The sequence below is a fragment of the bacterium genome, assembly GCA_022616075.1.
In the GTDB taxonomy this organism is placed as follows: Bacteria; Acidobacteriota; HRBIN11; order JAKEFK01; family JAKEFK01; genus JAKEFK01.
This window is the reverse complement of the sequence record JAKEFK010000211.1, coordinates 1-57,671: the sequence shown is the minus strand read 5'-3', so window position 1 is coordinate 57,671 and position 57,671 is coordinate 1. Positions and strand designations below refer to the sequence as shown.

52 protein-coding genes and 1 pseudogene (1 of these 53 running past the window's edge) are annotated in these 57,671 nt (G+C 48.2%); 25 read left to right on the top strand and 28 right to left on the bottom strand.

The genetic code is table 11. The features are described 5' to 3' along the window. The 7 genes and pseudogenes from L0156_17190 to L0156_17160 all read right to left on the bottom strand — a co-directional run. Positions 1-1,441 carry the 5' portion of a hypothetical protein gene (locus L0156_17190; GenBank protein MCI0604724.1) on the bottom strand. The gene continues 863 nt to the left of window position 1, outside the view, so 1,441 of the gene's 2,304 nt are visible here — the first part of the coding sequence; it begins with the start codon at positions 1,439-1,441; the stop codon falls past the left edge of the window. Next, positions 1,395-2,132, bottom strand: a complete 738-nt coding sequence (locus L0156_17185; protein MCI0604723.1) for a glycosyltransferase family 2 protein — start codon at positions 2,130-2,132, stop codon at positions 1,395-1,397. The genes L0156_17190 and L0156_17185 overlap by 47 nt, the downstream gene beginning before the upstream one ends. A 22-nt stretch (positions 2,133-2,154) precedes the next feature. Then, complete coding sequence (locus L0156_17180) at positions 2,155-4,677, bottom strand: fused MFS/spermidine synthase (GenBank protein ID MCI0604722.1); 2,523 nt, start codon at positions 4,675-4,677, stop codon at positions 2,155-2,157. Between the two features lie 24 nt (positions 4,678-4,701). Further along, positions 4,702-6,561: an O-antigen ligase family protein gene (locus tag L0156_17175; GenBank protein MCI0604721.1), complete on the bottom strand. Its 1,860-nt coding sequence runs from the start codon at positions 6,559-6,561 to the stop codon at positions 4,702-4,704. Next, positions 6,561-7,040 carry a type II secretion system GspH family protein gene (locus L0156_17170; GenBank protein ID MCI0604720.1) on the bottom strand — a complete coding sequence of 160 codons (480 nt, stop codon included), beginning with the start codon at positions 7,038-7,040 and terminating at the stop codon, positions 6,561-6,563. The genes L0156_17175 and L0156_17170 overlap by 1 nt, the downstream gene beginning before the upstream one ends. 71 nt (positions 7,041-7,111) lie before the next feature. Beyond that, positions 7,112-7,429 carry a type II secretion system protein GspG gene (locus L0156_17165; protein MCI0604719.1) on the bottom strand — a complete coding sequence of 106 codons (318 nt, stop codon included), beginning with the start codon at positions 7,427-7,429 and terminating at the stop codon, positions 7,112-7,114. A gap of 51 nt (positions 7,430-7,480) precedes the next feature. Continuing rightward, a pseudogene (locus tag L0156_17160) lies at positions 7,481-7,573 on the bottom strand (prepilin-type N-terminal cleavage/methylation domain-containing protein). Positions 7,574-7,900: 327 nt separating this feature from the next. On the opposite strand from L0156_17160, the gene L0156_17155 reads away from it, so the two are divergent. The 6 genes from L0156_17155 (at position 7,901) to mqnC (ending at position 14,617) form a co-directional block, all read left to right on the top strand. Next, positions 7,901-8,260, top strand: coding sequence for a tetratricopeptide repeat protein (locus L0156_17155; GenBank protein MCI0604718.1), 360 nt, complete (start codon positions 7,901-7,903; stop codon positions 8,258-8,260). Positions 8,261-8,317: 57 nt separating this feature from the next. Continuing rightward, positions 8,318-9,013, top strand: coding sequence for a hypothetical protein (locus L0156_17150; GenBank protein ID MCI0604717.1), 696 nt, complete (start codon positions 8,318-8,320; stop codon positions 9,011-9,013). Positions 9,014-9,025: 12 nt separating this feature from the next. Continuing rightward, positions 9,026-12,064, top strand: a complete 3,039-nt coding sequence (locus L0156_17145; protein MCI0604716.1) for a hypothetical protein — start codon at positions 9,026-9,028, stop codon at positions 12,062-12,064. An 8-nt stretch (positions 12,065-12,072) separates the two neighbouring features. Further along, positions 12,073-12,705 (top strand): hypothetical protein, encoded by a 633-nt coding sequence (locus tag L0156_17140; protein MCI0604715.1) that lies wholly within the window; start codon positions 12,073-12,075, stop codon positions 12,703-12,705. A 68-nt stretch (positions 12,706-12,773) separates the two neighbouring features. After that, the gene (locus tag L0156_17135; GenBank protein MCI0604714.1) at positions 12,774-13,553 is read left to right on the top strand and encodes a menaquinone biosynthesis protein; all 780 of its coding nucleotides are present in this window, start codon (positions 12,774-12,776) and stop codon (positions 13,551-13,553) included. Beyond that, positions 13,544-14,617, top strand: a complete 1,074-nt coding sequence (gene mqnC, locus L0156_17130; protein ID MCI0604713.1) for a dehypoxanthine futalosine cyclase — start codon at positions 13,544-13,546, stop codon at positions 14,615-14,617. The genes L0156_17135 and mqnC overlap by 10 nt, the downstream gene beginning before the upstream one ends. A gap of 54 nt (positions 14,618-14,671) precedes the next feature. On the opposite strand, the gene L0156_17125 is transcribed toward mqnC, so the two are convergent. The 3 genes from L0156_17125 to ssb form a co-directional block, all read right to left on the bottom strand. Further along, positions 14,672-15,079: a GxxExxY protein gene (locus L0156_17125; GenBank protein ID MCI0604712.1), complete on the bottom strand. Its 408-nt coding sequence runs from the start codon at positions 15,077-15,079 to the stop codon at positions 14,672-14,674. Positions 15,080-15,117: 38 nt separating this feature from the next. Continuing rightward, entirely contained in the window at positions 15,118-15,849 is a 732-nt protein-coding gene (locus L0156_17120; GenBank protein ID MCI0604711.1) for a 1-acyl-sn-glycerol-3-phosphate acyltransferase, read from the bottom strand. 149 nt (positions 15,850-15,998) lie between these two features. Beyond that, positions 15,999-16,382, bottom strand: a complete 384-nt coding sequence (gene ssb, locus L0156_17115) for a single-stranded DNA-binding protein (protein MCI0604710.1) — start codon at positions 16,380-16,382, stop codon at positions 15,999-16,001. 256 nt (positions 16,383-16,638) lie between these two features. On the opposite strand from ssb, the gene L0156_17110 reads away from it, so the two are divergent. The 7 genes from L0156_17110 to L0156_17080 all read left to right on the top strand — a co-directional run bounded on the left by L0156_17110 (position 16,639) and on the right by L0156_17080 (position 23,779). After that, on the top strand, positions 16,639-17,121 hold the full coding sequence (locus L0156_17110) for a ribosome maturation factor RimP (GenBank protein ID MCI0604709.1): 483 nt from the start codon (positions 16,639-16,641) through the stop codon (positions 17,119-17,121). Between the two features lie 2 nt (positions 17,122-17,123). After that, the gene (gene nusA, locus L0156_17105) at positions 17,124-18,392 is read left to right on the top strand and encodes a transcription termination factor NusA (GenBank protein MCI0604708.1); all 1,269 of its coding nucleotides are present in this window, start codon (positions 17,124-17,126) and stop codon (positions 18,390-18,392) included. A gap of 6 nt (positions 18,393-18,398) precedes the next feature. After that, on the top strand, positions 18,399-20,723 hold the full coding sequence (infB, locus tag L0156_17100; GenBank protein MCI0604707.1) for a translation initiation factor IF-2: 2,325 nt from the start codon (positions 18,399-18,401) through the stop codon (positions 20,721-20,723). A 15-nt stretch (positions 20,724-20,738) separates the two neighbouring features. Beyond that, on the top strand, positions 20,739-21,092 hold the full coding sequence (gene rbfA / locus L0156_17095; GenBank protein MCI0604706.1) for a 30S ribosome-binding factor RbfA: 354 nt from the start codon (positions 20,739-20,741) through the stop codon (positions 21,090-21,092). Then, positions 21,089-21,964, top strand: coding sequence for a tRNA pseudouridine(55) synthase TruB (truB, locus tag L0156_17090; GenBank protein MCI0604705.1), 876 nt, complete (start codon positions 21,089-21,091; stop codon positions 21,962-21,964). Before rbfA ends, truB begins: the two co-directional genes overlap by 4 nt. Positions 21,965-22,055: 91 nt before the next feature. Next, on the top strand, positions 22,056-22,847 hold the full coding sequence (gene lgt, locus L0156_17085) for a prolipoprotein diacylglyceryl transferase (protein MCI0604704.1): 792 nt from the start codon (positions 22,056-22,058) through the stop codon (positions 22,845-22,847). Continuing rightward, positions 22,844-23,779, top strand: a complete 936-nt coding sequence (locus tag L0156_17080; protein MCI0604703.1) for an RluA family pseudouridine synthase — start codon at positions 22,844-22,846, stop codon at positions 23,777-23,779. Before lgt ends, L0156_17080 begins: the two co-directional genes overlap by 4 nt. A gap of 202 nt (positions 23,780-23,981) precedes the next feature. Here the strand turns inward: L0156_17080 and larC are convergent, their stop codons facing one another. After that, positions 23,982-25,148: a nickel pincer cofactor biosynthesis protein LarC gene (gene larC, locus L0156_17075; protein ID MCI0604702.1), complete on the bottom strand. Its 1,167-nt coding sequence runs from the start codon at positions 25,146-25,148 to the stop codon at positions 23,982-23,984. Then, the gene (locus L0156_17070) at positions 25,141-25,887 is read right to left on the bottom strand and encodes an NAD-dependent deacylase (GenBank protein MCI0604701.1); all 747 of its coding nucleotides are present in this window, start codon (positions 25,885-25,887) and stop codon (positions 25,141-25,143) included. Before L0156_17070 ends, larC begins: the two co-directional genes overlap by 8 nt. Before the next feature lie 56 nt (positions 25,888-25,943). On the opposite strand from L0156_17070, the gene L0156_17065 reads away from it, so the two are divergent. The 4 genes from L0156_17065 (at position 25,944) to L0156_17050 (ending at position 33,013) form a co-directional block, all read left to right on the top strand. Then, complete coding sequence (locus L0156_17065; protein MCI0604700.1) at positions 25,944-27,707, top strand: serine/threonine protein kinase; 1,764 nt, start codon at positions 25,944-25,946, stop codon at positions 27,705-27,707. A 46-nt stretch (positions 27,708-27,753) separates the two neighbouring features. Next, positions 27,754-28,848 (top strand): DUF58 domain-containing protein, encoded by a 1,095-nt coding sequence (locus tag L0156_17060; GenBank protein ID MCI0604699.1) that lies wholly within the window; start codon positions 27,754-27,756, stop codon positions 28,846-28,848. Positions 28,849-28,856: 8 nt separating this feature from the next. Beyond that, a complete protein-coding gene (locus L0156_17055; GenBank protein MCI0604698.1) occupies positions 28,857-30,953 on the top strand; it encodes a DUF3488 and transglutaminase-like domain-containing protein in 2,097 nt (698 codons plus the stop codon). 62 nt (positions 30,954-31,015) lie between these two features. Then, on the top strand, positions 31,016-33,013 hold the full coding sequence (locus tag L0156_17050; GenBank protein MCI0604697.1) for a HEAT repeat domain-containing protein: 1,998 nt from the start codon (positions 31,016-31,018) through the stop codon (positions 33,011-33,013). A gap of 61 nt (positions 33,014-33,074) precedes the next feature. On the opposite strand, the gene L0156_17045 is transcribed toward L0156_17050, so the two are convergent. From L0156_17045 to L0156_17010, 8 genes are all read right to left on the bottom strand, one after another. Next, a complete protein-coding gene (locus L0156_17045; protein MCI0604696.1) occupies positions 33,075-33,503 on the bottom strand; it encodes a 2Fe-2S iron-sulfur cluster-binding protein in 429 nt (142 codons plus the stop codon). 1 nt (position 33,504) lies between these two features. Further along, positions 33,505-33,870 (bottom strand): 4a-hydroxytetrahydrobiopterin dehydratase, encoded by a 366-nt coding sequence (locus L0156_17040; protein ID MCI0604695.1) that lies wholly within the window; start codon positions 33,868-33,870, stop codon positions 33,505-33,507. Continuing rightward, the gene (locus L0156_17035; GenBank protein MCI0604694.1) at positions 33,870-34,319 is read right to left on the bottom strand and encodes a TlpA family protein disulfide reductase; all 450 of its coding nucleotides are present in this window, start codon (positions 34,317-34,319) and stop codon (positions 33,870-33,872) included. The genes L0156_17040 and L0156_17035 overlap by 1 nt, the downstream gene beginning before the upstream one ends. 68 nt (positions 34,320-34,387) lie before the next feature. Further along, positions 34,388-34,735, bottom strand: a complete 348-nt coding sequence (locus tag L0156_17030) for a hypothetical protein (protein ID MCI0604693.1) — start codon at positions 34,733-34,735, stop codon at positions 34,388-34,390. Position 34,736: 1 nt separating this feature from the next. Continuing rightward, on the bottom strand, positions 34,737-35,912 hold the full coding sequence (locus L0156_17025; GenBank protein ID MCI0604692.1) for an aminopeptidase: 1,176 nt from the start codon (positions 35,910-35,912) through the stop codon (positions 34,737-34,739). Next, positions 35,894-37,075, bottom strand: coding sequence for an alanyl-tRNA editing protein (locus L0156_17020; protein MCI0604691.1), 1,182 nt, complete (start codon positions 37,073-37,075; stop codon positions 35,894-35,896). Before L0156_17020 ends, L0156_17025 begins: the two co-directional genes overlap by 19 nt. Positions 37,076-37,115: 40 nt before the next feature. Beyond that, positions 37,116-37,796, bottom strand: a complete 681-nt coding sequence (locus L0156_17015) for a DUF4412 domain-containing protein (protein MCI0604690.1) — start codon at positions 37,794-37,796, stop codon at positions 37,116-37,118. A gap of 2 nt (positions 37,797-37,798) precedes the next feature. Further along, the gene (locus L0156_17010) at positions 37,799-40,816 is read right to left on the bottom strand and encodes a protein kinase (protein ID MCI0604689.1); all 3,018 of its coding nucleotides are present in this window, start codon (positions 40,814-40,816) and stop codon (positions 37,799-37,801) included. Between the two features lie 251 nt (positions 40,817-41,067). Between L0156_17010 and L0156_17005 the strand changes: the two genes are divergently transcribed. Next, complete coding sequence (locus L0156_17005; protein MCI0604688.1) at positions 41,068-41,619, top strand: Uma2 family endonuclease; 552 nt, start codon at positions 41,068-41,070, stop codon at positions 41,617-41,619. Here L0156_17005 and L0156_17000 read toward each other — a convergent pair whose 3' ends face one another. Together L0156_17000 and L0156_16995 are read right to left on the bottom strand one after the other, a co-directional pair. After that, on the bottom strand, positions 41,620-43,059 hold the full coding sequence (locus L0156_17000; protein MCI0604687.1) for a menaquinone biosynthesis decarboxylase: 1,440 nt from the start codon (positions 43,057-43,059) through the stop codon (positions 41,620-41,622). It abuts the gene before it with no gap. A gap of 83 nt (positions 43,060-43,142) precedes the next feature. Next, the gene (locus L0156_16995; GenBank protein MCI0604686.1) at positions 43,143-44,441 is read right to left on the bottom strand and encodes a HEAT repeat domain-containing protein; all 1,299 of its coding nucleotides are present in this window, start codon (positions 44,439-44,441) and stop codon (positions 43,143-43,145) included. Positions 44,442-44,692: 251 nt separating this feature from the next. Between L0156_16995 and L0156_16990 the strand changes: the two genes are divergently transcribed. Genes L0156_16990 through L0156_16975 form a run of 4 tightly spaced genes read left to right on the top strand, consistent with a single transcriptional unit; the run spans position 44,693 to position 49,002 of the window. After that, a complete protein-coding gene (locus tag L0156_16990; GenBank protein MCI0604685.1) occupies positions 44,693-45,208 on the top strand; it encodes a prepilin-type N-terminal cleavage/methylation domain-containing protein in 516 nt (171 codons plus the stop codon). A gap of 8 nt (positions 45,209-45,216) precedes the next feature. Further along, positions 45,217-45,681 (top strand): prepilin-type N-terminal cleavage/methylation domain-containing protein, encoded by a 465-nt coding sequence (locus L0156_16985; GenBank protein MCI0604684.1) that lies wholly within the window; start codon positions 45,217-45,219, stop codon positions 45,679-45,681. A 15-nt stretch (positions 45,682-45,696) separates the two neighbouring features. Further along, positions 45,697-46,659 (top strand): prepilin-type N-terminal cleavage/methylation domain-containing protein, encoded by a 963-nt coding sequence (locus tag L0156_16980; protein MCI0604683.1) that lies wholly within the window; start codon positions 45,697-45,699, stop codon positions 46,657-46,659. A gap of 21 nt (positions 46,660-46,680) precedes the next feature. Further along, complete coding sequence (locus L0156_16975) at positions 46,681-49,002, top strand: PilX N-terminal domain-containing pilus assembly protein (GenBank protein ID MCI0604682.1); 2,322 nt, start codon at positions 46,681-46,683, stop codon at positions 49,000-49,002. Positions 49,003-49,008: 6 nt separating this feature from the next. On the opposite strand, the gene L0156_16970 is transcribed toward L0156_16975, so the two are convergent. Then, positions 49,009-50,676 carry a tetratricopeptide repeat protein gene (locus L0156_16970; protein MCI0604681.1) on the bottom strand — a complete coding sequence of 556 codons (1,668 nt, stop codon included), beginning with the start codon at positions 50,674-50,676 and terminating at the stop codon, positions 49,009-49,011. 211 nt (positions 50,677-50,887) lie between these two features. Here L0156_16970 and L0156_16965 point away from each other — a divergent pair, with 211 nt between their 5' ends. The 3 genes from L0156_16965 to L0156_16955 are packed head-to-tail and all read left to right on the top strand — an operon-like array spanning position 50,888 to position 53,353. Continuing rightward, positions 50,888-51,697, top strand: coding sequence for an inositol monophosphatase (locus tag L0156_16965; protein ID MCI0604680.1), 810 nt, complete (start codon positions 50,888-50,890; stop codon positions 51,695-51,697). Further along, positions 51,669-53,102: an IPT/TIG domain-containing protein gene (locus L0156_16960; GenBank protein ID MCI0604679.1), complete on the top strand. Its 1,434-nt coding sequence runs from the start codon at positions 51,669-51,671 to the stop codon at positions 53,100-53,102. The genes L0156_16965 and L0156_16960 overlap by 29 nt, the downstream gene beginning before the upstream one ends. Before the next feature lie 2 nt (positions 53,103-53,104). Beyond that, positions 53,105-53,353 carry a hypothetical protein gene (locus L0156_16955; protein MCI0604678.1) on the top strand — a complete coding sequence of 83 codons (249 nt, stop codon included), beginning with the start codon at positions 53,105-53,107 and terminating at the stop codon, positions 53,351-53,353. A gap of 58 nt (positions 53,354-53,411) precedes the next feature. Here the strand turns inward: L0156_16955 and L0156_16950 are convergent, their stop codons facing one another. The 5 genes from L0156_16950 to trpB all read right to left on the bottom strand — a co-directional run bounded on the left by L0156_16950 (position 53,412) and on the right by trpB (position 57,551). Continuing rightward, positions 53,412-54,149, bottom strand: coding sequence for a prephenate dehydrogenase/arogenate dehydrogenase family protein (locus tag L0156_16950; protein MCI0604677.1), 738 nt, complete (start codon positions 54,147-54,149; stop codon positions 53,412-53,414). Then, positions 54,146-55,177 carry a 3-deoxy-7-phosphoheptulonate synthase gene (gene aroF / locus L0156_16945; GenBank protein MCI0604676.1) on the bottom strand — a complete coding sequence of 344 codons (1,032 nt, stop codon included), beginning with the start codon at positions 55,175-55,177 and terminating at the stop codon, positions 54,146-54,148. Before aroF ends, L0156_16950 begins: the two co-directional genes overlap by 4 nt. Before the next feature lie 63 nt (positions 55,178-55,240). Continuing rightward, entirely contained in the window at positions 55,241-55,603 is a 363-nt protein-coding gene (gene aroH, locus L0156_16940) for a chorismate mutase (GenBank protein MCI0604675.1), read from the bottom strand. Then, positions 55,603-56,319: a tryptophan synthase subunit alpha gene (trpA, locus tag L0156_16935; protein MCI0604674.1), complete on the bottom strand. Its 717-nt coding sequence runs from the start codon at positions 56,317-56,319 to the stop codon at positions 55,603-55,605. Before trpA ends, aroH begins: the two co-directional genes overlap by 1 nt. Next, positions 56,316-57,551, bottom strand: coding sequence for a tryptophan synthase subunit beta (gene trpB / locus L0156_16930; protein ID MCI0604673.1), 1,236 nt, complete (start codon positions 57,549-57,551; stop codon positions 56,316-56,318). Before trpB ends, trpA begins: the two co-directional genes overlap by 4 nt. Between the last annotated feature and the right edge of the window lie 120 nt (positions 57,552-57,671).

Here is a 57,671-nt window from a genome sequence, read left to right as displayed (position 1 = left end):
ACGAACTCCGCGCGGCGTCCAGGAGTTTCCCTTGATTGCGTAAACTGTAAGCGTCAACCAACCGGCGATTGGATTGTCTAATGTTGTCCCATAGATGCTTCTCTTCTCTCATCAAATCGGTAGGTAAGGATAAAGGCAGGAAAAGCAGTGCCGCTGGAATCACAAGCCACAGCTTTTTCTTTGCAATGATAGATTCAAGCATTCCGCAGGCAAAGAGAATGAATAGAAAGAGGATGGAGATTCTCTGCCGCGCCGATACGTAGATGGAAAGCATAAAGAAGAACTGGCTAAAAAATACCGCATAAAAAATGAGATATCGTTTCCATTGTGCGCTCAAAACGATCATCCCGAGTAACGCGAGAGCGGACACGAATGCAAAGGGAGTTGCGAGTACCCATGTTCGCTTGATTTCTATTTCTGCTAAATAAGCGTTCGCGAGATCGTGCCATTGAAAAGCATGAAAAAAATGTAAGATTTTCGTTGCAAGCAAGGAAATTGTTCGTGAGGGATGGTCTATCAGGAAATGGATAGACTTGCTGGTCCAGTAAGAGTTTACTTCAGGTAAAGTAAGATCTCTGCCGGTGATGCGCCTTGCGAAATCACGGTATAGCTGATGGTGATAATCAGGTTGGCGCGCGTATTGATCGGACAGCTGGTTCAAAACGGGTGGATAAACCGAGCTCATTCCCCAGGAATTTGGGTTATTTCCTTCATACAGCGCGGTTCCCGGGTTCATAACAAACGGGGAGAAGTATCCAACGACTGCCGCGTTACGAATCCAGAGACCAACAAGGCAGCAAAGCGAAGACACAAAAAAAAGGAGAGTTTTTTTGCGCCAGCTTGTGTCGATGGAGTTTACTTTGTAGAAAAAGGGAACAGCAAGAAGCACAGGAACAAAATTTGGTCTGGTAAGAATGCCCATTCCGAAACAGAGTCCGCCCCACAGTGCTGCTCTGGCGGTCTGAAGAGAAATGAGATAAGTTGCTGCAACGATCCAGAGCAGAACAACCGGTTCCGGCTCGGAAGTGTGTGTGTAAACCATTAAACTGCGATCCAGAATGAAAGCGCCTATTCCCGCGACTGCAATAGTGGTGCGGACGTATCGACATAAGAGTTGATACAGGAGAGCAGCTGATGCTGCAACACAAAAGATCTGAATCCACAAGAGGAAAGCCTGTGGCACCTTGAGCTTGACCAGAAGCACATGGAAATACAAATACAGAGGGCTGAAATCCAGGATCCTTTCGCCAATCAATTTGTTTTGAAGGAAAAGCTCAGCAGCATGCCAGTATTTTACGAATGGGATGGACTGAATCTGAGAAAGAACAAAAGAGTGAATCAAAATGCTGGAGATTCCAACAAGGAGCATCTGGCCGCGCCGGCTCATATACGTGTCAGGAATAGTAACCCATTGCCATCCGGTAACGGATCCTGAGAACATCTTGTAATACTTCCAGGTTGTGGATGGCTCGCACTCTGCTGTCTAAAACATTCCTCCACGTCACGGGAACTTCCGCTACTTTCAAACCATGAGCAAGGGCGACAGCAAGCATTTCCATATCAAACGCAAACCCATCCACGGTGAGTCTGGGTAGAATTATTTTAAGCGCTTCCGCCTTGTACAGTTTAAATCCGCATTGAGTATCTGTATAAGGAAGAAGCAAGAGGCTTTGAACAATCGCATTTCCAATCTTTCCCGTTACCTGGCGCAATAAGGATTGGCGAATCTCTACATTCGAACCAGGAACGCCCCTGCTGCCAAACGCAACATCAAAACCATTGTGAATACAGTGAAGCAATTTTTGAACTTCTTCGATCGGCGTTGAAAAATCAACATCGGAGAAAAGCACCAGATCTCCCGTTGCTGCCTCCATCCCTGTCCGTACAGCTCTGCCTTTCCCAAGATTCCGTTCGTGCCGCAAAATCCTTACATGCGGATTTTGCTTCTCATAGTCAAGCAGCCGAAGAAACGTTCCATCTGTGCTGCCATCGTCTACGTAGAGGATTTCTACGGTTCGGAAGATACTTCTAATATATTCGAAAGCGTGACCATGAGAGTCCAGACGCTTTTCTTCATTGTACGCGGGAATCACAAGCGAGAGCGTGCTGGCAACCTTGTCCGGACGATCCATATGCGGTTCATTTGACCGGAGATTAGAACTGTTTCTGATAATATTCAACAGGCTCCCGGTCTATCCCATTTTTCTGTATGGCATCCGCAAACGCCTTTCTGGCTTCTGCAGGCTTACCGCCGACAAAGTATAACTGGCCAACCAGATTTGCTTCAGTAGCCTGATAAAAGCGCTCATAGTTTACATGGTTCAGGAGATCGGGGGAAGAGAGATAGGCATAGACAGGCTCCCTGGCTTTCAATAAATCGCGGAAATTGAACCACCAGGAAAGTTGTCTATTAACAATGCGTGAACTTTCATACTCAACGGACAGGCGATCATCTATGTGAGGCTCGGCGTCGCCCGTATAAAGCTTCAATCCCTTCATTCCAAACAGGAAATGATCCAGGAAATACAATTCATTAAATAAGGTGACACTTCTCAAATCCTGAGAGACGGAAGGGATGCCGAAAGCATCTTGAATATCTGCGATAGAAATCCCGCGGGCTTGTTTCCGGCCTGTAACGATGATGTAAGGATTGATTGTGGAATTCACATACCAGACGCAGGAATCTTCAAAGACATCGGAAAAGGCCTTCAGAATCTCCTGCAGATTTTGTTGCGCAACCGAATAGATCGGAATCCATTGAGAATGCACTCCGCCCGGATTCAGTTGTTGGTAGACGAGCTCATAATAATCTTTTGTGTATAAAGAACCGTTGCCGGAATAGCGAGGATGGATGGAATCTGAAAGAATCACATCATAGGTTTTGGTAGTGTTTTGCAGATAGCTTCGCCCATCGAAGTAAATCACATTCAATCGGCCGGATCTGGCTACACGATGATTTACCGACTCGAAGTAGTTGTCCGCATTGCGAACGACACCCGGTGAAATCTCAACAACAGTGATCTTGCTGTTTGGGTAAAGAGACGCCGAATAAGCCGTCCCGCCACTCCCAAATCCGATATGTAAGATCTCTTTCTTTTTTGACGGTCCGAATAAAATGATCGGAACATGAGCCTGCATTTTTTGAATTGTGATCAGGTTGGGAGAAGTTCCGGCCACATTTACGCCGTTCACGGATAGAGAACGGTAACGTGTTCCCAAATGGATTCGCGTTTCCACTGTTATCGTGGCTGTAGGATCCTCTTCCACATGCAAGAGTTCAGGAGTTGTATCGGAGTGAAAAATGCCCGCGCTCCTGATAACATTCAAGCGACTTTGCAAAGTTATCGAAATGGCGAGAAACAGAATCAGAGCTGCTGTGGCGAGCCACTTGTGGTGGCCGGCGATCCTGATTTCTCCGGAATACAGAAAGATCGCAATGAATCCCAGGAGAAGATTTCCTCCCGCCAAAACCAGAAGAGAAAGCTGAGTGCCGAACAAAGGGAGTAATACAAATCCTGCAAGAATGGAACCAAAGATACCCCCTATTGTGTTGTAGCTATAGCTAAGTCCAACCGCTTCCTGGATCGTCTTTCCTTGTTTCCACATCCAAGTGACCACAAGAGGAAACAAAGCTCCGGATAGAAATGTCGGCAAGAACAGCAGTTGTACCGCCGCGATAAACAGGATGGTGAACTGCGTTGTGACGGTTAACCCTCCAAAAGGCTGAGCAAGTCTCAGAAGAGTATTGGGGAGATTTGCAAACTGCACCATCTGTAAAAGAATGGAGAAGGCCCAGGCTGTTTGAATGATGGCAAAATGCGATACAGGCGATCTGGCGCTCGACGCCAGCCATTTTCCGGATACAAAGCTACCTGAGCTGATCCCGATTAGGAAAACAGCAAGCATGATTGCATATGCATAGACGCTGCTTCCCAGATGCAGAACCAGCAACCGTGTCCATAACACTTCATAGCCGATTGCCAGCAATCCGGAAATCCCATATAGCCAGAGCAGTCGATTTTTCTCCTTTGAATTTGGCGCCACCTGTACGACTCCATGACCGCGCGTTTTCCCAGCGAGATAACAAACCAGGCCCACTATCACGTTCAACATAACGCCAACATGAACGGTTGCCTGGAGTCCAAGATTGGGAATCAGGATGAATGCAGAAACTAAAATTCCGAAAACCGCGCCTGTGGTGTTGACTGCATAGAGTAAACCGCTTCCGGTCGTCACATTTTTTTCGGATATCAAATGATGACTGAGCAACGGCAGAGTCGCTCCCATCAATGAAGTCGGAATCAATAACACCAGAAAAGCGAGAGCGAAGGTCACCAGATTGTATATAAATGTTTGTGGGCCAACAAGATTGAAAATCCATGCGAAGGGAATCTTGAATCCGGAATACATGTATGGAAATGAAATGGCAAACAGTCCGATTCCAATTTCTATCAGCCCGTAGGTTTTCAAGGATGTTATGTAGAGCCGTGGAAATTTCGTGGAAATCCTGCTTCCAAAAGAGAGTCCGAACATGAAAGCTGCCACGACAGCGGCGGTTGCATAGGTCGTACTGCCAAAGAGCAGGTTCAAATACTTCAGCCAGACAACTTGATACAGGAGGGCGGCAAAACCGGAGCTGAAGAAGAATAAGTAAATCAGAGCTGTGGAAAGCTGCATAATGTTGCGCGGTTCATTTGCCGATTAACCGGCTTTTAGTAGATCTTCAACTCTCTTTTTCTTTTGCTCGTTCACTTCCAGAAGTGAACGTATATAAGAAGATGAGGTATTGGCGGCCTCGTTCCGGAAGCGTTTATTGTAATTCAAAAATGCCAAATACTCTTTCCGGGCTTCTTCTGAACTATTCCTGGATAATAGAACCTCCGCAAGAAACAGGCGGGCATTCAGGAATGCAGGCTCCCTTTCCAATGTCTTTCTCAGTTCTATTTCAGCAAGCCCTTGCCGGTTGAAACGATACAAAAAGGAAGCATATTCAAGCCTCAGAAATACATTGTGTGGATTCCAATCCAGGGCAGTTTGATACGAAGAAACCACGCCCGAGTAAAAGCCAAGATTCAAATCTTTTTCCAGCAGCACCCTGTATATCCGGGCCCTGTAAAGATAGAACTCATATTCGAGAGGGTTCAGTTGAATGGCTTCCTCTATCAGTTTGAGAAGATTCAACCATTTATGCGTGTCCAAATTCGGTCTTGAATCGACAATCTTGCGAATAAAAACGAACTTGTAATACGGTTGATAAGGGTTATACTGGACCGCACTTGCAAGATGCTTGTCCGTTTCTTGCGGAGTGCTTGATTTCAGTGCACGATAGAATTCCCTGTCCGCCTGAAAGGGAAGGAAGACTCCGAAAACGTATACCAGAAAGCATCCTAGTGGTATCAGAATTCTCCCTGGCCGCTCAAAAGAGATGAGCTTGAATTCGTTTTTGTTTTCCGAAAGACAGAATACCAGCAAAAACATCAGAAGATAGATGACTGATGTATTTTCCAATGGAACAGAAAAAAGACAGGTCAATGTGATGATCAACCAGGCAAGGCCGGGATAGAAAAATCGCGCCGAAATCTTTCGTAAAGAAAAGTACAAACTGAACCAGCCGAATAGAAACGAGACAAGTCCAAGGAAACCTGTTTCAGCGAGAATTTCAACGTACTGGCTATCTGCGGATCGTGCGATTCGTCCATAACGCCCGACCTCCGCATCTGTAGGAAAGTTGTAAATGCGAGCACGGTATTCCAACATTCCTAGTCCAATCCCAAAATACGGGTCTGCGGCGACACCCTTCAAAGAACTTTTCCATATCTTCCAGCGGTAGTATTTCAACGGATCGTCCTGGTAACGAAATCTCAAGGCTACGAGAATTCCGCTGATCACCAGAAGGGAAATCAGGAAGGTTTTGACCGTTTTGCCCGGTTTTTGATGAAAAAACGCAACGATAGCAACCGACAAGCTTGCAACAAAGATTCCGCGTGAAAAGGTCAATGCAACGCTCAGAAGCAGAAGGCTCAACAAAGTGGCGACAAGAATCTTACGTCTGCGACTAATGGCATGTTCAAAACAAAAAATCCCAAAGCAAAGCAGCATCAATCCGAAGGTGCCATATTCATTAGGGTTCAGAAAGGAAGCGCTGACGCGGCCAGGATCCGTCGGGTAATGTATGAGAATTGCCACAATGGTGCTGATTGCCCCGGCGACAAAAATATGAACAGAATAGGATTCAAAACTCTCCTTCTCCTCTTGGATCAGTGTAGAAAGAAGTGTTGCCCAGGATGCGGCAGCTATGAAGTCCCATAATTTTAAAAATGCTGCGTATTTGTACGGGCTAAAAACCGTGCTGATCACGAGAAGGATGAGAAAAGGAAAGAAGTAGATTAAGAAGCGGGATACCCAAATGCGTGAATAGAATAGCGCAGCGGCCGCTAATCCAAATAAGGTGATCGAATGAAAACAAAAGAGCCCTGTGGAAGTCTTTCCACCTTCAAAAAAAGGAAATAGAACAAAGATTGCAAGAACAGGAAGAAGGGAAATTGTTCTGGATACAATCACTAGCTAGGCGAACAAACGAATAATCCGTCAGAAATAGCTATATCTTCATTGTAGTTGAACCAGGTTGCGGGAGTTAGACAGACATCGAGTATTCCATTCTTAGCATAAGAAATCACTGTATAGCTCGTTGGAGTGGGAAGAGGCGGTGCAACATAGCGCATATCAAATTTCCAGGAATCCTGGTCATGTAGCGCCGAAACGGCATAAGGAACAAGCTGGTTATGAATGGTTGATACAAGAACCCCGGGGGCGCCGGTTCCGGCCGGAAACGTTCCTATCTCAGCGACATAAGCACCAAGTGCATTTCCCCACGCGCGAAGTTCGCCAACAGTGGCGCGTTGTTTGGCACGATGCGTTGCATCCAGCATGTTAGGAATGAGTATCGCCATCAGTATACCAATGATGACGAGAACGATCATCAATTCGACCAAACTGAAGCCGTTTTTTCTAAGTTGATGTCCTAGATTTCCTTTCCTCATTCACTTCTCCCCCTAAAAAAAAAACAGGTAGTCCCTCCACTCGGAGGGACCACAAAACCGTTGAAAAGACCTTATTGCTGGCTTCCTTCAGGATACCCAGTGAAAAGACCTTGCGAGAAAACTATGTCGTTGTTGAAGTTTGTTGTCGAACCAACAAAGTAGCCATGGTCCGCCAAATCCTTACCGTAACTTTCCACAGAGTATGCCTGCGGAGAGCTTGTTGGGGATGACAGGTAGTCGTAATTCTGGTTCCAAGCATCCACCAATGGCACCTGTTGTATGTACCTTGGTTCAACGTTAGTTTGAATTGTTGATAACGCAGATCCTCCCGCCGGATATTTGTTATTATCAACCGCGTAAGATTCTACCGCTGTGCCGACTGCGCGCATATCCGCCATTGTTCTCTTCTGTCTGCCACGCTGAATAGCATTCAGAAGGTTAGGGATGGCGATCGCGGCAATGATACCGATAATGGCCACCACGATCAGCAACTCGATCAAGGTGAATCCTTCCTTTTTTAGCCTAATCTTCATTCTACCTCCTTTAGACTTAAGCTTGTTTCCTTCTTTCCTGCAAGTTTAGTGCCATAATTCAGCGGCCAGCACATTTGTAGAAACCCTTTCCATATCAATAGGTTAACGGTTTCGAGGTTATCATAGGCAACTGCGAAAATCAAATTAGTGTCAACCGGGCAGTGACGTTTTTTGTTACCGCCGTCCCAATCGGTCAATAGGATTGCCCGGTTTGAATTGTTTGAACCTTTTTAAACTTTTGAACGTCTTGAACGTTGAACCTGAAAGTTTGCTTTCTTGCACGCCTCTCACAAAATACCTATAATTTTTTTCCAGATAGTGGGACGGATGCAAAAAACCAAAGTTCCTACCACAGTTTTTCTTTCCATTCTATTACTTTGCTCTTCTTTCAGCTTTGCAGAAGTCAGTGAAGAAGTTAAAGGACAAATCAAGTATGGTGTTCGAGCCGCAAAGGAAGATCATTGGGACGAAGCAATATATCGATGGCGAAAAGCCTTACAACTCGATCCTAACAATCTGATGGCACATAACAATCTGGCAGTTGCTTATGAACAATTGGGAGAATACGAACTGGCGTTGGAGGAATACCAGATAGCTTACCGGTTGGACAGTCAGAACCAGAACGTCAAAAACAATCTGGATCGATTTCGAGATTTTTACCGGAAGTATCAGCGTCAAAAAGAATAACTGGACTGCAGCATTTTCCTGTAGTTCCTATAGGAATAAGGAATCCCCCCGAAGAATATGCGACAGATCATAGTGGTACTTTTCTTGTTTTCCTTCCTGTTCTTTAACTCAATCGATTGTCCTGCCGGAACCTCAGAAGTCCAGATCATGGCTCCGCTTCGACCGAAGTATGTAGCCAAAGGTTACCGCAAGATTTACATTGCCGACTTTGTCGTATCCGGACAGCGTGACGTCGATCATGAGATCCCGATCAATGTAAACAAAGAAATTAAAGAAACACTCAAGTCCGAGTTTGCGGACCGTAGTTCATACGAGATCGAAGAATTAAAAATCGAAATTCCTCCCGATCGAAAACCGGAAGACGTTTTGAAGGATCCCTCTTTCTGGCAAGCGATGGATATCAAAGATCGTGATACGAGTCTCATCGTTGCTGGAGCCGTGGAGTTCTCCAACCACGAGAAAGGAGGACTGGTAACGGAACGTGTGACCAATCCCCGCACGGGAACTCAAAGAATCGTTACTTCCTCTCGCGAACGCCTTCAGCTTGTTTTAGGAATTAACCTCGTTTTGATCGAGGCAAAGACCGGACAAAAACTATTCGAAGAGACTTTTAAGGAAGAAGAGATCTACGATGACATCAGTAATGTGAGCTTACCGCTCTTCTACGACCTCTTTGAAAGAATCGCTCCCAAGATTGTCGGAGTTCTGGTGCCCTACCGGGTGGCCGGGTCCCGCACCTTGTTAGAACCTTAGATGAGGTGAATCATGGTTCAGAAAATTGCAATAACCCTCCTGATTCTATTTACAGCTTCCGCAGTTCAGGCGCAACTTGTTCCTTACTACGGAAAAAACAACGTCAAATACGACAATTTCGATTGGAAGACTTACAAAACGCCACACTTCGAAATTTTCTTTTACCCACAGTCAGAAGCTCATTTGCAGCGAGTGGCAAGCATGGCTGAATCCGCGTATGACAAAATCAGCGCCGATCTACAGCACGACATTGAATTCAAAATTCCCCTGATCTTTTTCAAAACTCAAAGTGAATTCGAACAGGTGAATTATCTCCAGATTTCCGAAGGAATCCTGGGCGCGGCTGAACCGGTATATAACAGGATGGCTTTCGCGATTGATCAGCCCTCCGATCAATTGCAGGAACTGATCATCCATGAGCTCGCTCACGTTTTTGAATTCTCTATGTTATTTGGAGGAATGATTTCACCCGTTCTAAAGCAATCTCCTCCACTCTGGGTTATGGAAGGTTTTGCCGAGTATCAAACGGGAGTTTGGGATCCAACCGATTTGATGATTGTTCGTGACGCTGTGATGACGGAGCGGTTGCCGTTTCTAAGCGTAGAAGAAGACCTGATTGCTCCAGGCGGAGTTGAGTTAGGGCGCGCTCCTTACAACGTCGGCCATGCTGCGTTTGAATTTATGGAGGAAAAATACGGAGATGCTGCTGTCCGCCAGTTCTGGTTTTATTTAAAGAAAGCCACGCTACTCGGATCCGAAGATGTGATCTATTCCGCTCTGGGAGTGAAAGAAGAAACGTTCAATGAACAATTCGCTAATTACTTAAGAGAGCGTTTTAAAGACTACAGAGATCGCCAGTCTCCGATTGATTATGGGAAGGAGATCACTCTTCCAAGCAAGTATCATCAAATCTTTTCGCAAGCTCCTTCTCCGGACGGACGTGAATTCGTTATCATGACGGCAAACCGGGAGGATTACGAGTTTGACATACTGAAGATCGACGCCACCGGGAAGGTTCTTGATAATCTCACGGGCGGGTTCACTTCCAGTTATGACTATCTGACAACGGATTCTTACAGATTTGATGGTCGCAATCTGTCATGGACCGGCCAGCGGATTGCGTTTTTTGCTCGAACCGGAAAACGACGTTCTTTGATCGTAATCGATGCGTCGGATGGAGACCGTCTCAAAAAAATCAAGCTATCCATTGATCAGGCCGGCTCGCCTTCGCTATCTCCTGATGGCCGCACGGTGTTAATCACCGGTTTGGTAAACGGTCAACCGGATCTTTTTGTTGTGGATGTTGAGACCGAAGCCATCAAAAATCTGACCAACAATTCACTGTTTGAAAAAACTCCCATGTGGTCTGCTGATGGAAAATGGATTTTCTATACATCCCGTATCCGATCCAGGGATCAGATCATGAGGATGAATCCAGCAAATCCGAATCAGGTCGAACAACTTACGTTCAACGAATATGATTCTACGAGCCCTTACTACGATCAGACAACAAACAGCGTTTATTACTCTGCCAACCGGAATGGCGTTTACAATCTATACCGGCTGGATTTGAATACCGGCGATAAAGTTCAATATACGGATGTGATCGGTGGAAATTTCAGTCCAGTTTCCTTGAAGGATCAGGGAAAGGATCGGATCGCCTTCACCTCCTTCTTTAAGGGTCAATACCGGTTTTTTGTAATGGATCTTCCCACGGCAGTGGCGGTGATTCCTAAAGGGACAGAAACCGATGAGGGAAGTACAAAAACAACCGCCGAGCAGCTTTCGGCGGCACTGGGTGTTCCCAAGGGCGAGACTGTGCAGGGAAGTTTTTCCCAGGACACCGATTTCCGTCCGACAAAACAGCTTGCCATCGACCAAAGCAAGATTGCCGATAAGAAGTTCCGGGTCTTGATCGCGGGTCGTCCCAGCGTAATCACCGGTGTTTCAGGCGATACGTTTGCTGTGGCTTCTGGGATAGTGTTGCAGGACATTCTGGGAGATCAGGAATTTCGTTTTTTCACGAGCCGTATTCGTGGATTCCAATCTTATAACGTAGGGTATCTCGATCTTCGGCATCGTTTTCAGTATCTGTCCGATTTCATTTTCGATGACGACTTTTTCTTTGCTCCCTTGCCGGGTCCGGTAGCGGAGGATGTAGGTTTCGGCGTTGATATTGTTCGCTCCCGCATTTACGGTGGACGAATCATTTCACAGTATCCATTCAGCCGTTTTTATCGCGCCGAATTTAGCGCGGGGATTTTTGATCTTTCGCAGAAGTTCTATAATCCCGCGGTCCAGGATGCGTACGAACGACATCTTGCAGAAACAGGCCAGGCAGATGCTCTTGCGCGTGGTGGATACATACCTCTGGGTGTTGCTCTTGTGGGTGAAACAACTCGTTTCCGAGAATTTGGACCGCTCAGCGGATTCACATTCCGGCTGTCATTCGGATATGCTCCTTCGATATCGGACGATTGGGTCTCCCGTACGATCTATGAATTGGATGTGCGGAAGTACTTCCGCGTTCATGGAAGATCTGTTCTTGCTTTTCGCGGACGCGGTTTCCATACAAACGGGGACGATCCTGTGATTTTTAGTTTTGGTGGCGGACAGGACATCCGTGGATTTGATTTCCGTGAGATCATCGGAACCAGCGGTGGTATCGGAAATGCGGAATTCCGTTTTGCGCTCTGGCCGAATCCACGCGTTCCCATCCTTGGACAATTGCGTGGCAAAGTCTTTGTCGATTACTTTAGAGCTTCTTTTAGTACACATGAAGACTCGCTGCTTGCTTTGCCTCAAGACAACCTTATTGTAGATCTTGTTGACGGACGTCTGTTTGCATTGGATCTGGAAGAGGGAGCCGGATCCATCGGGGCTGGATTCACCATTTTTGCAGGCGGGCTCCCATTTAATTTTGATTTTTCAAAAGTCTACGGTCAGGGCATATTTTTCAATGCGGATCGTACGATTGATCTTTCAAAACCGAGAGAAAGAAAATTCACTGATGGAATACAGTTTGATTTCTCGATAGCATACGACTTCTAGGCGGTTGAATGAAGAAACGCTTCTGGATTGCTCTTGTACCACTTCTATTCGTTGCTGCTACTTATCAATCGCGCTTTGTGAACCACACTTTGAAATTTGATAATCCAGCGGTAACGGATCTACTGAGTCCAATTTCGGGAGCGTGGGAGGTTGTGACACCACCTAAAATCAATCAACCGGTTCTCAGTCAGTCTGTGAAATATGCCGACTATCCGAAGGTTTTGATGAAAGACCGGGATTACTTCGATTTTGAAGTTTCGACAAAAATCTATATCAGCAGCGAAAACCAGGACACGCAAGCAGGAGGACTCATCCTTCGCTACAGAAATCTCTACAGTTTCTATATGCTGTTTCTGAATTCAAAGGATCAGCGATTGACTTTAACTCGGGCAAGTCGAGGGGGTATTAAAGTGCTTGAGCGGGTCAATCATGCGTTTACACCGGATCGCTGGTATGAATTGAAAGCGGTGTGTTACCTCGACAGACTGAAAGCGTACGTGGATGGTCAACTGATCATAGATGCGGAAGATGAGGTTAGCACCGGTGGCAAAGTCGGCCTGGTTACCGCCGGCACAAGTCTTGTGTATTTTGAGAGTTTGCAAGTAAAATCCGAAGTTTTCGAAGTCGTGGCCGGTAAATAGCGTCTTCGCGTCAGCGCGTTTCCGGGTCTTCGCGTCATTACGCGGTGACGCAAAGACGCGCAAACGCGATGACGATACGAATTGCGGCCATACGCTACATCAATACTCTTCCCCTGGTTTATGGCCTGGAGTTTAATCCTGATTTGGAGCTGACATTCGAAACTCCTTCGCGGTGTTACGAAATGCTTCTGCAAGACGAAGTGGACGTTGCCCTGATTCCGATTATCGGCACACAGCTCAGTACAGAAATCCGCGCCATCAAAGGTCTAGGGATTGCTGCAACTAACCGGACGGAGTCTGTTTATTTATTTGCAACCAAACCGTTAGATCGGTTAAGGACCGTGATTGGGGATCCTTCCTCTTTGACTTCGGTGCTGTTGTCAAAAATCATTCTGAATGAAAAATACAAAAATAAGCCAAGATTTCTCTCCGGCTCGATCGATAACATTCATGAAGTTTTAAGGCAATATGATGCGGCTCTGATTATAGGTGACGAGGCTATTCTGACCGATAAGAGCGACTACGACCACTATGATCTGGCGACGGAATGGTATTCCATTACCGGATTTCCTTTCGTTTTTGCTGTATGGGCAAGCAAAAGGATTCTGTCTCATGAAGAGAAGGAAATATTTCACAATGCTTACCAGCAGGCGACGCAAAATTGGGAAGGCATCATTTATCGGGCAGCCAGTATGCTCGCAGTGGATGTCCCTTTTTTGAAGAGGTATTATAATGAGAATTTGCGCTATCATTTGGCGCGCAGTGATTACGAAGGATTGCTCCGGTTCCTTGTTCTTGCGGCCGATTTCGGGTATCTGCAAAAAGTGAGAAAAGACATATGGATGTAGTCGTAGAAAACAAAACATCTATTCTGGACAAAGTGTACAGGAATGAGCGGTTATCACAGGAGGATGCCGTTCAATTGTTTTTTTCCAGTGAACTTTTGGAAATCGGCATGGCGGCAGATTACGTACGGCACAAATTTCATTCCGGTCCCCGGGTTAGTTACATTGTGGACCGCAATATTAATTACACGAATGTTTGCTATGTGGAGTGTTCTTTTTGCGCGTTCTATCGCTCTTCTCTAGAATCGGATTCCTACTTGCATGGACTGGATCTACTGGACAAGAAAATCGAAGAGACAATTGCGCTTGGGGGCACTGGTATTTTGCTTCAAGGCGGGCTCCATCCTGAACTCAAATTGGAATGGTACGAAGGGCTTCTGCGCCATTTTAAAACGAAGTTTCCCTCCGTGTGGATTCATGGTTTTTCGCCCCCGGAAATCACAAACATTTGCAAAGTTTCAAAACTCCCTCTTCCCGTTGTGATGGAACGCCTGGGTGCTGCCGGACTGGATTCCTTGCCGGGTGGTGGCGGCGAAATATTGGTGGATCGCGTGCGAAAAATTATTTCTCCGCGCAAATGCATGACGGACGAATGGCTCGCCGTTCACGAGGAAGCACACCGGTTGAATCTACGTTCCAGCGCTACCATGATGTTTGGTCACGTTGAGAAACTGGAAGAACGAGCGGAACATTTACAACGAATTCGAGACTTGCAGGATCGCACTGGTGGATTCATGTCCTTTATCTGTTGGACGTTTCAACAGGAGAACACATTGTTGACTTGTCCCACTTCTACTGCAACAGATTTCTTGAAAACTCTCGCAATCTCAAGAATCTTTCTGGATAACATAGAAAACGTGCAGAGTTCCTGGCTCACTCAAGGATTAAAACTCGGCCAGGTTGCTCTTCAATTTGGCGCCAACGATATGGGTAGCGTCATGATTGAGGAGAATGTTGTTTCCGCTGCTGGAGCTCATTTTCAGGCTACCGAAGAAGATTTGCGCCGTCTGATCCGAGATGCGGGTTACGCTCCTTTCAAGCGGGACACCATCTACCGTCCCGTCTAAATAACGAACCTCTTTTTTGAACAGAAGGTCGCGAAGGACGCAAAGACAGATTTCTTACGTTGATTTGTCAGCACCCGCAAGAATTAAACGGCTGATGCCATGCTTTAGTAGCGTACTGTGAAAGTTGATTAGAAGCCCTACAGGAACGTCTAGTAACTTCATGTAGGTCAAAATCTGTGCTTTATGAATCGGAAGGATACTTTCAACAGCTTTAAGTTCCAGGATAAGACAGTCGTCAACATAAACGTCCATCTTGAGTTGTTCATCAAAGATTGCACCTTTGTATTCGAGCGGAATCCTTACTTCCGAAGCGCAATGGATTCCGGATAATTGCAGTTCACGTATTAAACATTTTTGATAAATCGATTCGATAAGACCTGGTCCCATTACTCGGTGAACTTCGATCGCCGCACCGATGACTCTTTTGCTTAGGCGATCAGCTTTCTTAAATTTCTGATGCATAAAATATTGTTTCCTTTGCGATCTTTGCGTGCTTCTGTTCAAAAAAGAGCCGAATTTACGCGGGTTTGGGCTTGTTGCAACAACTGCTCACGGTTTTCCAGACTGAGTCCGGTTGTTTCAATAGGATCGTGAAAAATTAACTCGACCTCTCCTCCATATAGGAGAATTGTGTCCGGCGGTAATGCCTGCTCCGCGCCAATCAAAGTAAAGGGAACTACCGGCGCTTGAGATTTGATTGCCAGGACAAATGCTCCCTTTTTGAATGGAAGCATGTTCGATTGCCGGCTCCGTGTGCCCTCCGGAAAAAGAATCACCGAATGGCCTGATCGGATTTCTGAAACAGCGCGGTCAATGCTTCGCGAAGAAGCTTCCGGATTGGACCGGTCTACTTCGATCATTCCCATTGTGCTTAACGCAAAAGATACCAGAGGAATACGGAAAGCTTCCTTCTTAATCAGGAACCTGACATCTCCGGGCACGGTCCGGAAAACCGCTGCGCCGTCCACATGACTTCTATGATTCCCCACATAGACATAGCCACGATTGTGATCCAGTTTCTCCAGTCCGCGCACTTTCAATCGAATTCCGCCCAGAAAGAGAACCATTTGGTCCAGCACTTTTGTCAAATAAAGAGCCAGTCGCGGATTCCCCATGATCCGGCAGTAGCTGAGAACCGGTATCCCCACGATGATCAAGTAAACAGCGATGAAGGAGCAGGCAAAGATCATGCGCGCGCCCGCCAGAAATCTATTGAATATTGCAGCTTGCATATTGCATAGTGTATTGCAAAATCTAAATTGCAAACTTCAAAGTGTTTGTCGTGGATCGCTTTAAGAGGCATGCAACAAGCAAATTTGCAATCTGCGGTATTTCAAGCCCGTGCTTTCGCCGTAATAATTGACTTGGCAATCTTCAATAGTCAGAATGGCTCAGGATCCGAGTCTTCTCCTTGAACCTCCTTGGGTCGCTCTGATCCATTCAATTTGCCGATCAGACGCATCCCTTCCGCCACCACCTCCGTCCGGTAATGTTTCTGGCCAGTCCCATCAGTCCAGTTACGTGTATGCATTCTTCCCTCAATGAAAACCTGTCTCCCTTTCTTCAGGAATTCGCCACAGATTTCCGCGAGTCGTCCAAATGCAACGACTTGAAACCATTCCGTTTCATCGCGGATTTGTCCTTCTAACTTGTACCTTCTATTGGTTGCCATGCGGAACTGAGCGGTTTGCTTTCCGGATGGCAGATAGCGCACTTCGGGATCTGATCCTAAATGACCGAGCAAAAGTATTTTGTTCAACGACATTTGCTTTCCTCCTGCTCTTCGGCACTGCAAAGGGAGAGCCAGCACGCGCTCGTCTTACAGACAAGGGAACGCCAAAGCAAAGATTGCCAGCGATCCGTTTCTGCTTCCATTTCAGGAACTTAGCTGTGTCAAGTTGCGTTGGCAAAATGCCTGCGATGGTTTGCTTTTTAGGGAATGCAAAAGTATAATTACACTTCCAATCAGAATGCCTGTAAGTGGGCTACATGCCCACTTTATTTTTTGTTGCGAGGATTTTTTGACTTCCCTCAATGAAATTCAAGAAATTGCGACACGGATCGTTGAGTCGGAGGGCATAGATCTTGTGGATATCGAGTTTAAACCGGGGAGAAACCGTAGTTTGTTACGCATTTATATTGACAAGGAAGGTGGAGTTACTTTAAACGACTGTGAGAATGTTAGCCGGCAACTCGGCGCGGTTCTAGACGTAAAAGACTTGCTGAAGAGCGCTTATGTGCTGGAAGTGAGTTCACCCGGGCTGGATCGGCCGTTGCAAACCGACCGCGATTATCGACGAGCGATTGGCAGAATACTGAAGTTGAGTCTGATGGATGAGCAGGGAAAGATGGAAAGCGTAACCGGGAAATTGCTTGAGACGACCGAAGAGGAAGTGATTCTTGAGGAAGGTGGAAGGCCGAGAAATATTCCCCGGAGCATGGTCAAACGAGCTGTTCAGGACGTAATTCTTGGTCAGCCGAAAAAGAACAGGAAACGGAAATAACAATGAGTAACGAACTCATCTATCAAATTGAGCAGATCAGTCGCGAAAAAGGGATCAATCCTGATGAAATCGTTCACGCGATTGAAGATGCAATTCTGACGACTGCGAGAAAGCATTACAAGAATCAGGAGAACCTGATCGCGCGTTTGAATCGCGCGACAGGTCAAGTCGAACTCTTGCTTCAAAAGCTCGTTGTGGAAGTGGTCGGTGATCCGGAAACAGAAATCGAAATGGAGAAAGCGCTTGCGTTGAATCCGGAAGCAAAACCGGGAGATCGCGTCAATCTTCTTTTATCCAGCCGTCCGCTGGGAAGAATTGATGCTCAAACAGCCAAGCAGATCATTTTTCAGCGAGTGAAGGAAGCGGAGCGGAAGAAAGTCTACGATGAATACTCCAATCGTGTCGGAGAACTCCTCAACGGTATCGTTAAGAATTCGGAGAAAGGGGATCTCATCGTTGATCTGGGCACCGTTGAAGCGATTCTGCCTAAGTCCCAGCAGTCTGGTGTCGAACAGTATTCACGGGGAGATCGGATTCGTGCAGTGATTGTCCGCGTGCATCGTTTTTCCAATGATCCGCAAATCGTTCTGTCACGCACGGACATACGGTTACTGACTCGAGTGTTCGAATCAGAAATTCCTGAAATCTACGAAGGCACGATTACCATCAAAGCTGCCGTGCGCGAAGCCGGTGATCGTTCGAAGATAGCTGTGGCGACAACACACAAAGAGATTGATCCGGTAGGCGCTTGCGTCGGTATCAAGGGAACGCGAGTCCAATCCGTGATCAACGAACTGCATGGAGAAAGGATCGATATCATTGAATGGTCCGATGATATTATCAAGCTTGCTTCCAATGCCCTCAAACCGGCAAAAGTGGCTCAGGTGGGAATGGTCGATGATAAAGAGAAAAGACTGGAAATCGTTGTTGATAACGATCAGCTTTCACTCGCGATCGGGAAAAAAGGGCAGAACGTACGGCTTGCATCCAAACTGACCGGTTGGAAAATCGATATCAAGAGCCAGGATGAAAAGAAAAAAGAGCTGGCGGAGAATAACGCCCGTTTGGAAGCGTTTCGAAGTAAAATCACACAGCATCCCGAACTTGGGGAAAAGGCTCTTCAAGCACTAGAATCGGGAGGCTGGAACAATCTTGAAAAGATGAAGCAGATCCAGGCTGCTTCAGAAATTCCATCTCTTGAGCCGGAAACGGCGGAGCGTTTGTATCAGGAGATTCAGGATTTCGTAAATTCACAGGTGGCAGCAAAGTAGTCAAGCATGAAATTACGCGTTTATCAGATCGCAAAAGAAATGAACCGGTCCGCTCATGAAATCATAGCGGTTCTGGAAAAACTCGGGATTGAAGGGAAACATCATACGAGCAGCATTGAAGACGAGTTGGTTCCCAAAATCCGGCGTTATCTGGAGCCTTATGCGAAGCGCGCAGAAGTTGCGCATAAGGATGAGGAAGTTGTAGAAGAGCCGGAATTGGAAGAAGAGACTCCCAAACCGGTGGCGGTTGTTCCTGCTCCGAAGGTAGAAGCGCCGGTTGTTGAGAAAGGCAAGAAAAAAGTTGCGAAGGAGGCTGCTCCGAAAGAGCCAGTGCGCGAGGTGCCGCGGCAACCGGTAAAAGAAGCAAAACGAAGAAGCACAGCAGATCATCCGAAAGTTGCAAAGCCATCCGCCGAGGCGGTGGTGGCTGTGGCGGACAGGCCTTCCGAACCATCTCTTCGCGAGCCGCTCCCGCCTGCTCCTCCCACCATAAGCGATGAAGAGCTGGAGCAACTTACGGCGCCACCGCCACCCGCTCCAGCAGCGGTGGCTGTTGTGTCTGCGCCGGTTGTGGAGCGTCCGAAAATCCAGATCAGCGAAAATATTGCCGTAAAGGATCTTGCCCAGAAGATGGGCATCATGTCAAAGCTGGTGCTCAAAAAATTGCTGGACCGTGGCATCCTTGCAAACATAAATCAAAACATCGATTTAAAACTTGCCGAACAGCTTGCGTCCGATTTTGGATTCGATGTGAACGTTACGAGCTATGAAGAAGCCGTCGCGAAGGAACAGGAAACCGACGAAGCTTCTACTGTATTAGTAACTCGTCCTCCCGTTGTGACGATCATGGGCCACGTCGATCATGGGAAAACATCTTTGCTGGATGCGATTCGTGAGACCAACGTGGCGGGAGGCGAGTCGGGAGGAATTACGCAGCATATTGGCGCCTATCAGGTAAGGGTCGGACAGCGCGGAATCACCTTCATCGACACACCGGGCCATGAGGCGTTTACGCGGATGCGCGCGCGGGGCGCGCAGGTCACCGACATCGTAGTGCTCGTGGTTGCGGCTGACGATGGAGTGATGCCGCAAACTCTCGAAGCCATCGATCACGCAAAGGCCGCCAAGGTTCCCATCATTGTAGCGATCAACAAAATTGACAAGCCTGATGCGAATCCGGACCGGATCAAACGGCAACTGGCTGATCACGAGATACTGATCGAAGAATATGGCGGCGATACAGTTTGTGTGGAGATTTCAGCGCGCAAGAGAACGAACATTCCGACACTCCTCGAAATGATTTTACTGGTTGCCGACATCCTGGATTTGAAATCGAGTCCGAATCGTCTTGCTGCAGGAACAGTTCTTGAAGCGCGTTTGGACAAGAGTCGCGGCCCTGCCGCAACAGTGCTTGTGCAGAATGGAACTTTAAAAGCCGGAGACGTTTATGTCGTGGGAGCAGTGATGGGACGTGTCCGCGCGATGTTTGACGATCGCGGCGCAAAAATGAAGGAAGCAACGCCCGGCAATCCCGTGGAAGTCCTGGGCTCGCAAGGTGTTCCACAAGCAGGGGACGCTTTTCAGGTCTTCAAGGACGAATTTAAAGCACGAAGTATTGTCGCTTTCCGACAGGCCAGAGCGAAAGAACTTGCAGCCGCCTCAACTTCCCGTTTATCACTCGATCAACTCTTCAGCAAAATCCAGCAGGGTGAAATCCGGGAGCTTCCGGTGATTGTGAAAGCTGATGTGCAGGGTTCGATTGAAGTCATGAAGGACACTTTGACAAAGCTTGGCACAGAAGAAGTAAAAATTAGAATGATTCACAGCGGGACAGGCGCCGTCACTTCCAGTGATGTGTTGCTCGCATCCGCATCCAACGCAATTATTGTCGCTTATAACGTTCGTCCTGAACCGAAAGCGCGCGAACTTGCGGAAAAGGAAAAAGTCGACATCCGTACCTACACCGTGATTTATTCCGTCGTCGATGAAATTAAGAGCGCGCTATCGGGATTGTTGCGACCCACAATCAAGGAAGTATTTCTGGGAACCGCCGAAGTGCGTGATACTTTCAGGATACCAAAAGTGGGAACAGTCGCCGGGAGTTACATTGTTTCAGGAAAATTAAACCGGAACGCGCAGGTCCGTTTGGTCCGGGATAACGTCGTAATCTACGAAGGTAAAATTAGCTCTTTGAGGCGATTTAAGGAAGATGCCAGCGAAGTGAAAGAAGGATTTGAATGCGGTGTTGGTCTTGAGAATTATAACGATATTAAGATCGGCGACTACATCGAGGCTTTCACGATTGAAAGAATAGCGCGCCATCTGGAATAGGAAAGGATCAAGGCGATGACACGCCGCCGTCAAGAAAGGCTTTCCGACCTTTTGAAAGAAGAAATCTCCTCCATTCTTTTTCAAAAAATGCAGGACCCACGGCTCTCTTTGTGTAATATCACCAATGTATCGTTGAGTCCGGATTACAGACATGCCCGCGTCTACGTAAGTGTGCTGGGTACGCCGGAGCACAAAGAGCAATGCGTCAAAGCTCTCAATTCAGCCGGTGGATTTTTCCGGCGGGAACTCGGCAAGCTCAATTTGAAATACATTCCCTCGTTGCAATTTCAAGCGGATGTCGGGGCAGAGTATTCGCAACACATCGAAGAACTTTTGAAGAGTGTGAAAAAAGAGGAACCGGAATCGTGAACTGGGACGGTTTAATACTGATCAACAAGCCGGAAGGGGACACTTCTCACACCGTGGTTCAAAGAGTGAAGGAACGGTTGCAGGTGGATAAAGCAGGGCATCTGGGCACATTGGATCCGATCGCTACCGGTGTCTTTCCTGTTTGTCTTGGAAAAGCGACAAGACTCAGTCCTTTTTATATGCGCGCTGATAAATGCTATCTTGCGGCAATCCGTTTCGGTATTTTTACAACAACAGACGACCGGGAGGGAAAACAGGAAGGTCCCTACACTAGGATCCGTTTTTCCAGAGAACAGCTCGAAAAAGTGATTTCTTCCTTTCAGGGAGAAATTCAGCAGAAGCCTCCGATTTTTTCAGCGAAAAAAATTCAGGGAAAAAAAGCATATGATCTGGCGCGAAAAGGGATCAAACCTGATCTTCCTTTGCAAAAAGTGAAGATTCATGAGATCCGATTGATGCATTTTGAGAAGGATGTCGCGGTCATCTACATGCACTGCGGATCCGGGACGTACGTACGTTCCTTGGCTCGGGAACTGGGAATGAGGCTCCGTTGCGGTGCGCATGTCAATGAGCTAGCGCGCACGAAATTTAAGAATTTTACACTGGAGGAATGCGCGCCGCCCGAAGCGCCAATCGAAAAATTGAAAGCTTCGTTTGTCCCGATTGCGCAGATGTTGTCTGACTTTCCGCAATTTACCGTAGATGCTTCGCAAGGGAAAAAGATTTTGAATGGTTCCGCGATTGCAGTAGAAGAAAAGTATGATCAGGACTGGGTAAAAGTATTTGATGAAAACAACACACTGCTCGCCATTGCGCAGACAAAAAGCGGAGAGAAAACAGAATTAAAGCCAAAAATCGTCTTCCACGAATGAATTTCTTAACCGCCAAGACGCCAAGAAGCCAAATTCTTATATTATGGGTTTTCTTGGCGCCTTGGCACCTTGGCGGTTTAAATTAGAGTTTATGTATCCGAATTTATTTAAGATTGGTCCACTGACAATTCATTCTTATGGATTGTTTCTTGCAATCGCATTTCTGTTGGGAATGCGAGTCGCGGTTCATTACGCAAAGCGTGAGCAGATGGAAACTTCTGCAATCACCGATTTGGTCGTTTACATTTTCTTGTCTGCGCTGGTGGGAGCCAAACTGCTTCTGGTAATCGTTGATTTCGATTATTACAGCCAGGATTGGAGCCGTCTTCTTTCCATTTACCAGGTGGGTGGCGTCTATTATGGCGGTTTTATACTCGCGTTTTTGGTGAGCCTCTGGTATATCCGGCGGAAGAAGATGAATTTTTGGCAAACCGCCGATGTTCTTGTCATGGGAATTGCGTTCGGCCAGATTTTTGGACGGTTCGGATGCTTTTTTGCAGGCTGTTGCTGGGGAAAACCAGCTCCTGGATTTCCGCTGGCTGTTATCTTCACGCGTCCGGAAGCGGCAGAACAGGTAGGAACACCTTTAAACGTTCCCTTGCACGCGGCGCAATTATACGAAGCTTTACCGATGATTCTGGTCTTTGGACTCCTTGTATATTTCTACAATCGTAAAAAATTCGCCGGTCAGCAGTTGAGCTTGTATCTCGTAATTTATTCCCTTCTTCGCTTCAACGTTGAATTCTTCCGTGGCGATCCCCGGGGCGCTATTGGACCGCTCTCCACGTCTCAAGTGATCAGCATTCTCGCTTTTGTGGCCGGTTTCGTTATTTACCTGATACGAAGAGATGTTAAAAAAGTGGAAGTGGCTGTCACGAAGTGAAATCTGTCCGCTCTTTCGTGATTTCCGTTGAGAACGCGGGAATCAGGATCGATCGTTTCCTGACGCAACAATATTCGCAGCAGAGTCGCTCAGCAATCCAGAAATGGTTTGAGACCGGTTTGGTTCATGTGAATGATCAAACGGTAAAAGCTTCTTATAGACTCCGTGATCAGGACCGGATCGAAGTTTTGGATCTACCCACAGAAGATGCTGATGTAGCGCTGAGTCCGTGGAATTTTCCGTTGGAGATTCTTTTTGAGGACCAGGCGCTGCTGGCGATCAACAAACCTGCCCATATGGTCGTGCATCCCGGCGCCGGAGTTGGGCATCACACGGTTGTACACGCCGCCCTTCATCACTTTCCTGGTATCCACACCGTTGGACATCCACTCCGGCCGGGAATCGTACATCGCCTGGATAAAGAAACCTCTGGCATTCTATTGCTTGCAAAAACGCAGGAAGCATACCTGAGAATGACGTCTCTCTTTAAAGATCGGTTGATCCGAAAACATTACAGAGCGGCAGTTTTTGGGCAGATGGAAAGGAAGCAGGGCCGCATTGAAAAGGCGTTAGGAAGAGATCCATCCAACCGGAAGAAAATATCCGTACGTGCAAGAAGAGCGCGACCGGCCGTGACGTTGTACTCGGTGCTGCAAAACTATGATTTTGGCTCGCTCCTGGATGTTGAAATTCTAACGGGACGAACGCACCAGATTCGCGTGCATCTTTCTTCCGAAAAACATCCGATTCTTGGAGATGCAAAATATGGTGGAGGAAACTGGAACCGGATTCAGGATGCGGCCCTGCGCAATCGTTTGAAGCAGACTGCGTTCTTCGGTCTTCACGCTTTTTCACTTGAGTTTGATCATCCGATGACCGGCAAACATCTCTATCTCGAAGCGCCGCTTCCGGAAATCTGGACAGCTTTGTAGTGGCAGAGCATTTTCCATACGGCCTGTTATGCACATTCCCAGTTGAACAAACTCTGATTTTTCCTCGAAATCACTATCGGTGTGAAAATGCTCTGCTTGCCGCGGAATGGCTGCAGAGCATTTACTCTTAGAAAGTGGGTGTGCGGGGCAAAACCCTGCGGAGCTTGAGGCTTGTTCCCTTGGCGTAGTAAATGCTCTGCCACTACTTCGACAAGTATTTGTGAATCGCTTGCGCGATCACTTCTTTTACCGGGGTATTCAACCTTTCGGCGGCTTTCTTGCAGTCTTCATATTCGGGCTGATAATTTGCGAGAGTGCCGTTGAGATAACTTTCTTTGATGCGGATCTCCTGCTTTCCCAGCTGAATTTTGCTCCACCGCCGGTCCAGAGTCTTTCGATCCACTTTCCAGTAGCGAAGTCCAATTGCCGTTGTTTCCGAAAACAACAGTTTCAACATTGATTCCAGCAAGCCGGAGGAAACGAGCAGAGTTAAACGAACCGCCGGCCGGTTCTTTTTCATAAAAATGGGAGTAAAGAATACGTCCAGCGCTCCTAGTTCAAATGCTTTTTCCATGAAATAAGCGAGAACTTGAGGAGAAGAATCATCCAGATTCGTTTCCACCATGTAAATTTCTTCTTCCGGAGCTGCGCCTGTTCCAACAAAAATCCTCAATACATTTGGATGGCCCGCAATTTCCATTTCACCTGCTCCCACTCCGGTATTTTCCAGCTTCATTTCAGGCATCACACCGAATGATTTCGCAATCGAGCCGATCAAGAGCGCTCCCGTAGGTGTCGTCAATTCTCCTTCCACTTCATTCTGAAACACTGATATTCCTTCTAATAGCTTAGTAGTTGCGGGAGCTGGAATCGGAAAGCGACCGTGAGAAAAGGTGAGGAAGCCGCAGCCTGTATTTACTGGGGAAGACTTGATCAAAGAAGGCTGTAGATAATCCAGAGCAGAGAGCGTTCCGGTGACGTCCAGCAGCAGGTCCGTTCCACCCATTTCGTGGAGGTGTAGTTTCTGAAGGCTGGATCCGTGGATGGAAGCTTCAATTTCAAAGAGACGTTTCACGAGAGAAAGCGTTTGTTGGCGGATCTTTTCCGGCAGTTTTGAGTTCTCCAGCAGCAATTGGTACTGTTTCCACGTTTTCGCTCCTTTTGTTTCCTGAGTGGAGACGCGGCATCGTAGCGCATTCATCCCGCTTTTTTGCGTTTGAAATACTTCCACTTCGTAGTTATCGATGTCAAGCGCGGTCCATGCTTCGGAGAGCACTTCGACCGGAACGCCTGCGTCCAAAAGGGCACCGAGCAGCATGTCGCCGGAAACTCCGGAAGTTGCTTCGATGTATAGAATTTTCTCAGCCATGATTCTTTAGCGCTCTCACAAGCTTCGGCAAAAGGATACCGGATTTCCCCAGAAAACATTCATTTGCAATTTCAGTAACCGGTGTAATCTCTGCGTTGATTTCGACCACAACTGCGCCATTTTCCCTTGCAATCCACCCGAAAGACGCTGCCGGTTCTACAGTTGCCGATGATCCAATGAGAAAGAAGATGTCGCAATTCGCCGCAACCTGCCAGGCTGTCGCTAAGATGTCCGGTGGAAGAGCTTCTCCGAACCAGACAACATCCGGACGGACCAGACTCCCGCACTCGCAATGCGGAGGCAATTGTTCGAATGGCGTTTGAAAAGTCTCAAACGTTTTCCGTTCTTTCAAACACCGAACCCTCCAGATACTTCCATGAAGCTCCTGAACGTTTTTACTCCCCGCGCGTTGATGCAAACCATCTATGTTTTGCGTAAACAGAAACATTCTGGGAAAGATCGATTCCATCTCAACCAGAGCGCGATGTCCATCGTTCGGTTCTACTTGACTGATCTTCTGCCTGCGCCAGTCATACCATTCCCACACCTTCTTCGGATTGCGTTGAAAAGCTTCCGGTGTTGCAAGCTCTTCCGGTTTGAAGTTCTCCCAAAGGCCATCCTGCCCGCGGAATGCGGGAATTCCGCTTTCTGTCGAAATTCCTGCTCCTGTAGAGATCATCACGCGTTCAGCTCGTTTGAGAAGGGAAAGAAATTTGGATGGAAATACCGGTTCGGTCAATCTAAACTGTTCCTGAAAGACGCAGACCTAAAACAAATATATAATTTGATCATACCATGAACACAATTCCCAGAAAATTGGGACGCTACGTGGTGATTCGCGAAATCGGCCGCGGAGCAATGGGTGTTGTATACAAGGCTCACGACCCGGTAATTGAAAGGGAAGTCGCGATCAAAGCCATACAGATCACCTTTGAAGTCACGCCTGAAGAAAAGAATGTCTATTTGAATCGTTTTTACAGAGAGGCAAAAGCGGCAGGCAAACTCAGCCATCCCAATATTGTCACCATTTTTGATGTTGATGAAGATAAGGAGACAGGCACTCCTTTCATAGTAATGGAGTTTCTCGAAGGAACCACCATCTCTGAAGTTGCTGCCAGCGGGATTTTGCTGCCACTGGAAGACGTCAACAATATGATCATCCAGCTGGCTGATGCGCTGAACTACGCTCACAACGAAGGGGTCGTCCATCGCGATATCAAAGCCGCCAACATTCTCGTCCTTCCCGGAATGAAAGTGAAAATCATGGATTTCGGTATTGCCCGGCTTCCCAGCTCCGATCTGACGCAAAGCGGACAATTCATCGGCACACCGAATTATATGTCACCCGAACAAATCGATGGGAAATCCCAGGTCGATGGCCGCAGTGATCTTTTTTCTCTTGGTGTTATTTTCTACATGCTTCTGACAGGTGAACGGCCTTTTCAAGGAGACAGCTTCAATACCGTTTCCTATCGCATTGTGAATGTCCTGCATGTGCCGCCGCGCACGTTGAATCCCAATGTTCCGGAGCCGTATAACGCAATCCTGATCAAGCTTCTTGCAAAGAATCCCCTGGACCGGTATCAAACAGGATCTGAGCTGATCCGTGACATTAGAAACTTAATCTCTATCACCGGCGATATTGAAGAACTCCGCGAAATCGATCCGGAATCGACTGCATCCGGCATCGCTTCACCACCACCTCCGTTGCCGGAACATCGGGAAGTTCGCGCGCCACGCGAAAGCATTGCCGCCTCCCATAACCTGACCCTCTCGGGTATCGGAAGCAGACGGAAATTGGCTTCCCTCGGTATCCTGATCGTGCTGGTTCTTGCTTTAACGTTCGGTTCCATTTTCTTAATTCGATCTACCAGTGAGAATAAAGAAGGGATGCCAAAAACACCGGTAGCATCGAACCGGCCGGATCCTGTCGCCGAATTATCCAGACAGAATGCAATCAGAATTAAATGGGATCTTGCCATGAAGTATGTGGAGAACAGCATGCTTGATAAAGCAATCAAAGAGTTAAACGATATCGTGCGGCTCGATCCACAGAATCAGGATGCAAAAAAATTCCTGGAACTTGTGGTAGAGAAAAAAGCACTGGAAGAAAAGAAAAAATTGGAGCCACTCCCTCCAACACCAGTCGATATCGTTCAAACTCCGAAACCTGCGCCGCCGAAACCAAAAATACAGCAGGTCACTCCTGTAACGCTGCAACCACTTCCGGAAATCAAACTGGCTTCTTTAGATTTCGAATTCGAGCATGGATTTCCATCGGGATCTTTTTATATTTTTACAAACGATAAGCTTGCTTTTGAAGGAAGTTTATCCGGAGAAAAAAAGAAAGTGCTTATCTTTCGTAATTATAAAGGAAAGCTCACCGGTTCCTTGCAGGTTCCGGTGGGACAGACCAATGTTCTTGTTCATGTGGTATGCAGAGAAAAAGGTGTTTCCGCTTCCAAAAGAATAACTGTTAACGTAAAAGAAAACGGTCAACATAGTTTGCGTATTAAATACAATAAATCTCCCAAACAGCTCGAATTGACGTGGACCTAATGCCATTGCAAATTGCATATTGCAAAAGTAAAGGGGACCCTTCAATATGCAATCTGCAATAAAGCTCCGGTTGCCGCGTATGCCCATTGCGGTTGAATTCACGCGGGAAGGAGTGATCTTCATGCTTCTTTCGCTGGCGATCGGCGCGGCTGCGGTGAACACCGGCAACAATGTTCTGTACCTGATTTTTTCATTGATGCTGGGAATGATCGTTGTATCGGGGATGGCCAGCCGCCGGATCCTGCAGGGTTTGCATCCCACGTTGCAGTTCCCTGATCATCTATTTGCGGGAGTTCAATCGCTTTGCTACATTTCTGTTTCCAATCGAAAAAAGAAATTGCCTTCTCTTGCCATCCGTTTTGCGGTGCGCGATCCAAAATTCACAAGTATCAGCCGTCATTTTTTCTACATCCCTGCCCAGAATCATGCAAGCGGTTACGCGCGATTTCTTTTTTCGCGCCGCGGAGTTTTTACTCTCAAGGAAATGGAATTGCAAACACAATTTCCATTCTCCTTCTTTTTGAAAATCCGCAGATATTTCCTGGAGCAACCGGTTCGGGTGTATCCTCACCTCTATCGTTTTTCTGAAGACATTCTTTCTCGATTTTCAGAAGGGATTCTCCGAGAATCTCCCTATCGGGGCGATAGCCAGCAATTATTGCATTTGAGGGACTATAACAGCTTTGATTCGAGCAAAAAGATTCACTGGAAAGCCTCCGCAAAGGCGGAGAAACTTCTCGTAAAAGAGTACCAGCGGGAGCAGGGCCGCGATCTCTATTTGTACTTCGATTCCTTTCCGGATAAGCCCCGCGATCCTGTATTTGAAACCGCGATCAGTTTCCTCGCCTCTCTTGCATTTCTCTTCAGGGAACAAGAGATTGATGCTCGAATCGTACTGCCCGGAAAGGTATTTGATACGGCAATTTCCATAATTCCGCTCCTTTCCTATCTCGCGGAATGGGACGGAAAAGATTATTCGAGTGAAAAACTGGAGCTCCCGGGATCGCCGGAAACGCTTGTGCTTCAGTTGCGTTCGCGCCGGTTTCCTTCACGGCTCGGGCTTGTTAGTTCGGGCGCTCGCAATTTGTATGTGGAAGACTGGCAACACCTGATGCGTCAAGACTCCATTATCGAAATATGAATCAAACTGTGAACAAACCTGTTGATCCAAATCACGAAAGGGTAACTTCTGCCCTGCGATTTGGAGCTCACTTGCTTGTTTTTGTGAGCGGCGTCTCACTGATGCTCACCCAAAAATTGTGGATTTCCTCTGCGATTTTATTGGTCTTCAGCCTGTTCACGCTGGGTTTCGTGCATCGTCCTCGCGGAGGCTCATTTTGGGAGATTGTTTCCTTCCTCTACCTGATTTTCTTTTTCGCAGATTGGTTCTGGCTCACAAGAAGTCTTGCTCCTTCGCTGGTTCATCTATTCATTTTCATCATCATCAACAAGCTCTTTAATCTCCAAACGCATCGAGACTATTACCAGCTGTATCTTTTGACTTTCCTGAGCATGCTGGCAGCTACCGCCCTCAGCGTTGAAATTGAAATGCTCTACATGATCCTTCTTTTTTCGCTGTTCTTTGTCTGGAACATCCTGTCGATCACTATGATCAAAATGTGGATCAGATCAGATCCCACCGAGCCCTTTCCTTTTTCCTTATTTCACGCGCGTTACTGGGGATTTATCGTAATTGCAACCGTAACAATGGTGGTGTTTGCGCTTGGCATTTTCTTTGTTTTGCCTCGCGCGCAGCTCGGATATTTTGGTGGACTGAAACTGGATCAGACACAGCATGTTTCCGGCTTTTCAAAGAAGGTGGAGCTGGGAGATATTGCCAAGATTCAGGAAAACACGGGCGAAGTAATGCGTATCCGTGTAAACGGCGAGCGAATCCCTGCGGGTCATCGCTTTTATTGGCGCGGCGTGGCTTTCAATAGGTATGACGGCAAGTCCTGGGGTGTCTCCAGACATGGATCCGACTTTGTGTTTCAAGATTCTTTGAGTACTTTTGTTGTATCTCCAGAGGGCAATAATCCTGCTTCTCTTGTGAAACAAGAAGTCTACTTGACTCCGATTGATTCGGGCGTAATTTTTGGCCAGTATCGAGTCGCAAGAGTCGACGGCAATTTCTTTGCAGTGAGCCGGGATGTAAATGGAACATTGACCGGTATGGGGAGACCGGAACATTACGTTGTTTACAGTCAAATCAATGTCTATTCTCCGGAACAGTTGAGATCACGGCAGGTTGATTCTACAGAAAGTATCCGCCATTTCGTAAGACTGCCATCACGAAATCCGGAGATTGAGACACTGGCTCAACAAATCACAGGTAGTGCCACCAATCAGTACGATCGCGCTGCGCTGGTTCAGGCCTATCTTGAGAAGAATTACCAGTACACGACAACCGATTTGCCGCGATCAGCAACGGATCCGGTTTCCGAGTTTCTTTTCAAAAAGAAAATGGGCCATTGTGAATACTTTGCTACCGCGATGGTTCTTTTGTTAAGACACATTAGAATACCATCCCGACTGGTGAATGGATTTTTGGAAGGTGAGTACAATGAAATCGGAGAATTTTATACCATTCGTCAGAGTGATGCCCATTCCTGGGTAGAAGTTTATTTTGGAAACGGTCTCTGGGTTCAGTTTGATCCTTCTCCTCGTACTGTGGCAGGTCCCGGAGGAAGCCGTTCGATCTGGGAAATCATCAACCCGCGAAAGATTTTCGATTCGATCAGTTTCTTCTGGGACAGATATATCCTGATTTTCTCTGCGCAGGATCAGATCAACGTGCTTACGTCTGTACGTGAACGATACAGGAAACTGAATGAGACTCTGCGGGAAAAATCCAGCAATGCAACAAGTCCCCATGCCTGGTGGCGTATGATGTGGAAGCAGAATCGCCTTCTCCTGGTTCTAATTGGATTGCTGCCGGGCCTCATCTATTACGCGGTTCGCTTTTACAAAGCGCGTAAGCGAAAATTGGAGTTAATCCGGTCACCGATTCTGTTTTATCAGGAGATGCTGGCGTTGTTGCAACAAAAGGGGTTCGTCAAGCCGGTGGCTGCCACTCCTTTCGAATTTGCCGAGCAAGTGACGCAGGTCTTGCCGGCTCCTTCGAATGAGGATGTTGCGTCTTTGACGGATCTGTTTTACAAGGCACGATTCGGTAACTACTCCCTCACTCCCGATGATCAAGCATTTGTCGAAACTGCGCTTTCGCGTCTCCAAAACAATAAATGATGGAAGAGATCAGGCATCGATTCCCCCTCCTTATGAAGGAGGGGGGTTAGGGGGAGGTTGGAATGCATGCCAACCCCCTCTTAGTCTCCCCCTTCATAAGGGGGAGAATCCTGGCGTTGATCCTTCTAATGTTTCTTGCTTCGAGCGCGTTTTCTAACGATTCGTTGCGAATCATCGCAATTCTCGAAAATGAGCGGATGTTGGAAGCAGAGCCGGACATCAAACTTGCCGATTATTTTCGTTTTCCATCAGAACAGATTCGCATTAGAGCATTGCTGGCCGCAGCGCGAATCGGCAATCAAGCGATTCTGCCATTTTTGGAACCGTTGTTGGAAGACAAGAATGCTAACGTGAGAAAATACGTTGCGTTTGCGATTGGACAGATTCGGTCCAAGAACGGCTTATTGTTTGCAGCGCGTCTATTGAAAGATGAGGATGCGGAAGTTCGAAGGCTTGCGATTGAGGCGATCGGCCGGATCGGAGGATTGGATACGACAGTTTTGGTGGTCCCATTCCTTCGCGACAAAAATGCGTTTCTCCGTGAACAATCGGCGCTTGCTCTTGCTTTGATCAAAGACAAAGGCACCGTGGATGTTCTGATCGAATTGGCCAATGAAGAGGATCCGGCGCAATGGAGTTACGTGTACGCTCTGTATCGTTTGGCAGACGAACGTTCCCTTGCCGTTTTGCACAAGGTTCTTGCAAATCCGTTACCCAGTCCGTCTACAGAAGATCCTTCCGCGTTGTTGTTTGCTTTAAAAGCATTGTGGTCTATGAAAAAACCGCTGACAGAGGAAGAAGTTGAACGTCTGCTTCAACATAAAGATGCGCGAGTTCAACAAAATACACTGGATGTAATCGGCGCTTCTAATGATAAAACTGCGTGTGTGGCTATTCAAAAACACTACAGCACAATGAACCATCTGACCAGAATGAAAGCTCTGGAAGCAATGGGCCTATTGGGATGTGTAATTGACGAACGTCCGGCTACTGCGGGTTTGCTCGGTGGCTGGATTATGGCTCAAGCAAAGACACAAAAAGAGAATGCGCTGTCGTTGTTGCAGGAAGGAGCCAAACACGAATCCTGGACGGTGCGCTGGAGGACCGCACAGGCGCTTGTTGAACTGCCCGCCGGTTCGGCAATTCCTATGTTGAAAGTTCTGAGTCAGGATTCCGATTCCGCTGTCAGGCTGGCTGCGTTCGATTCTTTAACGAAATACTTGCCTGATACTGCTGAGGTTTTCCTGCCGTTGCTCGGTCATAAGGATTTTGCGTTACGGGCCACAGCGGTCGATGCGCTGGGCAAAACAAAAGAACGCAGGTTTTTCGCTGCATTGATCAAAACTTATGATGCTTCCAGTGATCCTTCTGAAGTGGAAGGCCGAGTGGCGCTTCTCGATGTTCTGGCTGACTTCAATACATCTGAAGCTATGCCGATTTTTGAGCGGGCGCTGCTGGATCCCGAATACACAATTCGCCGCCATGCGATCGATGGAATCAAAAAACTTGTCGGAACACAATACCACTGGAAGGGCGATCCGAAGGATCCGGAAGATTTTCTTTATCAGCAAGGAAAAGTGCCGGCAAAAAAAATGAATGAATATTCACCGGACTTCGGCCGGCCGCAAGATTCCATTGAGATCACGATGAAACTGGAGAAAGGGGATGTCGTGATCCGTTTGTCAGGTTGCGATGCGCCGTTGCACGCCGAGAATATCAGGAAACTAGCTGACGGCGGTTTTTACAATGGACTTCGCATTCATCGCGTCGTGCCGAATTTCGTGATACAGGGCGGCGACCCGCGGGGAGATGGCTGGGGCGGAGCAGGAAAGGTGATCCATGATCAGGTGAATCTTCTGATTTACAAACGCGGAACGGTGGGAATGCCCATTGCAGGCAAGGATACAGGCGGATCGCAATTCTTCATAACGCAATCGCGCCAACCCCATCTAGACGGGAACTACACGATTTACGGTGAAGTAATTTCCGGAATGGATGTCGTGGATCGCACGGAAGTCGGCGACAAAATCCTTTCAATTTTTCACCGCCGAGAGCGCTGAGATCGCAGAGAAAAAAAGATTTTGTTTTATCTCCGCGGCCTCTGCGTTCTCTGCGGTGAAATTAGTGCGGGGTTTCTTTGACGAGGTTCACATTCCAGGCCGGAATCACAATGCGCACATCTTTGGTTCCATCCGGTACAGTTTGACACGACAATCGCGATTGCATCGTTAAGCCGCGCGCCTCCTCCAGCTGATCCAGCTCGTCATCGGTTGCTTCATTGCAAGTATCCAATCCTTCTTTGACTATGATGTGGCAGGTCGAACATGCGCAAACACCACCGCAGGAATGCTCAATATCAATTCCCGATGCGAGAGCAGTGCTGAGTATGCTCCCCGGCTGGCCGGTCTCGTGATAAGGAATTCTCTCGGGATCCACCTCAATGGTCACAGCTTCTCCCATCGATGGGTCTTCCGGCTCAAAACGAATTGAGTACTTTGTCTTCGGTAAGACAATGTCACCTGTTTTGATGTAAGGATTACTTCCGCCCATACTATCGTGACTTGGCGGTCTTGGCGTCTTGGCGGTTAAAAACAATATCGGTTCTGGCTGCTAGAATGAAGTCATTGCGGTGAAGGCCTTTGATCTTATGAGTCCACCACGATATCGTGACGCGGCCCCACTCCGTGAGAATTGCCGGATGATGATTCTCTGATTCCGCCAGCGCGCCTACTTGATTCGTAAACGCAAGAGCCTCAGCGAAATCCTTGAAAGAAAAGCTCCGTTCCAGCTGGCGAATTCCATTTCGTTCCACAAGCTTCCAATCAGGGATTTGCGGCTTGTATTCCGCCAGTTCCGCTTCCGTAACCTGGGGAGCATCCCTGCGGCAGGCTTCACATTTTATTCTTGCAAGTTCCACTACTCTTCCTCATCTTCGGACCAATCTTCATCCTCTTCGGATTCTTCTTGCGCGTACAGCTCCTCTTCTGAAGGACCATCAATCGCATCCGTGAGCTCATTCTCCTTTTCTATGCCACCCAGAATCGTGTTGTGTAGTTTTCCATCTTTGAATATGAACGTAACCGGAATCATGTCTACGGTCTGGTACCATTCGCGGTTCGACTCGTCTTTGCTGCTTCGCTCTTTCATATAAACCGGATAGCGGATCCTATATCTCTCAACAACCTTAAATACTTCTCGCCCAAGAGCCGGATCATCCGTGGAGATCCCATAAATATGGACATCAGGACGCTGTTTGTGCAACCGATTCAAATAGGGAATCTCAACCAGGCAAGGTGGACACCAGGTTGCCCAGAAATTGATCACAACAATCGAATGTTTCGAGGGCAGTTCTGCCAGTGATTTCATGCTGATGTCGTCAACAGAATCTTTTTTGCAAGAAGTCAATGAAGCGAGTAGAAAGACAGCGAGTATGGTTATAACCCTGATGCCGTATCTCTGAGACTTGTTTTTCCTTTCCATTTTTTTTCGAGCCAACGCCAGGCGACGTGCGTTTCTGGTCCGATCCAGTTTTCAAAGATAGCATAATCCATGTCACGCAGCGAGGACTGGTTTTTCAAAGCTTCCAGAAGCTCCACAATTAACCTGTCGGCAACCTCCCGGTTTGCGAAAATCAGTTGTTGCTCAACGTATTGAAAAAAAGTTTCAAAAGAATCCGTTTCCTTTCGCTGAACCTGCTCGATAAGAAAAAGCACAATGTCCTCGAGCGAATTTACTTTTTCCAGTCCGGGGAGCCGCGCACGCAGCTCCTCAACGATATTCATGTCACTCGACCAGTTTGCCGTCACGCACGAGAATCTTATTGCTCGCCTGGACCGTCGCATTTGGGAAAAAGAACCACCGGACGAAGCCCCCGCGAACATTGCCGCCGAGCTCCTGATTGTCGCCCAGACTGAGTCGGACGACGCCTGCACCGTATCCGTAGTACGGTAAAATTTCGTTTCCGGACTCGATCACCAGTTTTGGATTGAATCCCAGACCGAACTCGCGAAATCGCAATGCGACATCACCTGCTTCTTTTAAGGCTTTTTCCGCGACATCGCCATTTTCAGAAGCCGTGATCGAGATCACGCGTCCTTGCCGGATCTGGAGGTTTAAGTTTTTTACAGTGACATCCGCAAATCGCACAACCGGGATCACCATGGTTCCGTTGACCGAATCTTCAATGGGGGCGGTTCGGAGGACTCCGGCAGGCAATTCAATTTCCCGGTCGATCAACATGCGCGCTCCTTGCGCGCGTTCGGCAGTCGCATCTCCATTCTGTTTGTTGAACGGTCTTGCGCCTATGGTGAAAGTAAGGTCTGTTCCTTCCGGTGTTGTTACTTTCACTTTACCGGAACGGAGCAGCTCGATCGCGCGGTCCTGAGCCGCGGAAAGTTGTTCGTAAGAAATATTCAGTGCATCCTGATACATCCGGTCCAAATCTTCGCTATGCTCGCCGGATAGACCGTCGGCCATCATGCTTCCGGTTTGCCAGTGAAAATGAATTTGCCTCCGCGTGCCTCCTTTCTTTAACCAGTTCCGCAGCGCTTCCTCTTCAACATCGTAAAGGTCGCTTCCTTTTGCAGCCGGCAACCAGAGATAAACATCCACAACATCGAGTAAGCCCGTAAAAGCTTTGAGATGCGCCTCTCTTTGCATCTTGCGGATCATCGGGTCGACGGGAATTCCCTGCAAACGCTCGGTCCCTCCCACATATTCCATTGCTGCAAGGTCGATTGCTGCAACGGAACGAATTCCTTTGCGCAAAGGAGCCACAAGTTCGGCAAAATATGTTGGATCATAACGGATGAACACTCGCTCGCCCGGTTGAAGATGAAGCGATGCCAGAATCCTTTCCGCCATTTGCTCGTAATTCATTTCCTCTTCCGATAGGGCAGTCACTGCCGGTAAAAGAAATAAAATCAGAAACAGTTTCGCCTTTAAAGTTGTTGCTCCCATAATAGTTTCATCTTTGCTTCAAATTCCGGACCAGCTTCAAATGCGCCTGCTTCCATGAAATGAGGCGGCCCGCCCCCTTTTGCAGAATATCCTTGCAAAAACCCCTGGAAGATCGGACGCAAATCGTAAGCTACTTGAGGATTCTTGAAAAAAACGGCCCGGCGTTCAGGAATACTGACAAGCGCGCCCGCTGCAAATTGCTTCTCTGAGAGTCTTTGCGCAAGAAAACGCACTTCCGCATAGGGACGCTTCCAGATGCAGAGAGTTCTTCGCAATCCATTCCAGTCTTCTGCGTTCTGATAAAGGTGATCCGCTTCTTCCTTCCAGCGTTCCTCTTTCAGATGAGATAGTTCTTTCCGCAATTCCTTCAATTGATCCTGTAGCTTTTGAATCGATTCCGGAAGCAGCTCAACCGAAGTGGTCATGTTCCTGGAGAGAGTTTTTAGAATCTCCAGGTCTACGTGATACTGTTTTGCGACTCGATTGCCGCAAAGGAAGGAAACCTTCAAAGTTTGCGAAAGCTTTTCGGCGCCTGTAATAAAAACGATTCCGACTTCGCCGGAGTTTCTGACATGCGTTCCACTGCAGGGCGAAAGATCGAAGTCTGCGATCTGGACAATGCGCAAAGATTCCTGAAGGTCGGACTGCTTTCGCAACTGGTAATCTGCCGCCTTTTCAGGCTCGACAAAAAAGGATTGAACCGGCTCTGTTCCGAAAATGACGTTGTTTGCCAGAGCTTCCGCTTTCCGGACATCCTCCCGGCTCAGGTTCGGCCGGTTTAACTCAATGCTGCAGTACTCATCCCCCAGATGAAACGAAGATGTCTCCGCTTGAAATAACCGGAAAAAAGCAGCGGATAGAATATGCTGTCCCGTGTGTTGCTGCATATGGTCAAATCTGCGGGACCAATCAATCATTCCCTGCGCACTGATTCCTTCTAATGGAGTAGAAACGATGTGAAGGATGCTGTCATGCTCAAAACGAACGTCCTTGACAGGCTGAAGGTTCAGGATTCCAAGATCATTTGGCTGTCCGCCGGAAGTGGCGTAAAAACAGGTCCGGTCCAGAATCACGGCATGACCATCCTGCACCGGAAATTGGCGCAGAACACTCGCTGAAAACTCCTTCTGGTAGGGATCAATCCAAAATAGCTTTTCCGTCATCACTCAGCACTCATTGCTCAGCACTTTAAACTTTGCTGAGCTACTGCTTTGGCATGCCAGGCATTTCCGTCACTGCGTAGCCGGCCGGGATTTCAAAAACGGAACCGGGGATCTCTTCTTTTTTCACGCTTTGAAGCTCGGTTTTTGAGTCTACCTTCTGTCCCAGCATGGTCATTTGCGTCTCTGTCACAACGGCCATTCCTTCCGGTAATTGGGCAGCATTATCTCCCAAAAACATTTTGACCATTCCTTCCGCGTAAGGCCGGAACGCTTCAAAATCTGAAGAATCGATGTCTTTGGTCAAACATTGTTTGGATGTCAATCCCATTCCGCCTGTCATGGAAATGACATAGTCGGTGCACTTAAAACCGTTCACCGTCCGGGTGTTGCCTGTATTTTGAATGTTCAACTTCGCATCTTTATTCATCTGCTTGAACATCGCTCCCGCAGCATTCATCATATCCAGACTCATCACCATCGCTTGTTTCTTTTCGTTATCGATGGTGTACACTTTCTTCGCAGCAAGGTCGAGTATTTGGTACTGCTTTACGTTGTCATGATCAATTCGTGCTTTGGTCCCTTTGATCTTCATCGTTTGGATTGCATTTGTGCCTGATTGTCCCATAACCGGTCCTGATGCCACTTTCTGAATGATGGTGGTGTCTGCAAAACAAAGAGTGGCCATCCCCAAGAATGCCAAAACTATGAAAAAGTGTTTCATTCTTATTCTCCTGAGTGTTTGTGCGATTCGTAACCTTTTTTTAAATCGTCCAATAGTTCTTTTAACGAAGAATAACGCTGATTTCGATCCTTTTCCAATGTTTTCAAAATGATTTTGTGGATCCAATCCGGAATGTCCGGATTCAGCTTCAACATATCGGGTGGCGGCTGGCTTAAGTGCTTCAAAACAATGGTCCTGGGATCTTCACCGGTGAATGGTTCTTCACCGGTAAACATGAGAAACATCAGGACACCCGTGGCATATTGATCCGACCGGCCATCTAGATCCTTGCCTTGAATTTGCTCTGGCGACATGTATTTCGGAGAACCCATGATCTGGCCGCTTGTGGCATCCACGTTGTCCATCGATCGAGCAATTCCAAAATCAAGAACATGAGGATTCAATGATTTATCAATCAACACGTTTTGCGGTTTTAGATCACGATGAATGATTCCTTGCGTGTGGGCCGCCTGAACGCCTTGCAGGATTTTGACGATTACGGCCAGCATCGATTTGAAGTCAGGCTTTCCTTTCTTCAACCAGTCATCCAGACTGATCCCTTCAATGTATTCCATGGATATGTAGCGATTCCCTTTGTATTTGCCGGTGTCGAAAACCTTTACAACACAAGGATGGGCGATCATTCGTGTGACTTTGATCTCGCGAAGAAATCTTTTTTGAATGACCGGATCTGTGCTGATTTCGGCGCGCAAAACTTTGAGGGCCACGATCTCATCTAGGTCGCGATCGCGCGCTTTGTACACGTGCCCCATTCCACCCAGTCCAATCTCTTTAATGATTTCGTACCTCTGGTTCAGAATCATCCCGGCGACAATATCAGCCACTTCCAGTTCATCCAGGATCATCTCGGCGTCTGCATAACGACGTTTGGGATCTTTATGTAAGCACTTCTGCATGATCTTCAACAGGAAAACAGGAACCGGCAGCGGATAAGTATCCGGAAAAGCCGGCGCTTGCTTAATGTGCTGCAGTTCGACGTCCTGGCCGTTGAAAGGTGCTTTTCCGTAGAGCATTTCGTATAGCACAATTCCCAGCGAATAGAAGTCCGTGCGCAAATCCACTTTCTGTCCCAGAATTTGTTCCGGACTTGAATATTGCTTTGAAATCAAAGTGCTTCCTTTTTCCCATTTCGCATCGATTCCAAAATTGGAAATTTTTATTTGATTGCCTGCAGCGCAGTAAATGTTTTCGGGACAAAGATTCTTATGAACGATTCCCCTTTTGTGAGCGAAAGCAAGACCGAGACAGATTTGGGAGACCAGCTCGCAAACTTCTGAAACTTCAATCGGCCCGTGAGAAAGCCGCTGCCGGAGCGTCGGACCCTCCACATACTCCATGCAAACAAAGTAGTAGTCCTCATCCTTTCCGCTGTCATAGATCGTCAGAATATTGCTGTGGATGAGACCGGAGACAATGCGAGTTTGCTCAAGAATATTGCGCGTGATGTTTTTGTCCTGTTCCGGGAATCGACGGATCAGACAGGGCCTTGCCAGAACTGTATCCATGGCCCTGTATAGTTTCCCGAAGGGATCCTTTCCAAGCTTTTCCATCAGCTCATATCGGGATGCCAGCATTCGTTTCATACCTGTTGGTGTGAACTCAGCGCTCTGAACGCCATCTAATAAATTCGAAGTCTTGATCCGCTGAAGCCGCTTCAACGTATCGCTGAAATCCAGATCGACTGAAATGATTTTTTCGTATATCTCGCGTGCCTTGGAGTATTGCGCCGCCTTTTCATACGCAAAGGCCAGACCGTAATAAGTTTCAATATTTTTTTTAGATAAAGGTTGGTCCCGAATCGCTTCCTTGAATTTCTGCTGGGCCACCGAATACATCTCCATTTGTGTGAAGAGTTGTCCCAGCAGAATGCAGGCTTCCGAATAGTCATCGTCTTCGGGATGAATCTGCTGAAGAATCGAAATCGCGGGCTGAATATTTTTTCTTTCTATTAAGAGTTTTGCGGCACGAATGCTGCCACCCGAGCGGATCAGACACTGGATCGCCTGATCCACCATATCCGCCTCTTCATAATAATGAGCCGCTTGTTCGAAGTTCTTTGATTTTTCGAATAATTGAGCTGCCTTTTTGAAATCCTGTTGTTTTAAATTAAGTTCGGCCGCTTTCGGATAATCCTCGAGCATTTCATAGTAGTAGGCAGCACGTTGATAATCCTCGGCCCGTTCAAATGCTTCGGCGGCTCGCGGCTTGCGGTCGATCTGCAAGTAAAGTTCGCCGGCTTGCAGGAAATCGTGTTTTTGAAAACAGATATCCGCCAGTAGTTCTTTGTTCGTGAGACGGTCTTCCAGACGGGACAGCAGCTGGTATGCTGACTCATAATCATGAATCCGGTAGTAAAGCTCCGCTGCTTTTTCCCATTGATTCGCCAGGGAATAACACTCAGCCGCCTTCGTGTAGTTTTCGTTTAGCTCGAAAGCCTCAGCCGCTTTTTCGTACTTCTTGTACCGAAGGTAGAGAGTGCCCGCCGCATGACCCACTCTCTGCATCCTCGTGCGGTGACTCTGAATGAAGCCCTTCTCCTCTCTTTCTGCATAGAGTTGTTTAAATCGCCGGAAGTAAACATCGGCGGCGCGCTCATATTTTTGCGCCTGCACAAAAAGATGGGCCGCGCGGTCGAGCAGATCAGCTTTTTCCGCCAGAAAGGCCGCACGGGGGATGTCCCCCGCTTTCTCAGCCATTTCGGATGCCCGCAAAACATCGCCATTTTTTTCAAACATCGCTGATGCTGTGCGGTAATCCTTCAACCGGCTGCTGTAAATTTCGGCAGCATCGGAAATTTTTCCGGCTTGAACGTAGTACTTGGCCGCTTCTTTCCACTCCCCGCTTTTTTCAAGCATGCGCGCCGCGAGAGAGTAGTGTCCGCCCTTTAAGTACATCTCCATGGCGCCCTTTTCATCCCCGGCGAGATAAAAAAAATCACCCGCCTTAGAGAAGTCCTTTTGACGCCTCGCCTTTCGTGCTTCCTTCAAGTAATCGGACATGTGCTACTCAGCTTGGTAGGGATAGAAATCGCGTCCGGGCGTAAACCACATGCATGCCCTTCATTTTAACATGTCAACGGAACGCAGGCTTCCAGCCTGCCAACGGAGCGAAGGCTTCCAGCCTGCATCACACGCCGCGGGCATCTTGCCCGCAGGTGCCGATTTTCATGAAAATTTTCCTTCCACCTTCTATTGGCATTACAGTATTGTGTTTGTTTACTTCAGGATGAATTATAATTTAGATGTAAGATATGTTAACAACCCGCATTAAGATGACTTATCACGACTACGCAATGCTGCCGGACGATCAGCGCTATGAGCTCATCGATGGAGAATTGCTGATGACACCAGCCCCTACAACGCCGCATCAAAGAGCATCTGGCAACTTATTTTCTTTGCTTCGCGAATACATCACTAAAAGTGATCTTGGTGAAGTCTTTTTCGCCCCGCTTGATGTATTACTGTCCGATCATGATGTCGTTCAGCCGGATCTTCTTTTTATTTCGAAAGAGCGAATGAACATTATTGGCGAAAAGAACATCCAAGGCCCGCCCGACCTGGCAGTGGAGGTTGTTTCCCCCACCCACAGGGAAAGAGATTATTTTGTTAAGAAAGATTTGTACGCTCGCTACGGTGTTCGAGAGTACTGGCTGCTCGATCTGCAAAAAAGGTGCATAGAAGTTTTCAAACTTGCTGAAAGCAAATACGAGCTGGTTGGCATCTTTTCGGAATCAGACACGCTATCGACTCCATTGCTGCCCAATCTGAATTTAACGGTGTCTGCTGTATTCCGCGGTCTTTAGTTAGAATCCGTACTCTTTCCAGCGTTTGGTGACGAGGTCTTTGATTTCGGGACTCATCATAATCTCTTCAGGCCAGGGGCGCGTGAATCCTTCCTCTTTCCATTTGCGCGTTGCGTCAACGCCCATGTGGGAGCCGTAGCCCATCAAACGTGAGGAATGATCCAGTACATCGATTGGTCCCATCACGAATTCAATGTCTCGTTCGGGATCGATGTGATTCAGCGCTTTCCATGTGACTTCGCGGACGTTCTGCACATCCACATCGTCATCCACCACCACAATCACTTTTGTGAACATCGCCTGGCCGAGTCCCCAGATTCCATGCATGATTTTGCGCGCGTGTCCTGCGTAGCGTTTTTTGATGCTTACAAACATCAAGTTGTGAAAAATTCCTTCAAAGGGCATGTGCATGTCTACAATTTCCGGAAACTGTTTCTGGATCACAGGCAAAAACAAACGCTCGACGGCCTGGCCCATGTAGTCATCTTCTTGCGGAGGCGGCCCTACAATGATGGTTTGATAGATGGGATTATTTCGATGAGTGATGCACGTCAAATGGAATGCGGGATACAAATCTTCGAGCGAGTAGTAGCCGGTATGATCGCCAAAAGGGCCTTCTACTCTTAGATCTTCAGCCGGGTCTACGTAGCCTTCCAGCACGATTTCAGCATGCGCGGGCACCTGCAGATCCACCGTTTCGCATTGGACCAGCTCTACCGCTTTTTCGCGAAGCAATCCGGCGAAAAGCATCTCGTAAATATTGTCCGGAAGCGGAGCAATCGCGCTGAATGTAAGAACGGGATCGCATCCGATCGCGATCGCAACTTCCATCCGTTTTTTTTCAGCCAGATATTCTTGATGGTGCGCCGCCCCGTGTTTGTGCAACTGCCAGTGCATTAAGAGCGTGCGATCGTCCACTACCTGCAAACGGTAGCAGCCACAATTGTGTTTGCCGGTTCGCTGGTTCACCGTAAAAACGAGTGGCAAAGTGATGTAGCGGCCGCCATCTTTGGGCCAGCATTTTAGAATCGGCAGAAACTTCACCGAGGGATTGTCGTTTAAAATGACCTCCTTGCAGGAACCAGACTTGACGATCTTCGGAGCCATCTGCGCGATTTCAGTCAAGCGCGGGATGAGCTTGAGCTTATCCATCACGCTCTCCGGTTTTTCCAGCAGCTCGAAATACTTTTCAAAGAAAGTCTCGTACGAGCTCAATCCCAGTGCAGCAAGCATTCTTGCTTTACTGCCCAGCGCATTGATGAGCACCGGAATATTGTAGCCCTTGGGATTTTCAAAGAGCAGGGCAGGGCCATTCTGCTTGGAAACACGATCGGTGATTTCCGCGATTTCAAGCTCCACATCCACCGGAGCTTGAATGCGCTTCAACTCCCCCATTTCTTCGAGCGTTTCGATAAATTGCCGGAGATCGCGATAAGGCATAGGTAGACTATTATAAGCGAAGTAGCGCGGGCGTCCCGCCTGCGTCAAAGTAGCGCGGGCGTCCCGCCTGCGAAGAGCTTGGGCTAGCTGTTTTGAATCCTCCGCAGCTTTCCTACCGCATGCGTTGCGGCTTGTGCGACTTTGATCTCTTTTGCTTTTAGATACGGTTCGATGTAAGGAATCGCCGAAGGCTGTTGCATATTCCCCAGAAGGTCAATCAATAAAACTCTGAAATCGTTGTCAGCCCCTTTCAGGTATGCAGCAACCGCAGGTACAGCGCGCGACCCCAGCTCAACGAGATAAGTCTCGGCCTGGGTCTGGTAATCGCGTTCCTTTAGGTTCAACACAAGGGTGTCGATGTAAGCAGATTCACCAAGCGTAAACAGACTGAAACTGATGGCCATTTTAACGAACCGGCTTTTTTCGCGCTGGAATTCCAGCTGGAGTCTCTGAACATGATTGCTGAGACTCATCCTTCCAATCGCTTCTATGGCCGAAATTCGCAGAGCTTTGTCATCCGAATCGACGTATTTCACCATCAGTTGTTCGTAAGCAGGATCTGCAATCCGGCTGATCGCCTGCAAAGCGGCGCGCCTGTAGTCATCATCATCGGAATATTCGAAAAGCTTTCCCAATTCCGGTAAGGCCTCGTGATAGCGGAGTTGTCCAAGAACCCGCGCAGTATCGATCACAACATCATCTTCAGAATGTTTAAGTAGAGGAACCAGATGAGGTCCGGCTGCCGGATCTCCGATGTAACCAAGAGAGCGCACCGTGGTGCGGGTCATTTTGGTGTTCGGAGACTTCAGGTAAAATGCGAGTCTTGGAACAGCCGATCGCGCGCGAAGCATTCCGAGTGTGGCTGCTGCTTCGATGCGGTTTTCCGATTCCTTTTGATCCAGAACGAATAGAATCGACTCGACTGCTTCCGGATCCACTTTCATCCAAGGTTCAACAAGCTTCACTTCCGGTGGATCGAACAACGAAGAGACGCTGGTCCATATTTTTTGCAAGGATCCATGTTCGTGACTCGGAATGTACACTTCAGTCAAAAGGTTCATCGCTTTTTCCTGCGCTTCTCCTTTTGTGTTTCGAACGGCGCGACTCAAGTATGAGACTTGTTGTGGATGATGGATTTTTCCCAGCGCTTCCACGACAGCCATCTGAACCTTTGGTTCCTTATCAAGAGTGGCCTGATCCAGGGCTTCCAAACCCAGTTTTTCGCCGCGATCCCCCACTTCCTTTGCAGCTTCTTCCCGCACTTTGGGGTCCTGTGCTTTTAAGTTTTGGATCAGCTCATCTGTCGAGAGCTTTTCTGCGGCAAAAGACGGAACGGCAAAAACAAAAGACAATACGACAATTATTAATGTAGCTAACCTCATCTCATCCTGCTCCAGTGTAAATTTGCGTTTATTTTAGCATGTTTCATCCACGCTGGTTGCCACATCTCCGGATTGACAATTGTGACAAAAAGTAGCAGAAGGTTGAGAGCAATCGCTCCCAGCGCCTCAACGATGGTTTTCAGATTCGCGCGCTAAATCACATGTTAAGAATGATTTAGAGTGAGTTCCTGTCATGAGGTACGATCTTTGCATCTTGACGCGAAATCAGTCAGTTTATGGGGGGGGTGGATTTGCTAGCACCAAAGAAACATCATCGCGGCTACACCATTCCTGAAATCCTCGTAGTCGTAGGAATCATCGCACTCCTTGTTCTGATTGCGATTCCTCAATTGTTGAAACTCTTGCACGCATATGAGGTTCAATCTGCAGCATCGGGATTTGCCGTACATCTGCGTTTTGCTCGCAACGCAGCCGTAAAGCAAAAGCTAAGATATCGGATCTTGATCGCTGAATCCCCGGACAACGCTTATCGTTTGGAGCGGGAAACGAATTACGGCAGTGGTGACTATGCACTCGTCCCCGGACTTGGCGCTGATCAGAAACTGGTTGGTGGTGCGCGGTACATTGCCCTTCCATCCGGTATCACGATTGAACCGGCGAGCACTGACGGACCGATCGTATTTAACTTTCGAGGCGCAAATGACGGTGCCACGACATACAACATCCTTATGGAAACAACGGATGTTCGCTATACCATCACTGTTACCCCATCCGGTGGTATCAGCACGTTAAGGACAGTACTTTGAGGTTTGTTATGAAAAATGATGGTTTTACTCTTGTCGAGATTTTGATATCGATGGCCATACTCGCAATTGCAATTATTGGAATTATCGCTGCGTTTCCGCAAGCTCTTAAACAGGTCGCACAGTCGGAGCATATTTCTACGATCAACCATCTGGGACAGGCGAAACTGGATGAGTTGCGAGGTCTGCCCTGGAACGATAATGATTTGCTCGACGGAACTCATCCATCCACCGGTTTGGGTGATCCTGCGGCCATTGAAACGGCCGATAACTATACAATCATCCCGGGTAGCTATTCGCGTGGATGGAGGGTTACGGACATTGATAGTGGACTAAGAAAACAGGTTAAGGTAACGGTTGGATACCTGATTTACGACGATGCGGGCAATCTTATGAGCGCGCCAACAAAAATGTATGGCCCACAAGCCATCCATATGAGAACCGCCGACTTCACAATGATTCTGACTCGTCCATAAGCCATGAGGATAGCAATGCGGAAAACAAATTTGAAGTATTCCAATCGAGGATTCACACTCATAGAAGTGCTCGTGGCCACTGTCGTTCTTTTGCTGGTGTTGTTAGCCGTTTATGAACTCTTTGATCAGGGACGCTGGTTGTACGTGGGTACGGAGAATCAAGCTGCCAACCTGCAAAATGTTCGGATCGTATCGGAGAATCTGGAACGGGATCTGCGGATGGCAGGCGGAGGAGTGCCGCTCTCGGTAAGCACCGACACAAAATTTTGGACGCCGATGATTTTTACGGCGGATAAAAGTGAAATTTTTTTCCACGCTGACATAGACAGCCGTACCACTCTGTTTACGGCAGATGCGGCAGCTAACAGCGTTACGGTGGAAGATGCCGCACTTGTGTGTCCCGAGGCCGCCTGGCCGCTTGTTTTCTATGACTCGGACGCCAGGAAATGGCAGTCTGTTCAGTGCAATTCGTTTGCCGGAAGCACGATTAATTTCAGCCCGGCTGCTGCCATCTCTTTTCCAGCTGCTTCCTCAACGGTTTATTCGCCGGAGACCGTGTTTTACCGGCTGACCAATGACTCCGACGCAGATGGAGTTTGCGATGATGTGAATGGCGACGGTATTTTGTGTACTGCGCCTCCGGACCCCGACGGAACGGATTTTGGCGGACGCGACTTTCCGTTCTGTTCCATCGAAAGAGCCGTGGTCTTTGGCAACGATCCGACCACTGATCGTGATGACACAGCCGCCACGTTTGAAACGCTGGCAAGCAACATCTGCGTTTTTCAACTTGCCTATTTCCAGACAGATGGGACACCAGTAAATGGCGGCACATTTCCCGTAACCGGCGGATTCCTGCAGGGAATTCATCGAGTGACGTCAACGATCACTTCAAAGTCCAGATCGAGCCAGGGGCCGGGAAAATATCAGGAGATCACTTTAACGTCTGATATTCTTGTCCGGAGCGCCAAATACTAACGAATTAGAAGGAGACATGTCATGCGACAAATTGCGAATTTGAGTAAGCGAGTTTTCAAGAGACTCACTAAAATGGAGCAGGGGGTTGCTCTTATCGTAAGTTTGGTAATTGTGCTGGCTCTCGTGTTGCTCGGATTGTCTCTTCTAATGATGAGCTCAACGGATCAACTGGTTTCTGTCAACGAACAGGATGCGACGCGCGCACTGGGTTATGCAGAAACGGGATTAGACGCCGTCAACCGCCTGGTGAAACATTTTGCTGCGGCTTCTCCGGCTCCTGCGAGCTTGACCGAGCTTCTGGCTGGGGTCGACAAAGTCTCGAATAACGCCGATGATCATTATCCCAACCTCGGTGTTTATGCTTCTATTGGAATTACGGCCACGTTTCGAACGCTTGACACGACAAAAGGTATAACTGACTTCACGACTGGTAATGAGCAAACATTAGCCGGTATTGGAACGGTCGATGGTGTCAGTTACGAGGTCTTTCGAATTGGCGAAGACACGGACAACGATGGCAATTGGGATGGACCACGTGGTCATATCTTCGTAAGACTGGATGACAACTACGATTCAGACGCTGATCCCGAGATAGATACCGATTTTCGCATGCAGGTCGGTGTAATTGCAGACTATCCGATCTATGTCAATAGTGGAGGTGTTATGCAGGCCTCTAACATCAATCAGCGCGGTACTGCTCGCCGCCGCCTTTTTGGAAGATTTGAACCGGCGGGACGCACTGCAATCCGCACGGACGGTGATCTCACAATCGCCGGCGACTTGGAGGTTTGTGGAGCTTGTGGTGGAGTTCATGCAAATGAGAACCTGATCGTTGGTGATGATCCTGGTGATGCGTTATCAGTCTGCCAACAAGCTTCAGGAACAATGAGTGCTGAGGTTGTGATAGGAGGTACAGATGTTCGCGGCGGCGTGATGACACAGGGAGAGGTCTTTATCCCCGTTATTAACCCGTATGACAATCGGTACGTGCCAACTCCCGATACATTCAACGTAGCAGATGAGAATACTTATCAAGATTATCTGGAATGTCCAGGGCCGGATGTGAACGATGCAAACTATCTAGCGTTGGATCCAGGCGCTTCGAAGTACTTCGCCCTTGTGCTAAGGAAAGTCAGCGGCTCGAGTTTTATGGATGTGTACAAAGCCTACTGGGATACGACAAATAATCATTGGGTGTGGAGGTTGGTTGACAGCAGTGATGATAGTACTGGCCTTGATTTGGAACTCGATAATTGCGGTCGGGTCGTTTCCGGGACTGTGCGAGGCTATGTTCTCGATGCTGATCCCGCTCCGGCCGCTGGTGATCCTTACTGGGGGGCTGGCGGTCGACCTAACTGGGTGGGGGTTGGCGTAGATGACGCTGGAACAAATGAGTTTTACGATATGAAACCCGAAAATGGAAACCCAGGCAACTATGATCTGCGCAATCCTGCCTGCGATGCCGACGAAACTTTGACGACAGTAGATTGGAACGATTATGCTAGGACCAACTGGGACCGCATCAAAGATAACACGGATCCATTTAACGGAGATACGGATCTTGATCCACCTGCCGTTCTAACGGATTGTTCTGTAGGAACAGAAGACTATTGTACGCCGACACTCGCTGCAACCGATCCGATCTTGCCCGGAACAGTCGGAAATAGTGGTGCATTACCAGAACCAAACAATCCTACAACAGATGGCAATCGCGATTTCATCTATCAAGACGCATTGGAAGAAGGCAGGAACACTATTACCAAGAAAGGCGGCCAGGAGATCTATTCTCCACTTTGGGGTTCGGTCATTTTTTATTACGGCAATCTGGACCTCAATGGTGGCAGCGAAATCAAGTACGTAAATACTACTCCGGCTCAGGCTACAGCTGATTTAACAACCATTGAGGATCGTTGGCGAACTACCTCCATCGTTTTCGGGAGTATCGACTTTTCAGGCAACCCGATCTATGGTCCCGCCAGCCCAGATTTTCAGGTCTTGTATGTTGCGGGACGAGATATTGAAATGAGCGGCACGGTTGGCGGTGGGCATGGGAATCAGGATCAGTGTCCCGACATGAGTCCAGGATCTGATTGCTTGGCGGTGCCCGGGAATGCCGCGGGCTATGAAGGTCTGATCATGGCTCATGAAGAAATCAATTACGTCGGTAATGTAACCGTGGATGGTTTGATCATAGCGGAAGACGCAGCAGAATGTGCTGACGTGCAGCAGGATGGATCCGTTGTGACGGGCAGCGTGCAGGTTCATTACGATTGCAATAATCCGGCCGATCCCTGGGGCAATCGTTCCGTTCAGCTCACGGCCTGGGAAGAAGTCCAGCAGTAATCGGTTTTATCTGTCGACTTTGCGCAATTCATCGAGCGCTCGTTGATCGCCCGACCGCACTAATTTGCGAATCGGCAGAAATCGTTTATCCCACTTCTCGGCTTCTAGAAGAATTCTCGTTGCTTCGCCGGGCCGTCTGAGGTTCAGGTAGGAATAGCACATCATTGCAACAAGCTGATGTGATTCGCGGCGGCTGGGATAAATCTGAACAAAATAGGAGAGCGCCTCCTCATACTTCCCTTTGCGATACCGGATCATACCCAATCCTGTCTTTGCATCTATGAAATCCGGATCAATTCTTTGCGCGTTGCGAAAACTATTTTCAGCGGCATCCATCCGTCCTAATTCCAACAATGTGAATCCGAGTCCGGTGTGCACCAGAGGTATGTAAGGATTCATGGATCGGGCCGTCAAATATTCCTGTAGAGCGGCATCGTACTGTCGAAGTTGAAATAGAACGAAGGCAAGATTCAGGTGGGGCCGGTACTTTTGTGGCGATTTCTGAACGGCGTCTGCCCATAGGCTGATCCTCTTTTCCCACACCAGATTTCTTTTCCATGTGGCTGCAACGTAGAACAGCAACAGGCAACAGAGGGCAAGAGGAACCAGACGGTTACTGGGCGTTCCAACGTGAATCAAATAGGCCACGCACGCGCAAAATCCAAGCATGCTGAGGTAGGTTCGGTGTTCAGCCATGAAATCATTGAGGGGTACAAAGGACGTGGAAGCCAGGTTCAGGAAGAACCAGATCCCCCAGAAGAAAAGCCACCGGTGATTTTTTTTTGCCTTCCAGAACACGAACAAGAGAAACAAAACAGCCAGCAATGAAAGAAGAAACTTCCAGTGAATCAGGTTCAGCGGCTCAACATAGTGGTCCACGTTCAACGGGATCGGAAAAATCGCGAGGTAGAGGTATCGCAGCCACACGTACATTTCTGTTGCGATGTAAACGGGAACAGGATGAGGGCTACCGTGCGAGACTACCCATTCAAAATAAACGCGAAAGATCACACCGCACGCGATCAACAAGAGCGTAAGGCCATGAAGAATTGCGTGTTTTCTTACGGACTCCTTTCCGAAGAGCGCGTAGTTATACAAGAGCGCGGCGGCCGGAATCACCGCGGCTTCTTCTTTCGAAAACAAACCGAGCAGAAGAAACAAAACAAATCCAGCGACTCTAAACCACCCTCCGTTCCTCAAATAGGCATCGAAACACAGCAACGCAGCCAGATAAAACACGGAGCAAAGCAAAACAGGGCGGCTTGCAATGTAAGAAACAGATTCTGTGTTGAGCGGATGAACCGCAAATAGTGCGGCGGAGAAAAAACAGAGCAGGAGGCTCGGACTGAAGCGGCGCAGGAACCAGTAGAAGAGTCCGGTTGAAATGAGATGAAGTAAAAAGCTGAAAACGTGATACGAAAATGGATCTTTCTGGCTGATCTGGAAATTAATGGCATAAGTCAACAGAGTCAACGGACGAAACGGCTCGAATCGAAGCACGTTTCTCCATAGGGAGATATCTCTCAGAGCAAAGTTGAACCGGATCAAACGGTCATCATCGAACTGAAACTCGCCATGAAAGGAATTGTAGTAAGCGAGAAAGGAGAGAAGGCCAATCAAGAGCAATGCGAAAATGTCTTTTCGGCCGGCTGGTAGTGGCAGAGCATTGTCCATATATCTGGCAAAAGCTTGTTGGCTGCAAAACCTTATACATCATTTAATACTTGTTGATAAAAGACAATGCTCTGCTATCACAGGATGCAGAGCATTTGCGAGCAAGAAGTAATGTTCGTGCTGGAACAGGTATTGTGAGAAAACAAGTTCCTTCAAAAACAATGGCAAATGCTCTGCCACTACAAGCTGTAAACTACAGTACAATAGCGGCATGAAACTGCAAGCATTTTTGCGTGACTTGCTTTTGCGAGCCGGAAACCGTTTGCAAAAACAGTACGGCCGTGTGAAGAGCATTCACTACAAAGCGGGAGCGGTTACAAATCTGGTGACCAATGTGGATCGCGATGTGGAAAACTTTGTCAAGGCGCAGATCCGGAAAAGCTATCCGCATGACAGCATTCTTGCTGAGGAGTCTCCGGTAGAGAATCGCAATTCTTCGCGAAAGTGGATCATTGACCCGCTGGATGGAACAACCAATTTTGCTCACGGGTTGTCGTTGTTTTCCATTTCCATCGGCGTGGAACTGGAAGGACAGGTTGTTGCCGGAGGAGTGTATGATCCGATTCAAGAGGAGCTCTTCTTTGCAGTCAAAGGCAAAGGAGCAACTCTGAATCGAAAAAGGATTCAAGTGTCAGGCGCAAATAAATTGGAACAGTCTCTTCTGGTTACCGGTTTCCCTTACGATATCCATGAGCATCCGGAAAACTCATTGCCTTATTTCAACGCGCTGATTCAACGCGCGCAGGGTGTGAGACGATTGGGCTCCGCGGCCCTGGATCTCTGTTATCTGGCGATGTCTCGCTTCGATGGATTTTTCGAGGTGTTCTTGAATCCATGGGACACGGCCGCAGGGAGTCTGATCTTGCGCGAGGCCGGTGGCGTGATTACTGATTTTAAAGGAGCGCCGTATTCGATTTATCAACGTGAACTGGCGGCCAGCAATGGTTTGATTCACGCGGATATGATTGAAGTATTGCAAAAGGTCAAGAGGAATGGATATCGGATCAGTCAAGCTCGCTAGTTTTTTTCTGATCCTGAGCTCAGTCCTTTTTGCTCAGGATACAATCCGCCGTAATTTTTCCTGGACACTGGAAGGGCAAAACGATCCTATTTTGCAGGTGAAAAATGAATCGGACAAAGCGGTGACTGTCGAAATCCGTTTAGTATTTCAGGATGACATCTATCGCTATCCAGTGGATCTGGAAATTCCATCCGGAGAGAATGGTTTTCTGCGAATTCGTGAGGCCCTGGAACGGCTGGGCCGCCGATATAACGATCTGCTTCAAATGAGTGCAGGCACTTTGCAAATTCAGTTTGCCGGAGACAAGGAGCAGGTGGAAGCTTCGATCGTGAACCTCAACCCCAAAATGGGCGTCACGGGTGCCAAGTCGGGCGGCGGTCAAGCGGCGCCTGTCATTCAGTCGATTGAACCGGAGTCCGGATCTCCTTCGGGAGGAACAGTGGTAACGATTGCCGGCGAGAATTTTACCGAATCAACAACTGTAAAATTCGGCGGAATTTCAGCGATGCGGAATCTGCAATCCAGCGATGTTCTGATCGCAATAGCGCCGCCCCACAGCTCCGGGCCGGTGGATGTGGAAGTCAGCAACGGCAAGAACCGCGCCGGCCTTCGCAAAGCGTTTACGTATGCGTCTGAAAATCCAGTGATTGCTCGAGTCGATCCTGACAACGGACCTGTGACCGGCGCAACGATCAGCATACGGGGCAGAAATTTTCAGCAGGGCGCGAAGGTCCTGTGGGACCGCAAGCCCCTTCCGTCAAGATTCATCAATGCCCAGGAACTCTCAGCAACCGCTCCCGCGCACCCCAGAGGTTCTATTACTGTAGAAGTAATGAATCCTGATGGGACACGGTTCGAGCTTGAAGACGCGTTTCGATACGCAGGCGCGCCACGTGTGATCTCGGTTCAGCCCCGAATGGGGAGTCCGGAGGGTGGTTATCAGGTTACCGTGACCGGGGATAATTTCGATCCGGGTTGCTCCGTGCTTTTTGGCGGCTCTTACGGTGAAACAACTTTCGTGAATCCACGCGTGCTTGCAGCCGTCGTTCCGAACGGTGATAGCGGTCCGGTGGATATCTCGGTTACAACGGAAGAAGGGGAGTCGGACACGTTGCAGAATGCCTTTCTGTACAACAATCCTCCCACGATCCTATCAATAACCGCGGATCCTAATCCGATCATACGAAATACAACAACTACTATTAGAGTAGAAGCTGATGACCCGGAAGCCGGGGCGTTGGATTATGAATACCGCGTGGCGCAAGGACCGGGAAGCGTAACGGGCCAGGGGAGGACCGCCGTCTACAACTCTCCCAATATCACCGGAATAGCAGTAATTCAGGTGACAGTATATGATCAGCATCGCGCGAAGGCGCAACAAAATCTGGAAATCCATGTGGAGTAATTATGGAAGAAGCACCCATCTTAAAAGTAAATTTCGGCAGATATCTTAAACCGTGCGATGCGCCCTGCTCATTCTGTGGCGTAGACATTCCAGGGAAGGCCGGGTTTCTTCTGAAGATTCAGAATCTAACCGCGAACACGTTGAATGAAATCCATCTCTGCACAAAGTGCATGGAACACAGCCGCCAGTATGAAGCCGAAGTGGACTCGTCCATGAACAATCCTCAGCTCTCCATAAAATTAGGTTTTTAAACAAAGTAGCGCGGGCCTCTGGCCGGCGAATCGCGGACGAGACGTCCGGGCTACTTTGTTAAGATGCTTTTTTTATCCAACCTTGCAACAATTTTTTCATTTGCTTTGCGCTGTGTAGAATATTTTCGTGATTCGATTCCAGGAAAGTGTTCAGGAGTTGCGGGGAAGTGTTTGCAAGCCGGGTCATTGAATGAAAACCGGGTCCGCGGAATTCATCAGGCACCTTGGTACCCATCTTTATCAACAACCCTGCGAGGAACGCGGGAAAATGACTGGTCACGGAAACGGATTGATCATGTCTCTTCGGATCCACAGTTACTGGACGCGCCTTGAGATCGCGCACAAGCTCTTGAACAATTCTTAAATCATTTCGAGAGGTGTTTTTGGCCGGGCACAAAAAGAACGGAGCATTTTCGAACAGACCGGCGCGCCAACCTTTTTCTCCTTCAAACTCGTTTCCCGCCATAGGATGACCGCCAACGAATCGCAGTTTGCGGCGGTCAGCAAGCCGCACCAGCTTCTCCTTTCCGCTGCATACGTCCATCAGAAGTTGTTCCGGACTTGCCTGATTCAAAAAATCCACGGTGCCCTGATAGTGCAGGCAAACGATGACAAGATCTGCATCGCAAGCAGCTTCCCAATTTTTGCCGGCATGATTCAGATGAGACTTCATCAAACGGAGCCGTTTTGCTGAAGAATCGATGCCACTAATGGAATAGCGCGCGCGTTTTCTCCGGAGTGTTAGAACGATGGAACCGCCGATTTGTCCGAGTCCCACGATTGCAATTTTCTTCATCGCGTTTTCCAGAGACGATCCCTTCCTACGGCGGCAGCAATCGCTTTTAACTCACGCATGAGGTCGGCAAAGCCTTCAAAATCGAGGCTCTGCGGGCCGTCGCTTTTGGCTTTTTCCGGCTGTCCGTGCACTTCCACCATGATCCCATCGGCTCCCACTGCGAGGGCCGCTTTCGCGAGCGCCGGCACCAGACTCCTTTTTCCTGCTGCATGGCTTGGATCCACAATGATCGGCAAGTGCGAAAGTTCCTTGATCACGGGAACTGCGGAGATATCCAGCGTATTTCTTGTGTAGGTTTCAAAAGTGCGGATGCCTCTTTCGCACAACATCACTTGAAGATTTCCGCCTGAAAGGATGTATTCACTGGCAAGCAAAAATTCTTCGATGGTCGAAGAAAGACCGCGCTTGAGAAGAACCGGTTTCCGCGCTTCCCCCGCAGCCTTCAGCAACGAAAAATTCTGCATGTTTCGCGCGCCGATTTGCACAACATCGGCATATTCACAAACCATGCTCATTTCGGATGCAGACATCACTTCCGTCACCACAGGCAATCCTGTTTTTTCGCGAGCTTCGGCCAAGTATTTCAATCCTTCTTCACCCAGTCCTTGAAAGCTATAGGGGGAAGTTCGTGGTTTGTAGGCGCCGCCGCGCAGCATGTGCGCTCCCTGAATCTTCACAAATTCCGCCACTTCCAAAACATGATCGCGGGATTCAACAGAGCAGGGTCCGGCGATGATGAGAAAAGATCCGCGCGCGCCAACATCGGAGCCATTGATTCGAAGAACGGTATCCTCCGCATGAAAATCACGGGAAGCCATCTTAAAAGGCTTTGTGATCCGGATCACTTCTTCAACACCGGAAAGATCCAGCAACAGTTCTCTGGAAATATGTGAGGTTGATCCCAGCAGCCCGATGACGGTCCGCTCTTCACCCCGCGAAACATGATACGGAACGCTCCATTCATCCAGTCTCTGAATGACATCACCGATCTGTTTTAACGTTGCCGCATGGTTCATTACCACAATCATAAAAACCTCCTGAAAGTAGCTCGGGCGTCCTCGCCTGCGATCTACGCAGACGAGACGTCCGCGCTACCAACGCTTCAAATCCGGACGCAGGGAAGCAGCACCACCCAAGTACTGATGACGGATTTCCTCCTGCTCGCGATCTGTTTCAAACAAAATGAGAACTCTTAGGATTCTTTCCAGCGCTCCGGAAACGGGAATCTCAAGACCACACAGGAAGGGAACCAGGTCCCATCCGAGTTTTGCCCGAACGCCGGCAGGAAACGCCGCATTCAATTCAGGCGTAACGGTAAAGAAGACAGCGCTTACATCTTCCTTTCGAATCCGATTGGAATCGATCAAGGCGTTCATCAGTTCTTCCGCCGCACCGATGATGTATTCTCTTTCGTTTTCCGTGACTTGAATTGCTCCTCGTACACCTCTGATCATCACGCGCTCCTGAAGCTTTCGTAGAATTGACGAAGTTCTTCTACATCATTAGAGTCAATAAGTTCGATAATTTTCGAGCCCACAATGACTGCATCGATAGCTTCCCGGTAAGGATCGATATCTTTCACGTTTTTAATTCCGAATCCCAGAGCAACAGGCACGTTCGTTTGTTTTCTAATTTTGAGCGCCTTGTCTCGAACCTGTTCCGGACTGTGAATGGATGCGCCGGTGATTCCTTTTAAAGAGAGCAGATACAGAAATCCTTCGGCGGTTTGAGTGATTCGCCGCAAGCGCTCCTCGCCGGTCAAAAGAGAAACGAAGGAGATCCAGGCCAATCCGTGTTCTTTAGTAACACCACGCCATTCTTCCGATTCTTCAAAAGGAACATCCGGAACAATCAAATATTTCGCGCCGCAATCGGTGCACGCTTGCAGGAAATCTGCCCGGCCATAAGCCAGGATCGGATTGGCATAGGACATTAGAGCAAGCGGAACGCTGGATTTTTCATCATGCAGTAATTGAAACAAAGAATCCAGTGAGAATCCCGTCGCCAGCACTTTCGACGAAGCGGTCGCAATCACCGGTCCATCCGCCACGGGATCCGTGAATGGAATTCCGATCTCAATAGTGTCCGCGTATTGAACGGTCAGATCTAGAATCTCTGCGAAGCGCAACCGGTCCGGATAATCCGCTAAAAGATAAGGGAAGAATTTCATGAACCCTCCTCCGCTGAGGAGTAGCGCGGACGTCCCGTCTGCGTCAATCTCGCAGGCGGGACGCCTACGCTACTATTCTCCGCGACGATGCTGAGATCCTTATCGCCTCTACCGGAAAGGTTGACTACGATCGCGCCATCTTGTTTTTCCAGCTTTTCGAGATAAGCGACCGCGTGACAGGATTCCAGGGCCGGCAGAATTCCTTCGCAATCTGCCAGTGTATGGAAAGCTTTTAGAGCATCCTGATCCGACACCGTTGTGTATTCCACGCGTCCTGTCTCTTTCAGGTGGCTGTGTTCCGGACCCACGGCGGCGTAATCCAATCCCGGAGCAACAGATTCCGTATCTTCAATCTGACCCTGCGCGTGCTGCAACACATACGTGTAGGCGCCATGCAAAACTCCGGGCTTGCCCCGTTTTAAAGTGGCCGAATGGTGTCCGGAGGCATCGCTTTTTCCGCCCGCTTCGACTCCGATCAATCTGGTGTCCGTCTTCAGAAATGCAAAGAACATTCCGATTGCGTTGGAGCCGCCTCCCACACACGCAATCGCAACAGAAGCCTTTTCGCGATGTTGTTCCAGCTGCTCAAGAGTTTCTTCTCCAATGATCTTTTGGAAATTACGAACCATCATGGGATAAGGATGAGGGCCAACCACCGATCCGATCAGGTAATGGGTGTCGTCGACATTGGAAATCCAATCCCGCAATGCTTCATTGATTGCATCCTTTAATGTTTGAGAACCTTGATTCACCGGACGAACTTCCGCGCCAAAATATTTCATCCGGCGTACGTTCAGCTGTTGTCTTTCCACATCTTTTGTTCCCATGTAAACCACGCAATCCAGGCCCAACCGTGCGCAAACAGCTGCGGTTGCAACACCGTGTTGGCCGGCTCCTGTTTCTGCCACAATTCTCTTTTTGCCCAGGTGCGATGCAAAGAGAGCCTGCCCGATGCAATTATTGATTTTGTGCGCGCCGGTGTGGCAAAGATCTTCCCGCTTTATGTAGATCGGACCGATCCGGTATTTTTCGGTGAGGCATTTTGCGAAGTAAAGCGGCGTCGGACGGCCCGCAAATTCTTTCAGTTCACTCGATAACTTTTTCTGGAATTCCAGAGAAGCAGCGACGCCTTCGTAATCCTCTTCCAGCTGCAGAAGCGCCTCCATAAGCGTTTCTGGAACGAAACGCCCGCCATATTTTCCAAAATATCCTCTGCTATCGGGCAAGTTCATGATCCCTTCACCGCCTTCATGAATTCGCGAAGTTTCTTTTCATCTTTGATTCCGGGCTCTTTCTCCACCCCGCGGGCAACATCCACCCATTCCGGCCTGCACAGCGAAATAGCTTGCGAT

Excerpts from the sequence above, each read along its gene's own strand:
- L0156_16975 (MCI0604682.1), top strand. The coding sequence starts at position 46,681 with ATGCGACAAATTGCGAATTTGAGTAAGCGAGTTTTCAAGAGACTCACT.
- L0156_16950 (MCI0604677.1), bottom strand. The coding sequence starts at position 54,149 with ATGAAGAAAATTGCAATCGTGGGACTCGGACAAATCGGCGGTTCCATC.
- aroF (MCI0604676.1), bottom strand. The coding sequence starts at position 55,177 with ATGATTGTGGTAATGAACCATGCGGCAACGTTAAAACAGATCGGTGAT.
- rbfA (MCI0604706.1), top strand. The coding sequence starts at position 20,739 with ATGACACGCCGCCGTCAAGAAAGGCTTTCCGACCTTTTGAAAGAAGAA.
- L0156_17035 (MCI0604694.1), bottom strand. The coding sequence starts at position 34,319 with ATGAAATCACTGGCAGAACTGCCCTCGAAACATTCGATTGTTGTGATC.
- L0156_17010 (MCI0604689.1), bottom strand. The coding sequence starts at position 40,816 with ATGTCCGATTACTTGAAGGAAGCACGAAAGGCGAGGCGTCAAAAGGAC.
- ssb (MCI0604710.1), bottom strand. The coding sequence starts at position 16,382 with ATGTCGTTGAACAAAATACTTTTGCTCGGTCATTTAGGATCAGATCCC.
- L0156_17180 (MCI0604722.1), bottom strand. The coding sequence starts at position 4,677 with ATGCAGCTTTCCACAGCTCTGATTTACTTATTCTTCTTCAGCTCCGGT.
- nusA (MCI0604708.1), top strand. The coding sequence starts at position 17,124 with ATGAGTAACGAACTCATCTATCAAATTGAGCAGATCAGTCGCGAAAAA.
- trpB (MCI0604673.1), bottom strand. The coding sequence starts at position 57,551 with ATGAACTTGCCCGATAGCAGAGGATATTTTGGAAAATATGGCGGGCGT.
- L0156_17140 (MCI0604715.1), top strand. The coding sequence starts at position 12,073 with ATGAAGAAACGCTTCTGGATTGCTCTTGTACCACTTCTATTCGTTGCT.
- L0156_16985 (MCI0604684.1), top strand. The coding sequence starts at position 45,217 with ATGAAAAATGATGGTTTTACTCTTGTCGAGATTTTGATATCGATGGCC.
- L0156_17145 (MCI0604716.1), top strand. The coding sequence starts at position 9,026 with ATGGTTCAGAAAATTGCAATAACCCTCCTGATTCTATTTACAGCTTCC.
- larC (MCI0604702.1), bottom strand. The coding sequence starts at position 25,148 with ATGGCTGAGAAAATTCTATACATCGAAGCAACTTCCGGAGTTTCCGGC.
- L0156_17135 (MCI0604714.1), top strand. The coding sequence starts at position 12,774 with ATGACGATACGAATTGCGGCCATACGCTACATCAATACTCTTCCCCTG.
- infB (MCI0604707.1), top strand. The coding sequence starts at position 18,399 with ATGAAATTACGCGTTTATCAGATCGCAAAAGAAATGAACCGGTCCGCT.
- L0156_16980 (MCI0604683.1), top strand. The coding sequence starts at position 45,697 with ATGCGGAAAACAAATTTGAAGTATTCCAATCGAGGATTCACACTCATA.
- L0156_17185 (MCI0604723.1), bottom strand. The coding sequence starts at position 2,132 with ATGGATCGTCCGGACAAGGTTGCCAGCACGCTCTCGCTTGTGATTCCC.
- lgt (MCI0604704.1), top strand. The coding sequence starts at position 22,056 with ATGTATCCGAATTTATTTAAGATTGGTCCACTGACAATTCATTCTTAT.
- trpA (MCI0604674.1), bottom strand. The coding sequence starts at position 56,319 with ATGAAATTCTTCCCTTATCTTTTAGCGGATTATCCGGACCGGTTGCGC.
- L0156_16970 (MCI0604681.1), bottom strand. The coding sequence starts at position 50,676 with ATGGACAATGCTCTGCCACTACCAGCCGGCCGAAAAGACATTTTCGCA.
- L0156_17150 (MCI0604717.1), top strand. The coding sequence starts at position 8,318 with ATGCGACAGATCATAGTGGTACTTTTCTTGTTTTCCTTCCTGTTCTTT.
- L0156_16995 (MCI0604686.1), bottom strand. The coding sequence starts at position 44,441 with ATGAGGTTAGCTACATTAATAATTGTCGTATTGTCTTTTGTTTTTGCC.
- L0156_17050 (MCI0604697.1), top strand. The coding sequence starts at position 31,016 with ATGCATGCCAACCCCCTCTTAGTCTCCCCCTTCATAAGGGGGAGAATC.
- L0156_16965 (MCI0604680.1), top strand. The coding sequence starts at position 50,888 with ATGAAACTGCAAGCATTTTTGCGTGACTTGCTTTTGCGAGCCGGAAAC.
- L0156_17060 (MCI0604699.1), top strand. The coding sequence starts at position 27,754 with ATGCAATCTGCAATAAAGCTCCGGTTGCCGCGTATGCCCATTGCGGTT.
- L0156_17045 (MCI0604696.1), bottom strand. The coding sequence starts at position 33,503 with ATGGGCGGAAGTAATCCTTACATCAAAACAGGTGACATTGTCTTACCG.
- aroH (MCI0604675.1), bottom strand. The coding sequence starts at position 55,603 with ATGATCAGAGGTGTACGAGGAGCAATTCAAGTCACGGAAAACGAAAGA.
- L0156_17025 (MCI0604692.1), bottom strand. The coding sequence starts at position 35,912 with ATGGGAGCAACAACTTTAAAGGCGAAACTGTTTCTGATTTTATTTCTT.
- L0156_17125 (MCI0604712.1), bottom strand. The coding sequence starts at position 15,079 with ATGCATCAGAAATTTAAGAAAGCTGATCGCCTAAGCAAAAGAGTCATC.
- L0156_17155 (MCI0604718.1), top strand. The coding sequence starts at position 7,901 with ATGCAAAAAACCAAAGTTCCTACCACAGTTTTTCTTTCCATTCTATTA.
- mqnC (MCI0604713.1), top strand. The coding sequence starts at position 13,544 with ATGGATGTAGTCGTAGAAAACAAAACATCTATTCTGGACAAAGTGTAC.
- L0156_16960 (MCI0604679.1), top strand. The coding sequence starts at position 51,669 with ATGGATATCGGATCAGTCAAGCTCGCTAGTTTTTTTCTGATCCTGAGC.
- L0156_17065 (MCI0604700.1), top strand. The coding sequence starts at position 25,944 with ATGAACACAATTCCCAGAAAATTGGGACGCTACGTGGTGATTCGCGAA.
- L0156_17005 (MCI0604688.1), top strand. The coding sequence starts at position 41,068 with ATGTTAACAACCCGCATTAAGATGACTTATCACGACTACGCAATGCTG.
- L0156_17120 (MCI0604711.1), bottom strand. The coding sequence starts at position 15,849 with ATGCAAGCTGCAATATTCAATAGATTTCTGGCGGGCGCGCGCATGATC.
- L0156_17170 (MCI0604720.1), bottom strand. The coding sequence starts at position 7,040 with ATGAGGAAAGGAAATCTAGGACATCAACTTAGAAAAAACGGCTTCAGT.
- L0156_17015 (MCI0604690.1), bottom strand. The coding sequence starts at position 37,796 with ATGAAACACTTTTTCATAGTTTTGGCATTCTTGGGGATGGCCACTCTT.
- L0156_17000 (MCI0604687.1), bottom strand. The coding sequence starts at position 43,059 with ATGCCTTATCGCGATCTCCGGCAATTTATCGAAACGCTCGAAGAAATG.
- L0156_17030 (MCI0604693.1), bottom strand. The coding sequence starts at position 34,735 with ATGAATATCGTTGAGGAGCTGCGTGCGCGGCTCCCCGGACTGGAAAAA.
- L0156_17165 (MCI0604719.1), bottom strand. The coding sequence starts at position 7,429 with ATGCGCGCAGTCGGCACAGCGGTAGAATCTTACGCGGTTGATAATAAC.
- L0156_17020 (MCI0604691.1), bottom strand. The coding sequence starts at position 37,075 with ATGACGGAAAAGCTATTTTGGATTGATCCCTACCAGAAGGAGTTTTCA.
- L0156_16955 (MCI0604678.1), top strand. The coding sequence starts at position 53,105 with ATGGAAGAAGCACCCATCTTAAAAGTAAATTTCGGCAGATATCTTAAA.